The sequence below is a fragment of the Kribbella sp. VKM Ac-2571 genome (assembly GCF_004362255.1).
Taxonomy (GTDB): Bacteria; Actinomycetota; Actinomycetes; order Propionibacteriales; family Kribbellaceae; genus Kribbella; species Kribbella pratensis.
In genome coordinates, this window is record NZ_SNWS01000001.1 from 27806 (window position 1) to 83462 (window position 55657).

Here is a 55657-nt window from a genome sequence, read left to right on the forward strand (position 1 = left end):
GAACCGCCGAACTGGACCACCGAAGCCGAGCGAACCGCCGAACTGGACCACCGAAGCCGAGCGAACCGCCGAACTGGACCACCGAAGCCGAGCGAACCGCCGAACTGGACCACCGAAGCCGAGCGAACCGCCGAACTGGACCACCGAAGCCGAGCGAACAGCCGAACTGGACCACCGAAGCCGAGCGAAGCGAAGGCGCAAGGGGGTGCGGGTGGCGGAGCCCCCGCCGGCGGCAAGCGAAGCGCAGCCGCACAAAATGACGAAGCCGACCAGGCCCGCGCTCTCCGCGGGCATGGCCGGCCATCGGGTGAGTGACGGGACTCGAACCCGCGACCACCTGGACCACAACCAGGTGCTCTACCAGCTGAGCTACACCCACCATTGCCGTCCGAACCGCGACGGCTGAGCAATCATAGCGACGAACTGTCCGGACCAGAAATCGAGGGCGGATCCGCAGGTCAGGCGCCGGTTGTGCTGTCCTCGGCGGGTGCTGCGACGAGGCTGGCGGCGGCCCGGGCGGTGCTGGAGTCGGGGCCTGGCTGCGGGACGAACACGGTCTCGCGGTAGTACCGCAGCTCGGAGATGCTTTCGGTGATGTCGGCGAGGGCGCGGTGGTTGCCGGTCTTGGCCGGCGTCGCGTAGTACACGCGCGGGTACCAGCGGCGTACCAGCTCCTTGATCGAGCTGACGTCGACGTTGCGGTAGTGCAGGTGCGATTCGACGCGCGGCATGTCGCGGACCAGGAAGGTCCGGTCGGTGCCGACCGAGTTCCCGGCGAGGGCGGCCTTGCGGGGCTCTTTGACGTACGACGTGATGAAGTCGAGGACCTGTTCCTCGGCGTCGGCGAGCGGGATGCCGTTGGCGAGCTCTTCGAGCAGCCCGGACGCGGTGTGCATGTCGCGGACGAAGTCACCCATCTGTTCGAGCGCGGCCGGTGGCGGCGCGATCACCAGGTCGATCCCGTCGCCGAGCACGTTCAGTTCGTAGTCGGTGACCAGGACCGCAACCTCGATCAGGGCGTCGTTCGCCAGGTCGAGGCCGGTCATCTCGCAGTCGATCCACACCAGCCGGTCGTTCATGGGCACCCACCTTACGGTGGCGGGCCGACAGTGCGGCGACGGCGTGCCTTGTCAGCGCGGCGCGTAGCCCAGGTGGACGCTGCGGACGGACAGTACGGCGAGGTCGGTGCGCCGCCCGAGGTAGTGCGCGCCTGAGGGGTCCAGCAGCTGCCGCCAGGCGTCCAGATCCTCCGGAGCGAGCCATTCCTCATCAGAAACCACGTGACCATGACCGTGCCCGTGGCCGTGATCGGAGCCGGTCAGTCGCTCGATCCGCGTCTGGAACGCGCGTACGACGCCTTCGAGCCGCTCGGGCGGCAACGGCGCCGGCACCTCGGTCAGCACGCTCCGCGTGGTCACGTCGGTCAACCCGGCCCGAGTCAGCGCCTCGGTCCACCCGTACGGCATCGGCACCGACCCCGGCAGCGAGTCCCGCATGACCTTGAACCACCGGTCCTGGGCCAGGTCGAGCCGCAGCTCCAGCCCGGGCTCGCCGACCCCGAGGTCCCACGGGAGGTGCCTCGCGGGCAACCCGCCCTCAGCGAGCGCGAGTCGTCCACCGGGCGCGAGCAGCGATGCCAGCGCGTCCACAGCGGCCTGCTGGTCGGCAGCGTGGTGAACGGAGGCGGATGCCCAGATCAGGTCGGCCGCAGCGTCGATTGCCCGGCGCAACGGTTCCGCCCCGTCGTCCATCGACGCCAGCTCACACCGCACGAGGCCCGCGGTGTGCTCCCGTGCCTGCTCCAGTACGTCGGGATCCGCGTCGACAGCCACCACCGTCGCGCCGGGCAACGCCTCGGCCAGTGCCTTGGCCATCCCGCCACCGCCGCAGCCGATGTCCGCGACGACCTTGTCGCCGTCCCGCACCAGACTGCGAGCCACTGCCGCGTTCCAGTCGGTCTCGCCCTCGGCCGCCGCGCGCAACCGTCCGGCCTCTCCAGCCCAATCGATCTCGATCATGACGACAGTCTCGTCCTCGTCGTCGACGAAGCCCACGTGATGTTGCCGGTCCGGCAAATGGCACTACCGTGGCGCGGGTGATCGCCACGGACCGCCTGACCCTGCTGCCGCTCGAGGTCGAGTACGCCGAACCGATGGCAGAAGTCCTGTCCGACCCCGCCCTCTACACCTTCACAGGCGGCGAACCGCCGTCCGTAGCGGCTCTGGAGGCACGCTACCGCCGCCAACTGGCCGGTCCGGGACGTCCGGACGAACAGTGGCTCAACTGGGTGATCAAGTACGACGACACGCTGATCGGCTACGTCCAGGCGACCGTCATCGACGGTACGACGGAGATCGCGTGGGTGATCGGCACCGCTTGGCAGGGCCGCGGTTTCGCGAAGGAGGCCGCCCAGGGGATGGTCACCTGGCTACGGGCTCAAAAGATCGGCCGGATCATCGCGCACGTACATCCGGACCACACCGCATCGGCCGCTGTCGCGGCCGCGATCGGTCTCGCGTGCACCGACGTACTGGAAGACGGCGAGTACCTGTGGAACACGGCAGACCCGGCGTGAACCGGGTCTGCCGCTTACAGCATCAGACCGGGCGGACGTTCTCCGCCTGCAGGCCCTTCGGGCCCTGCGCGATCTCGAACTCGACTCGCTGGTTCTCGTCCAGGGAGCGGAAGCCCTGCGTCTGGATCGCCGAGTAGTGCACGAATACGTCGGCGCCGCCGTCCTCCTGGGAGATGAAGCCGAAGCCCTTCTCGCCGTTGAACCACTTCACTGTTCCCAAAGCCATGATTTTCTCCTGATACGACAAAACGCCCGGCGGATCACAAATCCGCGGGCGCTTCGACACGAACGTGGAACTGCAAAACTGCATCGAGTTGAAACCCTAGCACGCTGAATGAGCCGTCAGCCACTCCTCGCCACGCCGTACGTCGTACTTCTCCGGGTGGAGCGTGCTGCCGGAACCCTGAAGCGGCTGCTAGGGCCGCACGTACGTGGCCAGTGATGCCGCGCCGGTTTGGACGGCCGAGGCGAGCTGGAAGTGGACGGGGGTGTCGGACGGGCCGAACAGCTTCTCGCCGGTGCCGACGACTGACGGGAAGGTCATCAGCCGGTACTCGTCGACCAGATCGGCTGCCTGCAGCGCCCGGATCACGCTGAGACTGCCGGTGACCGCGATGGTCCGCGACTCGGTCCGCACGTAGTCCGTCAGTGAGCCCTCCGTCAGCCTCGAGTTGGGGAAGGCCGAGAGGTCGGTCAGCGAGTGTGACGCGACCACCTTGGCCATCTTGTTCATCCGGGTCGAGAAGTCGTCGGTACGGTTCGGCCAGAGCCGGCTGAACAGCTCCCAGGTGGTCCGGCCGAGCAGCAGTACGCCGGTGTCCATCAGTTCGCCGAGCCGGAACTTGTCGCCGCCGACGGTTTCCGGGCCGTGGCGGAACGCCCAGCCGCCGGCCGGGGTGCCGCCGGAGCCGTCCGGGTCGGTGACGATGCCGTCGAGGCTGACGAATCCGGTGACGATGACGTGGCCCATGGTTCCTGCTCCTTGTGTCGAGTGATTCACGCCGGTACATACCGCCGAGCAGGCCCCGATTCATCGCCGCGCACCGAACTTCTTTGGCGAGCGCTTGCCGATGAGTGTGACCTTGACCGCATTCAGCCTCCAGCCTACTGTATGCGGTATACAAGCCTCCTCGAAGGCAGGGACCCTTATGAGAGTTGCGGTTCTCGGCGCCGGTGCGATCGGTGCGTACGTCGGCGCGGCGCTGCACCGTGGTGGGACAGAGGTCCACCTGGTCGCCCGCGGCGCGCATCTGGAAGCGATCCGGTCGGACGGCGTGACGGTGCTCAGTCCACGCGGTGACTTCACGGCCCGGACGCCGGCCACGGACGACCCCGTCGAGATCGGCCCGGTCGACTACGTCTTTCTCGGGCTCAAGGCGAACTCGTACGCGAACGCCGGCCCGTTGCTCGAGCCCCTGCTGCACGACCGCACGGTCGTGGTCGCGGCGCAGAACGGCATCCCCTGGTGGTACTTCCACCGCCTGAAGGGCCCGTACGAGGGCCGCCGGATCGAATCGGTCGACCCCGGCGGCGCCGTCACCCAGGTGCTCGACCTCGACCGCGCGATCGGCTGCGTCGTGTACTGCTCGACCGAGCTCGAAGGTCCAGGCGTCGTACGGCACCTGGAAGGCACCCGCTTCTCGATCGGTGAACCCGGCGGCGGGCAGTCGGAGCGCTGCACGGCCTTCAGTACGGCGATGATCGCCGGCGGACTGAAGTGCCCGGTCGAGGACGACATCCGCAACGACATCTGGATCAAGCTGCTCGGGAACGCGGCGTTCAACCCGATCAGCGCGCTGGCCCGGGCGACGATGGTGGAGATCGCCACGCACCAGGGGACGCGGCAGATGGTCAGGCTGATGATGGAGGAGTCGCTGGAGATCGCAGCGGCGCTGGGCTGTCACCCGCACATCTCCGTGGACAAACGGCTCGACGGCGCCGAACGCGTCGGCGGGCACAAGACCTCGATGCTGCAGGACCTGGAGAAGGACAAGCCGCTGGAGCTCGACGTCATCCTCGCCGCGGTCGTCGAACTCGCCGACCTCACCGGCATCAAAGCCCCCACCCTCCGAGCAGTCCACGCAGTAACCGACCTGCTGGCCAGCAAGATCGGCGTCTAAGCGGTGCTGATGGCCACGCCTCCGGCGCGGCGGGTCATGGGGCCGTAACTCCCGTCGTCCGGCTCGCCGCGCGCGGCGACGTGTTGACGCAAACATGTCTAAACTCCTGCACCACGGGAGGTGCCGGGTGGAAGGAACCTCGGGGAGGCGGCGGCGAAGTCCGTCGATGGCTGATGTGGCGCGACTGGCCGGGGTGTCCGGACAGACCGTGTCCCGCGTCGCGAACGGCCGGCAGAACGTGGACTCGGTCACCCGGGCCCGGGTCAAGGACGCGATGCGCCAACTCGGCTACCGCCCCAACGGCGCCGCCCGCGCCCTGCGCAGCGGCGAGTTCCGCAGCATCGGCGTGATCGTCTTCGAGCTCTCCACCTTCGGTACGACGCGGACCCTCGACGCGATCGCCACGGCCGCCACCGCCCGCGGCTACTCGGTCAACTTGATGCCGGTGCTCGCGGTCAGCCGCCAGGCCGTGGCGGACGCGTTCACGAGGCTGGGGGAGCAGGCCGTGGACGGCGTCATCATGATGATCGAGGCGCACGTACTCGACGACGTACAACTGCCCGTGGGCCTGCCGGTCGTGGTCGTGCATGCAGGAGTTCACTACGACCACCCGGTCGTCGACACCGACCAGACGCAAGGTGCCCGGCTGGCGACCGAGCACCTGCTCGGCCTGGGGCACAAGACGGTGTGGCATCTGGGCGGACCGCCGTCGTCGTTCGCCGCGGATCAGCGCCGCCGGTCCTGGGAGCAGACGCTCCGCGACCACGGTTGCGACGTACCGCCGCTGCTCCTCGGGGACTGGTCGTCGGCGGCCGGGTACGACGCCGGCTGCCGGCTCGCCGCGGATGACGCCGTGACGGCGATCTTCGCGGCCAACGATCAGATGGCGCTCGGCCTGCTCCGCGCCTTGCACGAGCACGGCCGGACGGTTCCGGAGGACATGAGCGTGGTCGGCTTCGACGACATGGAAGAGGCGGCCCACTTCTGGCCGCCTCTCACCACAGTCCGTCAGACCTTCGCCGACATCGGCCGCCGCAGCGTCGACACTCTCCTCGCCGAGATCCACGCCACCGACCATCACGCCCCGGTAGCAGTCCCCACCGAACTGATCATCCGCCGCAGCACCGCCCCACCCCATTCCCGCTGATCCACGGCGCCGCCGGCTTGGTGTGATGTGCAGCTCGACAGGAGGTGCCGGGTGGCCGGGTAGTGCACCTGAGCGTGAACGTGACCGTGTGTACGGTGTCTCGCCGGTGCTCTACCTGTCGAGCTTGCACATCACGTGGCCGCGAGAAGCCGTGCCACCATCCGCTGGGAGGTTGGTCAGGCCGGCTGGTGGCTGGAGGAGAGGGTGGTGCGTAGCAGGTGGGCGGTTTCGGCGGGGGTCTTGCCGACGCGTACGCCGGCTGCTTCCAGGGCTTCCTGTTTCGCGGCCGCCGTCCCCGACGAGCCGGACACGATCGCGCCGGCGTGGCCCATCGTCTTGCCCTCCGGTGCGGTGAAGCCGGCGACGTACCCGACGACCGGCTTGGTCACGTTCTCCTTGATGAACGCAGCCGCCCGCTCCTCGGCGTCACCGCCGATCTCACCGATCATCACGATCGCGTCGGTGTCCGGGTCGTCCTGGAACGCCCGCAGCGCGTCGATGTGCGTGGTCCCGATGATCGGGTCACCGCCGATCCCGATCGCGGTCGAGAACCCGAAGTCCCGCAGTTCGTACATCATCTGGTAGGTCAGCGTGCCGGACTTCGACACCAGACCGATCCGGCCGGGTCCCGCGATGTCAGCGGGAATGATCCCCGCGTTGGCGCGCCCCGGGTTGATGATCCCCGGACAGTTCGGGCCGATGACGCGCGTGCCATTGGCCTGTGCGTACGCGAAGAACGCCGCGGTGTCGTGCACCGGAACGCCCTCGGTGATCACCACCACCAACGGGATCCCGGCGTCGACGGCCTCGATGACTGCTCCGCGCGTGAACCGCGGCGGCACGAACACCACCGACACGTCCGCGTCCGCCGCCTTCACCGCATCCGCGCACGACCCGTACACCGGGATCGAGCGCCGCGCGAAGTCCACCGACTGCCCGCCCTTGCCAGGCGTCACGCCGCCGACGACATTGGTGCCGGCAGCAAGCATCCGGCTGGTGTGCTTGTGTCCCTCGGACCCGGTCATGCCCTGCACGACGACCCGGCTCTTCTCGGTCAGGAATATCGCCATCTCGAACGGTCCCTTCTAGGCGGCGAGTTCGGCGGCGCGCGCTGCAGCGCCGTCCATGGTGTCGACCACGGTCACCAGCGGATGGTTGGCCTTGGCAAGGATCGCGCGGCCTTCCTCGACGTTGTTGCCGTCCAGCCGGACGACGAGCGGCTTGTCGGCCTGATCGCCTAGCAGTGCTAGCGCCTGCACGATGCCGTTCGAGACCGCGTCGCACGCAGTGATCCCGCCGAACACGTTCACGAAAACACTCCGCACCTGCGGGTCGGACAGGATGATCCCGAGCCCGTTCGCCATCACCTCGGCCGAGGCGCCGCCGCCGATGTCGAGAAAGTTGGCCGGTTTCACGCCGTACGGCGAACCCGCGTACGCGACCACGTCGAGTGTCGACATCACCAGGCCTGCGCCGTTGCCGATGATTCCGACCGAGCCGTCCAGCTTCACGTAGTTCAGGCCCTTGGCCTGCGCCTCGGCCTCGAGTGGATCGGCAGCCGCCTTGTCGTCGAAGCCGCTGTGATCCGGATGCCGGTACGCCGCGTTGTCGTCGAGCGTGACCTTGCCGTCGAGCGCCTCCAACGACCCGTCGCCGAGCCTCACCAGCGGATTCACCTCCACCAGCGAGGCATCTTCCGCGATGAACACGTCCCACAACCGCTGCACCACCGCGGACGCCTCGGCCGGGAATCCGGCAGCCGTCACGATCTTCGCAGCCTTGGCCTCGTCGACGCCGGTCGCGGGGTCGATCGACACCTTCGCGATCGCGTCCGGGTTGGTGTGCGCGACCTCCTCGATCTCCACGCCGCCTTCGGTGCTGGCGATACACAGGTACTCGCGGTTCGCCCGGTCGACCAGGAAAGAGAAGTAGTACTCCTCGGCGATGTCCGCGGCCGGTGCGAGCAGGACCCGCTGCACGGTGTGGCCCTTGATGTCCATCCCGAGGATCTCGGCCGCCCTCGCCTGCGCCTCGTCCGGAGTGGCGGCCAGCTTCACGCCGCCGGCCTTGCCGCGACCGCCAGTTTTCACCTGCGCTTTCACCACGACGCGCCCGCCGAGCTCGCGGGCCGCCTCCGCGGCGTCGGCCGCGTCCTCGATCACCCGGCCCAGCGTCACCGGAACGCCGTGCCGAGCAAACAACTCCTTGGCTTGGTACTCCATGAGGTCCACGTCGCCTCCAAGAATGTGTGGTGGCGACTGTATGCGGTATGCAATCCGTCGACAAGAGCGACGCCCCAGGTCTGGACAGGTTCCGGCCGGAAGGAGTACCACAGACTTCATACGGTATGCAGTAGTCAGGAGGCGATATGAATCACGTGGTTCCGCGGGATGTGCGTGATGTCTACGGCCGGCGGTACCGGATCGGCGAGGATGCCCGTGAACTGACCGGGCATTCGCGCCGCTGGCAACTCTGGGCGGCCTGGGCCTGCATGGTCGCGATCAGCCCTTTGCAGTACTCGTTCGGCACCGCAGCCCTCGGCCTGGCCTCGGATCGGGGCTGGGGCGCGGCGCAAACCCTCTGGCTGCTCGCGGTCTTCGTCGCCTGCCAAGCACTCGTCGCGATCCCAGCCGCCTGGGCTCATCGAGTACGGCGGGCAACGCCGACCCAGCTCGTCGTGGGCGGTGGGGTGCTCGCGGCGATCGGCCTCGTCACGCTCGCCCACGTGCACAGCTACGGCGCGGTCCTCGTCGGCTACTCGCTCCTCGGCGGCACCGGTGCGGGCCTCGTGTACGCCGCGTGCATCACCACGTCGGCGCGCTGGTTCCCGGACCGGCGTACGGCGACGATCGGCTTCGTCACCGGCGGATTCGCGGTCGGCGCCGTACCGAGCATCTTCCTGCTGACGCGGACGGATCAATCGATCGTGTTCGACCTGACCGCTCTGGTGGCGGTGCTGGTCGTCCTGGTCGCCGGCGGTCTGCTGAAGGATCCGCCGCGGCACTGGTGGCCTGCGGAAATCGACGCTCAGGTGTGGGCCATCGACCGCAAGCTGAACCGCAGCATCCCGCACAACGCACCCGCCGTCCGGCAGTACCGTCCCGGTGAGGCGATGCGGACCGGCGCGCTGCCGCTGATGTGGTTGCTGCTGGCAAACAGTACGGCGTTGTCGTTGCTGGGAATCGGTTTCGTGGTGAGCTACGGAGTGAGCGCCGACCTCGGTTTCACGACGGCTGCGACGGCGGCCGGATTGCTTGCCGCCGTCAACGGCCTTGGCAGATCGTTCGCAGGTCACCTGTCCGACCGGTTCGGCCGCCGTCGGGTTCTGGCCGCCGTACTGATGATCGAAGGTTTCGCCCACGTCGGTCTGGTGGCCGTCGACGTCGGCTGGGCGTTCGTCGTCTGCGCGATGTTCGCGGGCTTGGGTGGCGGGGCGTTCTACGCGATCATGGCCAACCTCGTCCTGGAGTTCTTCGGCGAGAACAGCCTGTTGCAGAACCAAGCCATCCTGTACTCCGCGAAGGCGGTCGGCGGTCTCGTCGGCATCGGTGTCGCCGCTTCCGTGATCGCACTGGTCGGCTACCAGCCGCTGTTCCTCGGCGCCGGTCTGCTCGGCTTACTGACTGCGCTGAGTGTGCGCCTCCTCAAACAACCCGGTCGGCCGGCGTTGCCCGTGCGACCTCAGCTCGGTACGCCGGTGGCCGGCGAGTGAACGGCTACGGGAAGGTCCCGCGACCCGATCCGTGCGTGATGGAACTGGTGTCCCGCCTCGCGCGGGAACCGTGGACGGATCGCCCCGCGTGCGTGCATCCCGTCCTGAGCGCGGTTGCGCGGGCAGCCCACGACCACAGCAGCTCGGCCGGTCGTCGGCACCTGCTGCCGCTCGCGCCACGCTTCATCAACACCTGCACAGTGGGCTTCGAGGCATCGGCTCGTCTGGTCGCGTTGTGCGTTTCCACTGCGCTCGTGAGCGGTGAGCTGACCGGTGACGAGCGGCGGAGGATGGCGGCGGCTCACCGGACTGCGCTGTACTTGCTCGGTTCCGAGGAGGAACCCGGGGGAGCGGCGCGCTGGTGGCTGCCCGCACTCGGCCGACTGGGTTGGAGCGAGCCGTTCTACCGCACGTTCGTCGCCACGGAGCAGGCAGCAGAAGCAGTCGCGGTCACCGCTCGTACTGCGAGCGGTGACCGCGACGTACGCCTGCGAAGCCTCCTGAAGCTGTGCCTCGCAACTCAGCCCAAGCCCTCGTGTTCGGCGTCCGCCCAGAAATCGGGGTCGTAGTCGTCGTCCGGGATGGCTACCAGTTCGCCGGCGAGGGGCGCTGGCCGAACCTGCTGTTCGAGCCGCCGAAGGTCCGCCGTACACCGCTCCAGATCGTCCAGCAGCCGCAGTACGTCGAGATGCGGACCGACGCGATTCCTCAACGCCATAAGGGCTTTCTCCAGGGCGAGAAGAGCGGCCCGGGTCCGGTCGAGATCCTCGGAAATCGTCATCACAGCCTCCTGGTGCCGAGCTCTGGACAACCGCTACGCCCTGGGATAAGACTACGACTACACCATACGGTATGCAATCTACATCAAGCCTTACTCAGGCCCTTCCGAGGAGTTGACTGCAGATGGCGCAGACAGTGTCGGAGACCCAACCCACAGCGGTGGTCAAGGAGCCGGAGACCATCTCCGGCGGTCACCTCGTCGCGAAGGCCTTGAAGGCCGAGGGGATCGACGTGATCTTCACGCTCTGCGGCGGTCACATCATCGACATCTACGACGGCTGCGTGGACGAGGGCATCGCGGTGGTCGATGTGCGGCACGAGCAGGTCGCGGCGCACGCCGCCGATGGCTACGCACGGGTCACCGGCAAGCCCGGCTGCGCGGTCGTCACCGCCGGCCCCGGGACGACGGACGCGGTCACCGGCGTCGCGAATGCCTTCCGCGCCGAGAGTCCGATGCTGCTGATCGGCGGCCAGGGCGCCCTGAACCAGCACAAGATGGGGTCCCTGCAGGACCTGCCGCACGTCGACATGATGACGCCGATCACCAAGTTCGCGGCGACCGTTCCGCACACCGCGCGGGCCGCGGACATGGTGTCGATGGCGTTCCGCGAGTGCTACAACGGCGCGCCCGGCCCGTCGTTCCTGGAGATCCCGCGCGACATCCTGGACAACTCGGTGCCGGTCGATTCCGCGACCGTCCCCGAGGCCGGGCACTACCGGGCCTCGACGAAGAGCATCGGCGACCCGGCGAGTGTCGAGGCGCTGGCCGACCTGCTGGTGCGGGCCGAGAAGCCCGTCGTACTGCTCGGCAGCCAGGTCTGGACCTCGCGCGGCAGCGACGCGGCGATCGACTTCGTCCGGACGCTCGACATCCCGGCGTTCATGAACGGTTCGGCCCGCGGCACGCTGCCGCCCGGCGACCCGCACCACTTCCACCTGTCCCGGCGGTACGGCTTCAACAACGCCGACCTGATCCTGATCGTCGGCACGCCCTTCGACTTCCGGATGGGGTACGGGCGCCGGCTCCCGAAGAGCGCCACCGTCGTACAGATCGACCTGGACTACCGCACCGTTGGCAAGAACCGCGACATCGACCTCGGCCTGGTGGGCGATCCGGGCGCGATCCTGGCGGCCGTCACGCAGGCGGCGTCGGGCCGGTTGCACAAGACGGATCGCAAGGCCTGGTTCGCGGAGCTGCGGGCCGAGGAGGACGCGGCGTACCAGAAGCGGCTGCCGCGGCAGCTGTCCGACGCGAACCCGATCCACCCGCTGCGGCTCGCGCACGAGATCAACGAGTTCCTCACCGAGGACTCGATCTACATCGGCGACGGCGGTGACATCGTGACGTTCTCCGGTGGCGTCGTACAGCCGAAGTCACCCGGCCACTGGATGGACCCGGGTCCGCTCGGCACGCTTGGCGTCGGCATCCCGTTCGTGCTCGCCGCGAAGTACGCGCGGCCGGACAAGGAAGTGGTCGCATTGTTCGGCGACGGGGCGTTCTCGCTGACCGGTTGGGACTTCGAGACGCTGGTCCGCTACCAGCTCCCGTTCGTCGGTGTCGTCGGCAACAACTCGTCGATGAACCAGATCCGCTACGGCCAGGAAGCCAAGTACGGCAAGGACCGCGGCCGGATCGGCAACACCCTCGGCGACGTGAAGTACGACGAGTTCGCCCGGATGCTCGGCGGGTACGGCGAGGAGGTTCGCGACCCCGCCGACATCGGGCCGGCGCTGCTCCGGGCCCGCGAGTCGGGGCTGCCGTCGCTGATCAACGTCTGGGTCGACCCGGACGCCTACGCCCCCGGAACCATGAACCAGACCATGTACAAGTAAAGGGGACCCGTCATGAACGAGCGAAGCGAGTTCATCATTCAACACAGCCCAACTCGTGCCTCAGCCGCGCACGGAGCGAAGCGAGTACGCGGATGAGTTCGGCCCTCGAGGGTGTCCGTGTTCTCGACATGACCCACGTGCAGTCCGGACCGTCCTGCACCCAGCTCCTCGCCTGGCTCGGCGCCGATGTGATCAAGCTCGAGGCACCGACCGGCGACATCACCCGCCAGCAGCTGCGCGACCTGCCGGACGTCGACAGCCTGTACTTCACGATGCTCAACTGCAACAAGCGCAGCATCACGCTGAACATGAAGTCCGACCGGGGCAAGGAGATCTTCACCGACCTGGTGAAGGACGCCGATGTCCTGGTGGAGAACTTCGCCCCCGGCGCGATCGACCGGATGGGCTTCACCTGGGAGCGCCTTCAGGAACTGAACCCGGGTCTCGTGTTCGCGTCGATCAAAGGCTTCGGCCCCGGCCGGTACGAGAACTTCAAGGCGTACGAGGTCGTCGCCCAGGCGATGGGCGGCGCGATGAGTACGACGGGGTTCGAGGACGGACCGCCCACCGCGACCGGCGCGCAGATCGGCGACTCGGGCACCGGCATCCACCTGGTCGCCGGCATCCTCGCCGCGCTGCTCCAGCGGACGCACACCGGCAAGGGTCAGCGCGTCACGGTGGCCATGCAGGAAGCGGTCCTGAACCTCACCCGGGTCAAGTTGCGCGACCAGCAGCGGCTGGCGCACGGTCCGCTGCGCGAGTACCCGAACGACAACTTCAACGGCGAGGTGCCGCGGTCCGGAAATGCGTCCGGCGGCGGCCAGCCCGGCTGGGCGCTGCGCTGCGCACCCGGCGGACCGAACGACTACATCTACGTGATCGTCCAGCCGCCGGGCTGGGCGCCGATCGCCAACCTGATCGGCAAGCCGGAGCTGGCCGAGGACCCGGACTGGGCAACCCCGGCCGCGCGACTCGACAAGCTCGACAAGATGTTCGCGCTGATCGAGCAGTGGACCGAGCAGCACACCAAGTTCGAGGTGATGGACAAGCTCAACGCGCTGAACGTGCCGTGCGGGCCGATCATGTCCACCCGTGAGCTGATCGAGGACGAGACGCTCGCCGAGCTCGGCGCGGTGGTGGAGGTCAAGCACCCGCAGCGCGGCAGCTTCAAGACGGTCGGCTGCCCGATCAAGCTGTCCGACTCCCCGGTCGAGGTCCAGACCTCACCGGGCCTCGGCGAACACAACTCCGTCATCTACGGCGCGCTCGGCATCGACACGGCTGAGCTCTCCGAACTCAAAGCCGCCGGCGTCATCTAAAGGGAGATCGTTGCCATGACCTACGACAAGGCAGCAGTCCGGACCATCCTCGACCAGGCTCTGGCGGACGGCCGCACCTCGCTGAGCGCGCCGGAGGCCAAGCGGGTCGCCGACGCGTACGGCATCCCGACGCCGGGCGAGGGGCTGGCCACGACTGCCGAGGAAGCCGCCGGCCTCGCCGCCGAGATCGGCTTCCCGGTCGTGCTGAAGATCGTCTCGCCGGACATCCTGCACAAGACCGACGCCGGTGGCGTGGTGGTCGGCATCCAGACCGAGGATGCCGTGCTGGCGGCCTACAAACAGATTGTCGACAACGCGAATGCCTACAAGGCGGATGCAGACATTGTCGGCGTCCAGGTGCAGAAGATGCTGGTCACCGGCGGCGATGTGCAGGAGGTCATCGTCGGTGCGGTCACCGATCCCACCTTCGGCAAGGTCGTCGCGTTCGGGCTGGGCGGCGTACTCGTCGAGGTACTCAAGGACGTCACCTTCCGGCTGGCTCCGCTGGCCGACGACGAGGCCCGGGCGATGGTCGACGGGATCGACGCGCGCGAGATGCTCGAGGGCGTTCGCGGCGCGCGCCCGGTCGACAAGGAGATTGTCGGCAATCTGATCAAGCGGGTATCGGATCTGGTCACGGACTTCCCGCAGTTCGCGGAGGTCGACCTGAACCCGGTGCTTGCCGGGCCGGACGGCGCGACCGCGGTGGACTTCCGGATCATCGTGGACGCCGAGGCGGGCAAACCGGTCGAGCGGTACAGCCAGGAGGAGATCCTGACCGCGATGACCCGGATCATGAAGCCGCGCGCGGTGGCCGTGATCGGGGCGTCCAACGAGGACGGCAAGATCGGCAACTCGGTGATGAAGAACCTGGTCAACGGCGGGTACGCCGGGGACATCTACCCGATCAACCCTCGCGGCGGGGAGGTGCTCGGGCGGAAGGCTTTCCCCAGCATCACCGACGTACCGGGTGATGTCGACGTCGCGGTGTTCGCCGTACCCGCCAAGTTCGTCGGGGCCACGCTCGAGCAGTGCGGTCAGAAGGGTGTCGCGGGCGCGATCCTGATCCCGTCCGGGTTCGCCGAGACCGGTGAGCAGGCGCTCCAGGACGAGGTCGTGGCGATCGCCCGCAAACACAACGTCCGCATACTGGGACCGAACATCTACGGCTACTACTACCTGCCGGAGAGCCTCTGCGCGACGTTCTGCACGCCGTACGACGTCCGCGGGTCCGTCGCCCTGTCGTCACAGTCCGGAGGCATCGGGATGGCGATCCTCGGCTTCAGCCGGTCCAGCCGGATGGGGGTTTCCGCGATCGTTGGGGTAGGCAACAAGGCCGATATCGACGAGGATGACCTCCTGACGTTCTTCGAGAGCGACGACAACACCAACCTGATCGCCATGCATCTTGAGGATTTGAAGGACGGCCGGGCGTTCGCCGAGACGGCGGCCCGGGTGTCGAAGAAGAAGCCGGTCGTCGTACTGAAGGCCGGGCGTACCTCCCTGGGTGCTCGGGCCGCCAGCTCGCACACCGGCGCCCTGGCCGGCAACGACAAGGTGTACGACGACATCCTCCGGCAGAGCGGGGTGGTCCGGGCGCCCGGGCTGAACGAGATGCTCCAGTACGCCCGCGGTATCCCGCTGCTGCCGACGCCGAAGGGCGAGAACGTCGTCATCATCACCGGCGCGGGCGGTTCCGGCGTACTGCTGTCGGATGCGTGTGTGGATGCCGGGCTGACGCTGATGGACATTCCGGACGATCTGGACGCGGCCTTCCGGAAGTTCATCCCGCCGTTCGGCGCGGCCGGGAACCCGGTCGACATCACGGGCGGTGAGCCGCCCTCGACGTACCGGAACACGATCGCGCTCGGGCTGTCCGACGAGCGGATCCACGCACTGATCCTGGGCTACTGGCACACGATCGTGACACCGCCGATGGTGTTCGCGAAGCTGGTCGCCGACGTGGTCGAGGAGTTCCGGGCCAAGGGCATCGACAAGCCCGTGGTCGCCTCGCTGTCGGGTGACGTCGAGGTGGAGGAAGCCAGCCAGTACCTGTTCGACCACGGTGTGGTCGCGTACCCGTACACCACCGAGACCCCGGTCCAGGTTCTCGGTGCCAAGTACCGCTGGGCCCGCAACGCCGGGCCGCTCGGCATCCGTTGATTGGAGGCAGGAGTCCGCGGGGGAGTTGTAGTCAGCTAGTTGGCGTCGAACTAAGGAGTCCGCCTTGGACGTCACGAGCAAGACCTCAGAAGTTCCCGAAGAGCCGGCCGCGGCCACAGCGGTCTCTGCGACCGAGAAGGTCTGGAAAGCGGGCAGGCTCGAACCGATGCCGATCCGGAAGCTTCCGGACGCACCGCCCTCCTTGCACATCCTTGGCCCGACCGTGTTCCTGGTCGCGCTCGGTGTGGGGATGGGGGAGTCGTACATGTGGCCCCGGCTCGTCCTGGTGTTCGGGCCGGACATCCGCTGGTTGTTCATGGTCGGTGTCACGCTGCAGGCGTTCGTGCTGCTGGAGATGGCGCGGTACGCGATGGCCACCGGGGAGAGCATCTTCTTCGGCGCGGCCCGGATCTTCAAACCGCTGATGTGGTTCTTCTACGCGGCGGCGATCCTGATCTACATGTGGCCGGGCCATCTGTCCGCCGGCGCGGCCGCGTTCGAGGAGATCTCCGGCATACCTTGGCAGGTCACCGCGTGCGTGGCTCTGGTGTTCGTCGGTGTGCTGTTCAGCCTGCTGTCGGTGATCTACAACTTCCTCGAGAAGCTGCTCGGTCTGCTGATCGGGTTGCTGGTCGTCGGTACGTCGGTGATCGCGGCGATCGTCGGCAACTTCGACGACCTCGGCCGGACGCTGTCCGGGATGTTCGCCTTCGGGTACTTCCCCGACCAGGCGATGACGTCGGCCTGGTTCCCCGTCGTGGTCGGTTCGATCGCGTTCGCGGGGCCGTCCGGCATGCAGCAGATGTGGTACACGCTGCAGTTGCGCGACAGCGGCGCGGGGATGGGCGCGCACATTCCGAAGATCCGCGGGCTGCGGGCCGCGAACGAGGCGGAGTCGATGCCGTCGCGCGGGTTCATGTTCGACACCGAGGACCCGGCCGAGATGGCGAAGTGGAAGGGCTGGCGCAAGTGGGTGACGTTCGACGCGCTGCTGCTCTTCTGGGGCATCACCATGCTGGTCACGATCTCGTTCACCGTGCTGGCCATGTCGGCCTCCCGGGAGAACCCGAACGTCGCCACGCTGATCGAGGGCGGTGACCGGGAGGCGGCGCTGAAGGCGATGTCGGACGCGTTCGCGTCGGCCGGCTCGCCGATCCTCGGCACGCTGTTCTTCGCCTTCATCGCGCTGATCGGGCTGAACGCGACCCTCGGTCTGTTCGACTCGTTCTCCCGCGGCCAGGCGGACATGACGTACTACTTCGTGCCGGGCGCCAAACGGTTCTCGATGTCGAGGCTGTACGCCGGATTCCTGTGGGGCGTGATCCTGTTCGGCATCCTGATCCTGCTGTTCGGCCCCGCCGACGGCCCGGCCGGGATCCTGGACACGCTCGCGTTCCTGTCCACCTTCGCGATGGGCGCGTACTGCATCGTGTTGCTGCTGACCAACAACATGCTGCTGCCGAAGAAGATCCGTCCCGGCCCGGTGCGGAACGTGATCATCGGGTTCGGAGCGGTGTTCTACCTCGGGATGCTGTTCTACTGCCTGTTCCGCTTCGGCGTGGCTGTGGGCTGACCATGACCGACGTGAAGCAGTTGGCGCAGTACTGCGTTCCGGCCGCGGCGGTGGGCGCGGCGGCGGGACTCATCGCCGGTGGACTGGCCGCGTTCGTCGGCCAGCCCGCCGGTTGGGCAGTCGTCACCGGGCTCGGTCTCGGCGTACCACTGATGCTGTTCGGGTCCGGGTACGCCGTACTGGTTGCGCTCGGCAAGGTTCCCGCGGGCGTGTTCGCGCCGGCGGCGGTCTACTGGGTGATCGCGTTCCCGCTGGCGCTCCTGGTGCACTCGGTGGTCACCGCTTGGGTGATCACCGGTTCACCCGGCCTGCCACCGGAGCCGTGGAAGTTCCTCGCCTTTCGTGCCCTGGTGAGCATGGGATTCGCGATCGGCTTCCTCTGGATGCAAGAACAAATAGGCCGCCTGTGGTGGCCCCACATCCTCGACCGCAACATCTACGCGCGGCGGGTCGTGGAGCAGTACACCCACCTGGCCACCGCCCTAGCAGCCCGAAAAGCCGCCACCGGCCGCAACCGCTAACCCGCCAGTCGCCCCGGCGGATGCACCGGCTTTCCGGAACATTCTTGCCGCTCCGTGACGATTATGTTCCGGAAACACAGCCTGGTGCAGGTCCCGACGACCCCACGCGGTCGGCGCACAACCGGACTTGGGGAGGGTTTTGTGCCGAATCGGGCACACAACCCTCCCCAAGTCCGTCGCGCAGCGGCAGTACAAGAGCTCGGTCTTCAGCGGCTGGGCAACTGATCCGGGGTCAGGAGGTTGTGCGGCGGCGGCGACGGGGGGAGGCGTCGGCTTCGGGGGACTCGGCCGGGGCGGATGTTGCCTGGAGGTCGTGGTAGGCCTTGCGGGTGTGCTCGGTGTGTTCTCGCATGATCTGGGCGGCTTTGTCTTCGTCGCCTTCGCTGATCGCCTTGACCAGGCGGTTGTGTTCGCGCCAGGAGGCTGCGCCGCGGACGGGGGCGACGGGGGTGTAGTACCAGCGGACCCGCCGGTCGACCTGGGCGGCGAAGTCGACCAGGAAACGGTTGCCGGACATCTGCGTGATCAGGGTGTGGAGCTCGCCGTTCGTCCGCACCGTGCCGTCGATGTCGCCGGCCTCCTGGTACGTCGTGCCGACCTTGCACAGCTCGCGCAACTTGGCGACGTCGTCCTTCGACGCGTGCCGGGCCGCGAGCCGAGCGGACTCCGACTCCAGCGCGGCACGGGCCGCCAGCAACTGGTCGACCTCGTCCTCGGCGGGCACGTGCACCATCGCACCGAACCCGGGCCGCAGATCGACCCAGCCTTCGTTGTTCAGCCGCTGCAGGGCCTCGCGCACCGGCTGCCGCGAGACGCCCAGGATCCCGGCGAGCTCGACCTCGACCAGATGCCGGCCGCGCTCCAGCGTGCCATCGATGATCATCTCGGTGAGGGCCTCGTACACCGATTCCCGCAACGGCGTCGGCCGCTTGACGTGCCGCACACCGGCCGGTTCGGCACCCGCCCCTGGCCCCGCACTGATCGTCGTCATGAGGTCCCTTCCGGTCCTACAGCGATGGCACTTGGTAGACAGTCTACCAAGTGCCATGCCTTGACATATACCTCCGGCGCCGGTTGCCCGGCACGCCGGGCTCAGGCCGCGGACTCGTCCGCGTTCCGGTGGCCATCGTCGTGTGCACTGCGGGCATCCTGGACGATCAGCGCGGTGAGCTCGGCATCGAGATCGGCCGGCCTGTTCAGCTCCTGCAGCTCCGGGGCATCCGGGAACTGCGGACGCGCCGCCAGAGCACCGAACCTACGGGTGAAAATCATCTCCAACATCTCCTTCTGAATTCTGGCTTCTGTATACATTCAACCAGTCGTACTCACCGGTTATGCCCCCGTCTCCTGTGATCCGGGTTACGTACGGCGTGATTCCCGTCTCATGCTCCGCGGAAGCGACGGGCCAGGAGAGCGTCGAAGGGGTGGAGTTGTACGCCGAGGCGGGCGCGGAGGCAGGCGGCGTCGTGGGCGAGTTCTGCCGTCCGCTCGGCGTCACCGCGGACCGCGGCGACCCAGCTGAGCCCTTCCAGACTTTCGGCCGCTCCCCACTCGGTGCCGGTGCCGTTCTGGACGAGTTCCGCGGCGAAGAGCTGCTCGGCGCGTTCCAGTTGGCCGTTGAGGAGGGCTGCGGCGGCAAGGTGGCGGTTGGCACGACTCAGGTACGTTTCGTCGCCCATTTCCGCGTACTGGCGCGCCGCGTCTACGAAGTGGTGCTCCGCCGCGGCGACGTCACCGGCGTGGAGTTCGGCCAGGCCGAGATTCAGCGCGGAAGTCGCAATCAGCCAAGGCTCGTCGGTCCCGCGCAGCGTCTCCTGTGCTGTGCGGAACGACGACCGCGCGGCTTCGGTGGCTCCCGCTGCCATCTCCGTCATGCCACGAAGCGTCAGCGCGTTCCGTCGATGCACTGCTTCACCTGTGCGCTCGGCGAGTCGCAGCAACTCCTCGACATAGATCGCTGTCTGCTCGACATGGCCCTGGTGGAATGCCAGCCAGCCGGCGCCCCAAAGAGCCTTCGCCCGGTACTGCGGTTCACTGCCGTCGTCGGCGTCGAGTGCCTCGGTCACCCATCGCAGGCCCTCTGGCATTCCACCTCGCCACAACCAGAACATCCATAGCGAGCCGGCCAGGGCAAGTGCGCGTGATGGGTCAGTGGCGAGCAGCCGGCGGTGAGCGCTGCGCAAGTTGGACAGGTCGGCATCGAGGCGTAGGTGGGCGGCGCTCTGGCCCCTCGTACGCAGCAACGGCTCGAGGTCCTGGACCAACCTGAGGAAGTAGTCCGCGTGCCGGGCCTGCAGCATGGTGGTCTCGGCATGTACGGCGGCCTCGTGCGCGGCATACTCGCGGACCACATCCAGCATCTGGTACCGCGTCCCGCAGATCTCATGAGGTGACGCCGTCACCAGGTTGTGGTCGAGCAGCGTGGAGAGCAGCTCGAGCGAATCCTTCCCGCAGACGGCATCGGCAGCTTCGAGCGTCCACCCTGCGAAGACCGACAGCCGTCTCATCAGGACCTGCGCGGCCGGCTCCAGCAAGTCGTAGCTCCAGGCGACAGTTGCCTGCATCGACTCCTGACGTCGCGGCAGATCCTGCGGCCCACGCGCCAGGACGCGGCTCCCGCTCTCGAGTTGTCGCGCCAGATCGGTCAAGGACAGGTGGCGTGTCCGGGCCGCGGCCAGCTCGATGGCCAGCGGTACGCCGTCCAGCCGCCGGCAGACGTCCGCGACCAGCGATGCGTCGACGGCCACGTGACGGTTGGCGGCGTGCGCGCGATCGACGAACAACTCCTCCGCGGCCGCCATCGTCGACGCGTCGGCCGCGAGCGGCAGTGGTCCAAGTGTGAACTCGCGTTCACCGTTCAGCCGCAGCCGTGCCCGGGTCGTCACCAGCAGAGTCAGCCCGGGACAGCGGGACAGGAGATCGGACAGTCCCGGCGCTGCGGGCAGCAGATGCTCGAACGTGTCCAGGACCAACAGGTAGGGCCGTACGCCGATCGCCCGGGCCAAGCCGCCGAGCACATCCGCGGCGATCGCGGTCGCGCCGACGGATCTCGCGATCTCGTGCAGCACCAGCGTGTGGTCCCCGAGTTGGCCGAGTTGCACCCAGTGGACCTCGGACAGCCTCGATGCGCGCGCTCGTGTTGCTTCCAGCGCGAGGCGCGTCTTACCGACGCCACCAGGCCCGGTGACGGTGATCAGGAGTGGGGGATTGCCGGCCAGCAGCTCGCCCAACTCCGCGAGCTCCCGCTGCCGCCCGAACAACGCCGTACGTGGCGCGGGAAGGTCACGGCCGGTGTCCGTCGGCGAGACGACGGGTGAAAGCCCGCGAGCGACCCGCTCGAAAGTGCTGCGGTCGGCCGCCTCCAGTCCCAGCGCGGCCGCGAGCTGTCTGGCGGTGGCTGGATAGATCCGGCGCCGGGCTCCGCGCTCGATGTCGCTCACCGCCCGCACGCTGATACCGGCTCGCTCGGCGAGCTCCTCCTGAGTCAGCTCGGCCAGCGACCGGAAACGCCGCAGTGCGGCGGCCAGATCGGCCATCGCCGCACCTCCTCCCGCCGCGGACCGAGCCGGTCAGCAAGTCGGTGGGTCAGTCGTCATGTTCTGGCCGCCCTCCGCCGGTCACGCTGGGAACGTCCAGATCCAGTCAGGGAGGCCACGATGTCCACCGAGAACAACAAGCTACTCGTCCGGCGGCTGTACGACGAGGTGCTCAATCAGCAGCGCGCCGAGTCCGTCGCGGAGCTGGCGACGCCGGACTACGTCGAGCACGATCCGGTTCCGGGCCAGGGTGAAGGCCTGGCCGGGCTGACCGACCGCATCCGCCTGCTGACGTCGGCGTTTGCTCCGCGGTTCGAGATCGAGGACCTGGTGGCCGAGGGGGACCGGGTCGTGGTCCGCTGGACGCACACCGGCACGCACATCGGCGACTTCGCGGGTATCCCGCCGACCGGCCGTTCCTTCCAGATCGCCGGCATCGATATCTACCGGATCGAGTCCGGCCGCCTCGCCGAACACTGGCATGTCATCGAGGAGCTCCGCCTGCTCCAGCAGATCGGCGTGGTTCCGACCTTCGACGCGGCTTCCGCCTGAGATCTGGGCGTGGATCACTTCTGGGTTCGTCAGGCGCCTGCGGTCAAAGACTTGCTCGCCATGTCGGGACAGGCCGAGCCCAGCAGGTGCACGTCGAGCAGGTTGTCCAGGGACTTGTGGACGCCGGCTTGCCGGGCGACGTCGAGTAGTGCGCGGGCGAGTACGGGTTCGGGGCTCCGGGCGGCGATCACCAGGCCGACCCGCGGTCCGTGCGCCGGGCGTTTGAGCGGCACGACGCGCATCCCGTCCGGTACGCCGAACATGTGCAGCCATGCGTGCGAGATCACCGTCGACCAGTGGTTGCCGTGCAGGTGACTGTAGAGACCGGAGACCGTGTCGCTCTCGATCGACGGTGTCGCGATCGCGCCGTCGTCGGTGAAGTACCCGTTCATGATCCGGCGATTGCGCATCTCGGGGGAGAGTAGGCAGAGCGGCAGCTCGGCGACCTGCGCCCACGTCGCCACCGGCAGGTCGGCGAGCTCGGTGTCCTTCGGGGTGAGCAGCAGGTACCGCTCCTCGTACAGCGGCGTCTTGCGCACCTGGCCGAGCGTGTCGTCGTCGAGGTACGTCATCGCGACGTCGAGCTCGAACTCGGCCAGCTTCTGCGTGATGTCCCGCGACGACAGCGACTCGAGCGTGACGCGCGTGTTCGGGTGGCGCTCGCAGAACGGTGTCGTCAGCAGCGAGACAACCGGCATCGCGGTCGGGATCGCGCCGAGCCGGAGCGTTCCGTTCAGTCCGCCGCGCATCATCGACAGCTCGTGGCGGAGCGCGTCCTGTTCGGCGAGGATCCGCTGCGCCCAGAGCAGCACCCGCTCGCCCTCGGGAGTCAGACCTTCGAAGCGGCGGCCGCGGCGCACGATCGGTACGTCGAGCTCCTGCTCGAGCTTGCGGATCGCGGCGGACAGCGACGGCTGGGAGACGTAACAGGCATCCGCCGCCCGGGCGAAGTGCTTCTCGCGGGCGAGGGAGACGAGGTACTCCAGCTGCCGGAGCAGCATCAAAGAGGCCTAGTCGGTGTGCAGTCTCCTGTATACATAATCCAACTGTAGTGATGCTTTGGCGGGGCAGGAAGGTTTCGCGGTTGTGTGAGGTGGATCACACTGTGTCTGTTTGGTGGCCACTCGCTCGACGGTTGGGCAGAGACCTGTTCGGCAAAGGAGTTTGTGATGGAGAAGGTTGTCTCGAAGGACGGCACCGAGCTCGCGTACGACACCTACGGCAGCGGCCCCGTACTCGTGCTCGTCGCCGGAGGGTTCACCGACCGGTCGCGGTACGTCGAGGACGCCGCAGCGCTCGCGTCGACGTTCACCGTCGTGAACTACGACCGGCGAGGCCGTGGTGATTCCGGCGACACGCTGCCGTACGCGGTGGAGCGTGAGTGGGAAGACCTCGACGCTGTGCGCACGGCGACCGGCGCGCGGTTCGCGTGCGCGTACTCGTCCGGGTCGATGGTGTTGCTGCAGGCCGGGCTGCCGTTCGAGAAGCAGGCGGTCATGGAGCCGCCGTTCCGGGTCGAGGGCGCACCGCCGGCGCCGGAGCGTTACCTCGAGCGGCTCCAGGAGTTCGTCGCCGCCGGGAATCCGGGTGGAGCGGCCGAACTGTTCATGGTCGAGGCAGTCGGGCAGCCGAAGGAGGTGGTCGACCAGATTCGGCAGACGCCGATGTGGGCCGGGCTGGAGGCCATCGCGCACACGCTCGTGTACGACGCGCTGCAGTTGGGGGACAGCTCCGTACCGGTGGAGCTGCTGGCGTCGGTCGACGTACCGACGCTGGGGCTGTACAGCAATGCCAGTCCGGAGTGGCTACGGCGATCCGTGCAGGAGACGGTGGCTGCGTTGCCGCGGGGCACGATGGAAGGGCATGACGGCACGTTCCACACGCTGCCGCCGGCAACGCTGGCTCGAGTGCTGTCGGACTACTTCCTCAGTGCATGAACTGCTCAACCAGGAGGGCCCGGTCCTTCTCATCCGAAGCTGACGCGCTCCCGGTAGTACTCGAGAAGTTCTTTGTCGCCGTCTACCTCGATCATCTCGTCACGGCGTTTGTACAGATACAGCAGGACGTCGTTCACCGAGCCGCGGACGGTCACGGCGGTCGGCTCGGCACTGTGACGCCAGCGGATCGCGTCGCCGGTCAGATCAACCACCCACGACTGCTCCGGCGCTGCGAACTTCAGCGTGCGGCCCGGCGCGAGCAGCTCGCGCATCCACGGGTGCACCTCGAAGTGCAGCGGGAGCGCCCCGAGCTCCATCCACTCGTCGATGCCGTCGGTCGCGACCTCTGGGTCCAGCTCGTAGGCCACCCCGAGCGCCAGCGCCGCGTCGGCCCGGTGCATCACAGTCTCGTGTGCCATCCGCCGCGCGGTGAATCGGGTCGTCGGCTCGTCGATCGGCATCCGGATCGGTACGTCGGGACCGACGGTGCGCAGCGTCTCGGCCAGCTCACGTGCGCCGTCGACGATCCACTCGGCGAGCTCGCTGACGGCTTCGTCGGTGCACTCGGACGTGTCGGCGTACCAGTGCGTCGGATCGCGGAACTCGTCGTCGGGCGGTGCTTCGCCGGTCCTGGCGATCGCGGTGGCCTCGCGGTGCGCCCCGCCGACGTGACGGACCAGCTGCCCGACGTTCCACCCGGGACACGACGGGACCGACGTACCGAGGTCCTTGCCCTCGCTCAGGTGACCGGCCAGCAACTCGGCCTGCTCGACGATCAGGGTGCAGTGCCGCTCGAACTCCATCTGCTACTCCTCCGCTAGGTCTTTGCCTCTGGTCGGAGCCGTAGCCGGCAGCTTGACATCAGGTTGGCAGGCGCATCGGCATCAGGATGTAGGCGGAGTCGGATGTCGGGGCGTCGCCGGGGTGCAGGCCGGTCAGGTTGGCCGGTTTGGTGGGTTGGGTGAAGGCGAAGTGCGCGATCGGGGCGCCCAGCGACGTCAGGCCGTCGAGCAGATAGCCGGCGTTGAAGCCGGCCACGACCGGCTCGCCGGTGAGCGTGACCTCGACGGCCTCCGACGCCTGCGCCTCTTCACCGTTGCCCGCGTCGAGCGTCGCCGTACCGTCCGCGAAGGTGATTCGCACCGGCGACGACCGCTCCGCCACCAGCGCCACCCGCTTGACGACGTCGATCAGCGCGGCCGTCTCCACGGTGACGGTGCTGGTGATCGCGCTCGCGGCCGGGATCAGGCCGCGAACCTTCGGAAACTCGCCGTCGATCAGCCGGCTCGTCGCCCGCCGCCCACCACCCTCGAAACCCATCAACCCGTCCCCAGTGCGGGTCGAACCGAGCGCAAGCGTCAGGTCGTGACCGGACATCGCCTTGGCGACGTTCAGGAGCAGTTTGGCCGGAACCAGCACGTTCGCCTCGACGCCGGCATCGACCGGCTCCCAGGGGAACGTCCGGAGCGCCAGCCGGTACCGATCGGTGGCCAGCAGTGAAATGGCCGACCCGCGGAGCTCCAGCCGGATCCCGGTGAAGACCGGGAGCGTGTCGTCCCGTCCGGCCGCGCTCACCACCCCAGCCACCGCGTGCGCGAAGACGTCTCCGTCGACCACGCCACTCACCGCGGGCATCTCCGGTAACGCCGGATACTCGTCGAGCGGCAGGGTGTGAAGGACGAATCGGGCGGCCCCGCTGCTCACCTGGACCCGCGCCGCCTCACCGCTCAGATCCACGGAGTCCCCGGGCATGCTCCGGCAGATGTCCGACAGCAACCGCCCGGACACCAGCACCCGCCCCTCGTCGGCCACCTCGGCCGGCACACTGACCTGCCCCGAGCTCTCGTAGTCGAACCCGGACAATGTCACCTGCCCGTCCGCGGCCTCGACGACCATCCCGGCCAGAATCGGCACGCTCGGCCTGCTCGGCAGCCCACGCGCAACCCATCCGACCGCCTCGGCCAGCACCTCACGCCCGACTCGAACCTTCATCCCAGCTCCTCCCCATCGACAGGCCCAACCCAATCAGCCGCCTCCGACAGTTTCCGAAACGCGAACGATCCGGCCGCACACCAGGCGCGGCCGGATCGTCGACGAGCGAAGGTCAGTAGACAGTCACACCGTACGCCGACGCGGCTTCGGTGACGGGCTGGAAGAACGTCGTACCTCCGCTGCTGCAGTCGCCGCTACCTCCGGACGTGATGCCGAGCGCCTTCGTGCCGTCGTACAGCGGACCGCCGGAGTCGCCCGGCTCGGCGCAGACGGTGGTCTGGATCAGGCCGCCGACCTTGCCGGCGCCCGAGTACCGCACGGTGACGTTGAGGGCTGTCACCTTCCCGCTGTGGATGCCGGTCGTCGAGCCCTTGCGGGTGACGCTCTCACCGACGAACGCGTTCGCGGCCGTGAAGCCGCCCGGGTGGCTCAGCGAGGTGTTCGTGTACTGCACCAGCGCGTAGTCGTTGCCAGGGAAGCTGTAGCCGGCCGTCGGGCCGATCAGCGTGCTGTGGCTCGAGTTGGTGTACCAGGTCTTCGCGACCTTGCCGCAGTGGCCGGCTGTCAGGAAGTAGTAGCTGCCGCCCTTCTGCACGTTGAATCCGAGCGAGCAGCGGTACTGGCCGCCGTAGATCGCGTCACCGGCTGACAGAAGCGGCCTGAAGACACCGCTCGTGCGGTTGACCTGAACGCCGTCGCGCTGCAGCTCGGCAAGGTCTTTGGCGGACACTGTGCTGTCGGCTGTGACGACAACCTTGCCTGCGGCCGCGTCGGTGTACCAGGCCACCCCTCGTACGGCGGACTGCTCGACAGCGGACTGCGCCGCGGCCAGCTGCGCAGCCGGCGACGGAGCCCTCGCCTCCGCCGGTACGGCGTACAGGGATGCTGCGACCGCACCGACGACGGCTAGGAGTTGGGCGGTACGGCGCACGCGTGACGTACGTTCGATCCTCACGGGTTCCTCCTGAGGCATCACGGGACCGAGCGGGCGGGGTCCCTCGACACCCACATGTTCCCGCGTGAGGTCAGCGGCAACCAGACCTCAGGTAGTTGTCACCGAACGCGATCTGCTCGACCTGATCGGCTTCGCGCCGTGACAGGACGACCGCCGACAGTGCGCCCGGCACCACGCTGCCCGGGTCGCTCGCTGCCCTCGCGACCACGTCCGGCCACCGTCTGCAGTGGGTCTCCATGCTGGTCGACCGCACGACCCGTCCGCGGGCCCACTGGCCGGAGCGAGCTACGTCTCCTGGTACGTCGAGGAGGATGAGGTGCAGCGGGAGGCCCGCTTGGCGAGCACGCCAGCCGATGAGGTGTCGTGCCCAGGGATGGGTTGCGCAGTCGTGGATCACCAGAGGCCCGCGCCCGGGGCGCATCGCCCTCAGGAGGGTCACGTAGTACACCAGATGCACGAGTGGTCGCCAGACGGCGTAGGGGATCGCGCCGAGGACAGGCATCCAGCGCTCCCGGATGTGGGCGGAGTCGAGCACTCGCACCGTGCTGTGGCCGGCGAACACCCGGCGCAGGAACGTGCTCTTTCCTGCGCCGGGTATGCCGGCCAGCAGTACGACAGCGTCAACGGCGTACCGCAACTCCCGGCCCCGCAGTACTCCTTCGATGACTCCTGCATGCATCAGGTGCGTCCTTCCCACGCGTACCGGTAAGACGAACGGCACGCGTGGATCGCCCCGAGAACGAACTGAGAAGTCGCTAGGAACTCCCTGAGATTCTCAGTCCCGGAACTTGAGGGGAGATGCGAATACGTCGGCCAAGGGGGGTTGCGCGGGTCAGGAGGCGGTCAGAGACTGGCAGAAAGGGCCCCTCCGCCCCAGGGCTGTCGCCTTCGGTGAACCCGGCCGAAACTCCGAGGTGCCTGATGACCGAACCCCCGCCTACGCCCGCTCCCTGTCCGATCCTGCACCTGGATCTAGGACCCCTCGACCTGAACCTGCTGGGGCTCCACGTCCACCTGAACGAGGTGGTGCTCGACATCGAAGCCATCCCCGGCGCCGGCAACCTGCTGGGCAACTTGCTCTGCGCCATCGCCGGCTTGCTGGACGGTGTCGATCTCAGCGGGGTGCTGGGCAACCTGCTGCAGAATCTGATCGACGCCCTGATCCGGCTGCTCGAAGGCCTCGGCGCCGGCGGTGCGGCACGCCCGGCCGTCCCACCCACGTGAACGGTCCGGTAGACGACTCCGCTCAACGGATCGAGCGGGCGACCGCCGACCTCGAGGACCTGCGGCGACTGCTGCTGCGGGCGGGAGAAGGACAGATCGATCCCGCCGAGCTGCGGTCGGCGCTCGAGGCGTACTGGAGCGGCAACCGGCCCGTTCTCGTCGCGATGGCCGCATGGTTGGGCGAGCAATTGCGGGTACAGACCCTGCAAGCGCTGTACCAATGGCGGGCCGAGCTGACCCGATCCGCGTCGCCACGCCCTGATCCGCCCCGGTGACCATGTCGCCGGCGACGTACCGGCTCGTGACCTGGGCATTTGCGCAGCGCCCCCGGCAGGACTCGAACCTGCGACCAACGGATTAGAAGTCCGACGCTCTATCCAGCTGAGCTACGGGGGCGTATGGCAGGGAAGAGTCTCTCAGATCTCGGGGTGATCTCGCCTCTGGGTTCCCGATCGTGGGGGTTCCGGGCGCGGCGAAGTACAGGGCTGTCGTTCCATCCCGGTAACGCTGAGTGGGTGGTCCTGCCGCTCGATCTGCACCCCAACTAGGCTGCGGGGCATGAGTTACCCCTCACCAGGCCAGTCCGGCGCGCCGCAACCCGCGGCGGGGTCGGCGTACTCGCCCGGCGGACCGTACCCGCAGCCCAACGTACTCGGGAACCATCCCGTGCCCGGGCAGCGGCGGAACCGCGGCGTGCTGATCGGCATCGTGATAGCGGTGGTCTTCGCGATCGCGGGCCTGGTGATCTTCGGAATCGTGGCCAAGTCGACCGGCGCCGGCGGCTTCACCTGGGGCCTGGTCTTCGCGTTCGTCCCGGTCATCCCGGTGATCGCGCTCTACCTCTGGCTCGACCGGTACGAGCCCGAGCCGACGAAGTACATCGTCTTCGCGCTCTGCTGGGGCGCGTTCATCGCCACGTTGGCCGCCATCTTCATCAACACCGAGGTGTCGCACCGGCTGGCCGAGACCGGCGTCGGCGGCGACCGGTCCGCCGTCTTCGTCGCGCCACCGGTGGAGGAGTTCGCCAAGGGCTCCGTGATCCTGCTGCTGGCGCTGGTCCGGCGCAAGGAGTTCGACGGCATCATCGACGGCCTGGTGTACGCCGGGATGGTGGGCGTCGGCTTCGCCTTCACCGAGAACATCCTGTACTACGGTCGCGTCTTCAACACGCTCTCCGAGGAGGCCGGCAGCGACGCCGGTCTGCGCGGTGCGTTCGCGCTGTTCATCATTCGCGGCGTGATCTCGCCGTTCGCGCATCCACTCTTCACGTCGTTCACCGCGATCGGCATCGGCGTCGCGATCCGGCACCGAAGTACCGTCGTACGGTATTTGGCCCCGGTAGTCGGGTATCTGGCCGCGGTACTGGCGCATGCGGCGTGGAACGCGTCCGCGAGCTGGGCAGGCGGCGGAGGCTTCATCCTCGCGTACCTGTGCCTGATGGTCCCGCTCTTCATCTGCCTCGTGGTCTTTGCGCTGGTGATGCGGTCCCGGGAGGGCCAGATGATTGCGTCCCGGCTGTACGACTACGTGCGGTTCGGGTGGCTGGTGCCGCAGGACGTACCGCTGATCGCGACGCTGCGCGGGCGCAAGGCGCTGCGGCAGAACGCGCGGCGGTACGGCGCCCAGGCGGAGGTGGCCGCGAAGGCGTTCCAGCACAACGCCACCGAACTGGCGTACCTGCGAGACAAGATCGTCCGCCAGGTGATCGGCCCCGAGGCGCTGGTGACCGAGAAGGCGCTCCTCGACGAGCTCCGCGAGCGGCGTTCGAGCGTCCCGTTTCCTCCGATGCCGGCATTTGCCCAGGCTGCCCCGCAGTACGCCGGTGCGCCTGTGCCGCCCGGTGGGCCGATCGGACCCGGCGGGGCAATGCCCGGACCGGGGGGACCGGGTGTTGGGCCAGGTGGTGGGCCGGGTGTTGGACCGGGTGGGCAGGGCGCGTATCCGGGCCCGCAGGGCGGTTATCCGCCCGCTCAGCCCGGGTATCCCGCTGGGCAATCCGGTCACGGGGCCGCTCAGCCCGGTTACCCACCGGGACCCCCTGGTCAACAAGGACCACCGGGAGGATACGGTCCGTATCCACCACCGCAGTGACTGCCACCCGTCCACGCCGCCAAACGGGGATGACGATGACTTTGCTTCTGCGCTGTCCGACCGGGCACTCTGTGCTCGTGGGCGGACACCGTGGCTGACATGAGGTCAGCAGCTGGTGACGGTTCGGAACCGCGGGTTCCGAACCAGGATCAGCCTGCCCAGGAGCTGGCGAACCTCATCGCCCAGTCAACCCCCAAGCCCCGAGGCTTCTGGCGCCGCCGGCGCCGCAAGTCCACCGCTGAAGAACCAGCCCTGCCCTCCGACACCTCGGGCAACGGCTCCGCGTCAGCCACCCAGACGGGCGACGGCGAAGAAGCTGCGGCTGGGGACAGCGCCGTGTCTGGGGAGAATGCCGTGTCCGGGGACGGTGCAGCGTCTGGGGACGTTGCAGTGTCTGGGGACGCCGGCAGGTCGGCTGAGGACGGTTCCGTGGGTGGGTCGTCTGCGGAGGCGGCAGCTGAGTCGGTAGGTGCAGAGTCTGACGGTGCCTCGGGCGATGGTCCCGGGGAGGACGGTCAGGCTGAGGGACGCGCGGACGAAGAAGATCGGGCAGACGACCAGGCTTCGGCTGGGTCGGACGGCGTGGACGCTGGTACGTCGGGGGCCGAGCGCGAGGACGTACCTGCGGACAACGCGGAGGACCGGCCGCGGTCGGCTATCGGCATCGTGTACGAGCCTGACGAGTCTCCTGACGGCTTCCCTCTTGAGTACGGCAACATCATTGTCGGTCTTCCTAAGCAGTCGGAGACGTCCGATGCCTCGGTCGACGCGGATGTCGCGGGTGATGAGCAGGCGGGCGATACGCAGGCCACGGCGCCGGCTGACGAGTCGGCAGGCGCCGACGCGACGGCGGCCGGCGACAGCGAGTCGGTTGACGACGCTGCGCCCGTCTCCGTGGATGCGCCGGTGGACGATGTTGCAGCTGATGCGGCAGATGATGATGGCGATGAGGTTGCGGCCGAGAGCTCGGACGGGACCGACGCCGTAGACGCGGATGACGCCTCCGACGAGTCGGCGACGGATTCGGCGGAGGACACCACCTCCGACGACGAAGCTGACGTTGCAGACCAGGCTGGTGCGGACGGCGAGGCCGGCGCGGCTGCAGATGCGCAGGCGGACGAAGCTGCTGGGGCGGACGCAGCTGACGAGAACCCGGGCGCGGCCGAGGCTGATGCTGAGGGCAACGACTCGGTGGCTGAGGACGAGGACGACGCCGCTGGAGCGGATGAATCGGCCGGCGCGGACGCGGATGCTGCTGGGGAGGACCCGGGGACGGATGCGGCTGGTGCTGCTGGCGAGGAGTCGGCGGGTGCTGCGGGCAACGACTCCGCGGGTGGTGGGGACGGGGACGGCGCTGCGGGTGCTGGAGTCGGTGCAGCTGTGGACGGTGTCGGCGATGCCGACGAGGTTGTAGGCCAGGCTGATGGTGCTGGAGATGTGTCGGCGGATGGCCCCAGCGGCGAGTCGCCGGAGGCTGCGGATGCAGGAGTGGATCCGTCGGCTGGCGCGGACGCGGATGCTGGCGAGGAGTCGGCGGATGCCGCGGGCGACGACTCTGTGGATGGTGGGGTTGAGGACGGTGCCGGCGCAGTTGCGGATGGTGTTGGGGAGGCCGACGAGGTTGTAGGCCAGGCTGACGGTGGTGGAGATGAGGCGGCGGATGGCTCCGGCGCGGAGTCGGCGGATGCTGCGGGTGCTGGAGCGGGCGAATCGGCTGGCGCGGATGCGGATGCTGCGGGCGAGGACCCGGGGGCGGATGCAGTTGGTGTCGCTGGCGAGGAGTTGGCGGATGCTGCGGGCGACGAGTCCGTGGGTGGTGGGGACGGTGCTGCGCGTGCTGGAGCCGGTGCTGTTGCGGATGGTGTTGGGGACGTCGACGCGGCAGTAGGCCAGGCTGATGGTGCTGGGGATGTGTCGGCGGAGGAGGCCGGCCAGGAGTCGGGGGGTGAGGTTGCGGGGGGTGGCTCCGGGGAGGAGCTGGCGGGGGATGGTGATGCGGAGGAGTTGACTGCGGAGCAGTTGGCGGAGCGGTTGGCGGCTGAGCAGGCTGCTATGGCTTTGATTACTGCTTTGATGAAGTTGCGGGGTGTGCTGGCGGGGAGTCAGTTGCCGTTGGAGGTTGTGGGGGCTGACGAGGCTCGACAGCAGCAGAAGGCGATGCTGGATCAGCTGGACGACTACCTGCTGCCTCGGCTCGTGCAGCTGGAGGCGCCGATTCTGGCGGTGGTCGGTGGGTCCACCGGGGCTGGGAAGTCGACGCTCGTCAACACGGTGATCGGCAAGGTCGTGAGCGAGCCGGGCGTACTGCGGCCGACGACGCGGTCCCCGGTGCTGATCCATCACCCGGCGGACGCCGACTGGTTCGTCGGGGACCGGGTGCTGCCGGGGATGGCGCGGACGAGTTCGGACGAACCTGGCGGGACGGAGGACGCGGGACAGTTGCGGCTGGCGGCGGCCGACAGCGTTCCGCGCGGGCTGGCGATTCTGGACGCGCCGGACATCGACTCCGTCGTCGAGGCGAACCGTGATCTTGCGACCCAGCTGCTCGCGGCGGCCGATCTCTGGCTGTTCGTGACGACCGCGGCCAGGTACTCCGACGCGGTGCCGTGGGAGTTCCTGCAGAGTGCCTCGGATCGCAGTACGGCGGTCGCGGTGGTGCTCGACCGGGCGCCGAGCGAGACGATCGACGACATCACCGGACACCTCGCGCAGATGCTGCTCGAGCGCGGCCTCGGCGACTCGCCGCTGTTCTCGATCCAGGAGACGGTTGTCGACAGCAACGGAATGTTGCCGCAGCAGTCCGTTGCCTCGATCAAGGACTGGCTGGTCGACCTGGCCGCCGACGCGGAGGCGCGGGCGGCCGTCGTACGCCGCACCCTGCAGGGCGCGGTCAGCGCGATGGTGAAGAAGACCCCGTCGTTCGCGGCCGCGGTCAGGGCGCAGGCCGAGACCGCTGTCGAACTGCGGACCTCGGTGGAGTCGGCGTACGACCAGGGCGTCAAGGACATCGCGAAGGCGTGCCAGGACGGGACGCTGTTGCGCGGCGAGGTGCTGGCGCGATGGCAGGAGTTCGTCGGGACCGGGGAGCTGCTGAAGGGGCTGCAGTCCAATGCGGGCCGGTTGCGGGACCGGTTGAAGGGCTCGCTCGGCAACAAACCGGCAGAGACCCGCGACGTCAGCGACGCGATCCAGTCCGGCTTGGAGTCGCTGCTGCGCGAGCACGCGGCTGCTGCGGCGGAGCGCGCCGAGAAAGCGTGGCAGGCAACCGCTCCGGGTCGCCAGCTCCTGGCCGCCGCCGAGGCCGGCCGAACCGCTAACGGTGCCGATGGCAACGACGGCCGGCCGCTCGGTGCGATGTCGGAGGAGTTCCCAGCGGCGGCGAGCCGCGCGGTGCGGGAATGGCAGACGTTCGTCCTCGATCTGGTCCGCAGAGAAGGCGCGGACAAGAAGTCGACGGCGCGCATTCTGGAGTACGGCGTCAACGGGCTCGGCCTTTCGCTCATGGTGGTGGTGTTCGCCAGCGGGGCCGGCATCCCGAAGGGCGCTCAGACCAGCGCCGGAGCGGGCAGCGCGGTCGTCGGGCAACGGCTGCTGGAGGCAGTTTTCGGTGACAAGGCAGTTCAGGGCATGGTCGATAGGGCGCGCGAGGATCTTGACGGTAAGGTTCATGCCCTGATGGATGCCGAATTCGCCCGCTATCTGGCTGTCCTTGACCAGCATCCGGTCGACGCCGAGACGGCCAGGCAACTGACGGAGGCCGCGCGCGCGGTGGAGGACTGCACGTGACGGAAACAGTGGATACGGTCGAGACCCCGACGCGGGCCGAGACCGATGTCCTGAAGAAGATCGACGCGCTCAAGGCGGCCGCGGAGGCCGGCGACGGACGGCTGGATCCTGTGGTGCTCACGGAGGCCACGCAGATCGTCGACCGCGCCGGGCAGCGCCTGCGCATGTCGGGCGACCTGACCGTGGTCGCGCTCGCGGGCGCGACGGGCTCGGGGAAGTCCTCGCTGTTCAATGCGCTGACCGGGCTCGACCTGGCCGCGATCGGTACCCGCCGGCCGACCAGTTCGATGCCGCTCGCCTGTGTCTGGGGTGACGAACCGGCCGGTGAGGTGCTGACCTGGCTGGGGATCCCGCGCCGGCACCAGGTGCAGCACCGCAGCTCGCTCGAGGACGCCCGGTCCGAGGACCTGGACGGTCTGGTCCTGCTGGACCTTCCCGACCACGACTCGACCGAGGTGGAGCACCGCTTGATCGTCGACCGGCTCGTGGAGCTGGTCGACATGCTGGTGTGGGTGGTGGATCCGCAGAAGTACGCCGATGCGGCACTGCACAACCGCTACATCAAGCCGTTCGCCTCGCATTCCGGGGTGATGGTGTTCGCGCTGAACCACATGGACAAGCTGACGCCGGAGCAGCGGAAGAGCTGCCTCGAGGACCTGGACAAGCTGCTCAAGTCGGACGGTCTCAAGTCGCCCACGGTCGTTGCCACGTCGGCGGTCAGCGGCGATGGTCTGGAAGAGGTTCGCTCCCTTCTGGTCAAGCGGGTCAGCAACAAGCGCGCGGCGCGCGTGCGGCTCGCGGCCGATGTCGATCGGGTCGCGGACCGGATGGCGAGCCAGTGCGGTAACGCCAAGACGCCCGAGATCGCCGAGGCCGATGTCACCGAACTCGTCGACTCGCTCGCGGACGCGAGCGGATTGACAGTCGTGTCGGACGCCGTACGGCGCTCCTACCTGCAGCGCGCCCGGGCTGCGACGGGGTGGCCGCTGACCAAGTGGCTGGGACGGTTCCGTCCGGATCCGCTGCGACGACTGCACGGCGACCAGATGTCCCGTGAGGAAGGCAAGGCGTTGCGCAAGTCCGCGGCGAGCGAGGTCGCGATCGCCCGCTCTTCGTTGCCTGCGGCAACTCCTGTGCAGCGGGCGCGAATGGACGCGGCGGTCCGCACGATCACGAACAAGGCCGCCGAAGGGCTGTCGCGTCCGTGGGCGGACTCGGTGCGTTCGGCGATCCGGCGGCGCGAGGAGTCGCTCGGCGACGAGCTCGACCAGGCGGTCGCGCGGACCGACCTTGGTGTGTCCAGCAGTCCCGGGTGGTGGAGCTTCGCCCGGGTCGTGCAGTGGCTCCTCTTCCTCGTGACGCTCGGCGGCGCCGCCTGGCTGATCGCCTTGCTGGTGGCGCGGATCGCTGACCGTAACGATCCGCCACTGCCGGAATGGAACGGCATTCCGTACGCGTGGATCATGCTGGTCGGTGGCGCCGTCCTGGGATTGGCGCTCTCCTTCGTCTGCCGCCTGGCCGCCACGAGCGGAGCGCTGCGGCGGTCCCGGCAGGTAGCCACGGCGCTGCGGGCCGAGCTGGTGAACGTCGCCGACAGCCACGTGGTTGCGCCGGCCCGCGAGGAGCTTGCGGCCTACACCAAGTGCCGCGACAGCGTCGCCACCGCCCGGCAGTAGTCGTACCGGCGGGCAGGCGACGCCCGTCCGCCGTACGTCCCGAACAAGGCTCAGAGCTCGGCGTCTGGTGCGTACTGCGACAGGGAGATCTTGGCGGCGCTGAGGAGATCGTCCTCGGTGGTGGTGCCCGACGCCCGGATGGCTTCGATCCAGGCGCGGACGGACTGTTCGTTGTAGTCGATGACCTCGGGGGAGTTGGCCATCTGGACCGGGTCGGCGTCGGCCGGCAGCTCGCCGGAGACGTAGAGCGCCAGGCCGAGCAGGCCGCCGTCCCAGCCCGGACCCACCCACAGTGCGCCGGAGCCACCGGGGGCCGGGGCCTCGCCCATCGAGTGTTCGAGCTCGAGCTCGGTGGACGCGCCCGCGCCGGGCAGCAGCCGCAGCTCGAGCAGGCTGTTCGGGCCGCCGAAGGTCACCTTGAAGCTCTTCGGCGGATCGCACTCCAGGATGTCGCCGCCGGCGTTGCCCTCCAGCTGGAACGAACCCCCGACCTTGAGGTCCCCGGTGACGGGCATGAACCAGCGCCGCATCCGCTCCGGGTCCGTCAGGGCGTCCCACACCTCCGCCGGCTCCGCCTGGTAGGAACGGCGCATCAGCACCGTCACGGTCTCGCCGGTGCGGCTGACCTCGCGCTGGACCGCGTTGATGTGCTCGAGGATGTCGATCACGGATGGTTCCCTCTCCTGCTCGGCTGCTGCGACGATCCTCAGAATGCCGGTCAGGACTTATATAAGTCAACATTGAGATAGTCACGCCGCCTCCGCCGTCGCGGACAGCGGGAGAGGAGCGACGGAGTACTCGTCGGGCGGGTACGGCGCGGCGGTCGTCTCGATCGGGCGTTCCGCGGACTCGGCGGGCGTGCGGACCGAGTCCGTGCGCGGCGCGTTCTTCGCGAAGGTCGTCGTACCGCGGTTGAGGTCATGGCCGAGGGAGAAGGCTTCGAGGATTACGCGGCTGTGGAGTTCGCCGGAGTCGTCGGTCCATTCGTGGGTGCGCAGCCGGCCGGTGACGATCACGGGCTGGCCGACGCGGAGGGAGTCGAAGGCGTTCTGGGCAAGGCTCCGCCAGCACTGCACCGTGTACCACGTAGTGGGCTTGTCCACGTAGGTGTTGAGGGATCTGTCGAACTGGCGGGGAGTGGATCCGACCCGGAAGCTGGCGTGCGGAGTCTGGCGGATCTCCTTGAAATCGGGTTCGCTGCCGATCCAGCCCAGAACAGTGAGGTAGGTGTCGCCGAGGCTCATGACGGGTTCCTTCCGTTCGGAGAGCGTGTGCTGTCACCCGGAGAAGGTGCACCTGTCGCACCCCGATCGGCGGCCCGAACTTCGGGTCTGTGGACAACCGCCATGGCCGGGTTGGGAAACGGGCCGCCCCAGCACATAGGCTCTGGGGTATGGCGGAATTCATCTACACGCTGCGCAACGTCCGGAAGGCGCACGGCGACAAGGTCGTTCTCGACAATGTCACGCTGAACTTCCTCACCGGCGCGAAGATCGGCGTGGTCGGGCCGAACGGCACCGGTAAGTCCTCGCTGTTCAAGATCATGGCGGGGCTCGACCAGCCCTCCAACGGCGAGGCCCGGCTGGCCGAAGGTGCGACGGTCGGGATCCTGCTGCAGGAACCGCCGCTGACCGAGGGCAAGACCGTGCTGGAGAACGTCCAGGAAGGGGTCGGCGACACCAAGCAGAAGCTGGACCGCTTCAACGAGATCTCCGCCGAGCTGGCCGATCCGGACGCCGATTACGACACGCTGCTGGCCGAGATGGGTGACCTGCAGACGGAGCTGGACCACCGCAACGCCTGGGATGTCGACGCCCAGCTGGAGCAGGCGATGGACGCGTTGCGCTGCCCGCCGGCCGACGTGCTGGTGGACAACCTGTCCGGTGGTGAGCGCCGCCGGGTCGCGCTGTGCAAGCTGCTGCTGCAGCAGCCCGACCTGCTGCTCCTCGACGAGCCCACCAACCACCTGGATGCGGAGTCGGTGCTCTGGCTCGAGCAGCACCTGCAGAAGTACCCCGGTGCCGTCATGGCCATCACCCACGACCGGTACTTCCTGGACAACGTCGCCGAGTGGATCCTCGAGCTCGACCGCGGCCGGACGTACGGCTACGAGGGCAACTACTCGAAGTACCTGGAGACCAAGCAGCAGCGGCTGGTCGTCGAGGGGCAGAAGGACGCCAAGCGGCAGAAGATCCTGGAGCGCGAGCTCGAGTGGGTCCGGTCGAACGCGAAGGCCCGGCAGACCAAGAGCAAGTCCCGGCTGGCCCGCTACGAGGAGCTCGCGGCCGAGGCCGAGCGGTCCCGGAAGCTGGACATCGACGAGATCAACATCCCGGCGGGTCCGCGACTGGGCAGCACCGTGCTCGAGGTCTCGAAGCTGGTGAAGGGCTTCGGCGACCGCAAGCTGATCGACGGCCTGAGCTTCAGCCTGCCGCGGGCCGGCATCGTCGGCATCGTCGGTCCGAACGGCGTCGGCAAGTCGACGCTGTTCCGGATGATCGTCGGCGAGGAGCAGCCGGACGCGGGCAGCCTGAAGCTCGGCGAGACGGTCAAGATCTCGTACGTCGACCAGTCGCGCGGCGGCCTGGACCCGAAGAAGACGGTCTGGCAGCAGGTGTCCGACGAGCTCGACTACATCAAGGTCGCGAACTTCGAAATGCCGAGCCGGGCGTACGTCGCCTCGTTCGGCTTCAAGGGCCCGGACCAGCAGAAGCCGACCGGCGTACTGTCCGGCGGTGAGCGGAACCGGCTGAACCTGGCGCTGACGCTGAAGATGGGCGGCAACCTGCTGCTCCTCGACGAGCCGACCAACGACCTGGACGTCGAGACCCTGCAGTCGCTCGAGGACGCCTTGCTGGAATTCCCGGGCTGTGCGGTGGTCGTGTCCCACGACCGGTGGTTCCTGGACCGCGTGGCGACCCACATCCTGGCCTGGGAAGGCACCGGGGACGACCCGGCCAAGTGGTTCTGGTTCGAGGGCAACTTCGCGTCGTACGAGGCGAACAAGGTCGAGCGCCTCGGCCCGGAGGCGGCCCGGCCACACCGCGTCACCTACCGCAAGCTCACGCGCGACTGAGCGCTCAGCGATTGAGCGATTGGGCGACTGAGCACGCCGTCGAAGGACCCCGCCTCCACACAGGAGCCGGGTCCTTCGTGCTTTCCGACACTTAGCCCTTGCGCTAACTATCGAGCCAAGGCCATACTTAGCCTCATGGCACAGTATTCGGCGGACGTCGACGGCGTGTTCGTGGCGCTGGCCGACCCGACGCGGCGGAGGGTGATCCGGCGGCTGGGACAGGGGTCGACGAGCGTGGGAGAGCTCGCGGCCGAGTTCCCGATCACGTTGCCGTCCTTCATGAAGCACGTCCGGACGCTCGAGTCCAACGGCCTGATCCGCACGGTGAAGACCGGGCGGGTGCGGACCTGTGTGCTCAACCGTGAGCGGCTGGAGCTGGTGGACAACTGGCTCGCCGAGCAGCGGCGGATCTGGGAGGACCGCACCGACCGGCTGGAGCGTTTCGTCACAACGGAGGAACAGGTGGAGGAATCGTGAGTCGTGAACTGTTCGATCCGGAGCTGGATCTGCTGGTGGAGCGGGTGATCCGTGCGCCCCGGGAGGCCGTGTGGCGGGCGTGGACCGATCCGAAGCGGTTCGAGCAATGGTGGGTGCCGGCGCCGGCGGTCTGCCGCGTCGAGCGGCTGGATGTGCGGCCGGGCGGGGCGATCGTGACGCGGTTGAGTGAGGACGGCGGCGAGTTCGTTCCGCATCTCGACGCGGTGATCCTGGCCGCCGACGAGCTCGAGCGGATCGCGTTCACGAATGCGATCGACAGCACGTGGCGGCCGGCGGATGCACAGCCGATCGCGGTGACGGCCGACGTGTTCCTGGACGATCACCCGGACGGTACGGCGTACCGGATGGTGGCTCGGCACGGCGATCCCACGAGTCGCAAGCGGCACGCGGAGCTCGGGTTCGCCGACGGTTGGGGGACTGTCATCGTGCAGCTCGCGGAGCTGGTCGAGAAATGAGACTCGTGCTGACGGAGTTCGTCACCCTGGACGGCGTCAGTCAGGGGCTGGGGTCGCCGACCGAGGACACGACCGACGACTTCACCCGCGGCGGCTGGCTCGTGCCGTACATCGACGAGCTGTTCGTACGGCGGACAGCCGAGTGGCTAACAAGCCGACGACGCTGCTCCGGTAGCGGAGTGCGAGGGCGTGACGGCGTACCTCTGACTCGGTGTCCTAGCTGGACTGAGTTCGGTAGTCGGTCAGGACGTTGTCGATGACTCGGAAGTCCTCGGTGATGAGGGCCTTCCAGAGGGCCCAACCGCGGGCGCGGGCCCAGGTGGCCGGGTCCTGATCGACGGCGTCACGGAATGTGGCGCGGGACGAGCCGGAGAAGAACGTGTAGGCGATGACCAGGTCGCAGGCAGGGTCGCCCACGCCCGACGTACCGAAGTCGATCACGGCGGACAGGTGACCGTCCTGGACCAAGAGGTTGCCGTTGGCGATGTCGCCGTGGAACCACACCGGCGGCCGATCCCATGACGTCGCCAGCGCCGCGTCCCACACCTCACGCGCGAGATCGGTGTCGATCCTCCCCTTGAGTACGGCGAGGGCCGCGAGCGTCTCGTCGTGGTAGTACTCCGGTGGCGCTCCGCGATGGAAGCTGTGCGCACCGGCAGCTGGTCCACCGGTCGCGTCGATGCTCTGCAAGGCCAGGATGAACGACGCGATCGACCGTGCGAACTCGTCGAGATCGGCAACGGTTTCGACCGACGCGGTCTCGCCCGGGATCCACCGCCGGATCGCCCATGAATACGGGTACCCCTCACCGGGTGCGCCCTTTGCCACCGCTTCGGGAATCTCGACCGGCAGCTGCGGGCCGAGAACCGGCAGCCACTGGTGTTCCTTGTCGACGGCAGCCACGTAGCTCGAGTGCGTCGGCAGCCGCGCGGTCAGCCCGGAGCCGAGCCGGTACGTCCGGTTGTCCCAGCCGTCGATCTTGACCGGCGTCACCGGCAGGTCGGCCCACTGCGGGAACTGCTGCGCGAGCAGTCGCCGTACGAGGTGTGCGTCGATGCCGGCGCGGCCGTCCTGATGGAAATCCGTCATCGCCCAAGCGTCCCGGAACCCGCCGACGGTCTCAAAAGGTTTAGTCCGGGACTACAGCGTTGTCGATCGCGTCCTTGAGGAAGGCCGAGATCGTCCGGAGTTCGGTCTCGGATCGGGTCGCCAGGACCGCCTGCATGCTCTCGCCCTGCTCGGCGTACAGCGGCACCAGCTTCTCCTGGATCGCCTGCAGCGACGGCGTGACGACGACCTTGCGGCGATCACGCGGATCGGCCTCCCGGGTGACGAAACCGTGCGACTCCAGCCGGTCGATCACGCCGGTCACCGTGCCCGACGTCAGGCCGGTGTGCTCGGCGAGTTGCCGGGGCGTCATCGGGCCGTAGGTCCGCAGCAGCGTCATGAACTGGGAGTCGCTGGCGCCGAGGCCGACCTTCGCGGAGACCGCGTGGTTGAACAGCACCACGCCGGCGATGAACCGAACCAACCGCTGCTGGATCTCGCCGGCGAGCTCTTCTCGGGAACTGGTCATGGTCCGCCTCAGCATAGAGCTTGCATTTCTCTCGGATCTCCAAGATACTCGAGATTCCAAGATACTTGAGAAAGTGAGAGATCATGAAGGTGCTGGTGATCGGCGGCGGGACCGGCGGGCTCGCGTTGGCCCACGGGCTGCGGCGCGCCGGGATCGAGGTGTCCGTGTTCGAGCGCGACGCGCTGCGGACGGACGGCCTGCACGGTTACCGGGTCGGCATCGACCCGGACGGCAGCCGGGCGCTGCACGCGCTGCTGCCCAAGGAGCTCTACGACACGTTCGTGGCCACGAAGGCGCGCGACCCGAAGTACTTCAACATGCTGACCGAGGACCTGAAGGAGCTGCTCTCGCTCGAGCTGCCGGAGTCGACCGACCCCGTGGAGAGTGAGAAGTCGATCAGCCGGATGACCCTGCGCCAGGTGCTGCTGACCGGCCTCGACGGCATCGTGGAGTTCGGCAAGGAGTTCACCCGCTTCGAACAGCACGCGGACCACGTGACGGCGTACTTCGCCGACGGTACGAGTGCCACCGGTGATCTCCTGGTCGCCGCCGACGGTTCAGGATCCCGCGTACGCCGTCAGTACCTGCCGCAGGCGAAGACCGAGGAGACCGGGATCGTGGCGATCGCCGGCAAGCTGCCGATCACCGAGGAGAGCGCGAAACTCCTGCCGCCGAAGGTGTTCGAGGGGATCTCGCTGGTCAACGCACCCCGTGGGTTCGCCTGCATCCTGCACGTGATGGAGTTCCAGTGGGACCACGACGGGAACGTCAAGGACGGGATCGGCGGCAACACCGAGGAGCTGATCCGGCGCTGGCCGGGACTGCAGTTCGACAACACCCGCGACTACATCAACTGGGGGCTGTCGGCGGCCAAGGACAAGCTGCCCGCGAACATCATGGAGCTCCGCGGCGCGGAACTGATCAGGGTCGCGCTCGAGGCGACGCCCGGCTGGCATCCGAATCTGCGCCGGCTGTTCGAGCTGACCGATCCGGGCACGTGCTTCCCGGTGAACATCTGGACCTCGGTCCCGCTCGAGCCTTGGGAGAGCAGCAACGTCACACTCCTCGGGGACGCGATCCACACCATGACGCCGGGCCGCGGCGTCGGCGCGAACACCGCACTGCGTGACGCCGTGAACCTTTGCCGGAAGCTGATCGACGTCCGTGACGGCAAGCAAGAACTCGTCCCGGCCGTGCGTGACTACGAGGCCCGGATGATCGAGTACGGCTTCGATGCGGTCCTCAAGTCACGCGCGCAGATGACGTCCGACGATCCGGTGCACAAGCCGGGCATCGGCCGGCTGGCGCTGGCAGGCATGCGTACGGCGATGCGCACGGTCAATCACCTGCCGCCCGCCAAGCGCCGGATGCGCGACCAGATGATGGCCTACCGCGGCGCCAACCGGGACGAACTGACCCTGGAGATCGCCCCGCGGCCCTGACTACCGCTGGCCGATGTGCTCGGAGACGGCGTCGAACACGCGGCCGACCGCGGCGAAGTCCTCGGGGCTCGCCAGGTCGACGAGGTTCTCCCGGACGCCTTCGACGTGGTACGGCGCGGCCTGCTCGAGCAGGCCGAAGCCGGCGTCGGTCAGCTCGGCCCAGACGCCGCGCTTGTCGCTCGTGCACGACGTACGGCGGACCAACTCGGCGGCCTCGAGGCGGCCGACGGTGTGGGTCAGGCGGGACCGGCTCTGGTGCAGCCGGTCGGCCAGGTCGGCCATCCGAAGCCGCCGGTCGGGCGCCTCGGAGAGCCTGACCAGGATCTCGTAGTCGTTGATTCCGAGGCCGAACTGGCGCAGGTCGTCGTCGAGTTTGGCCATCAGGCGTGCGGTCCCCAGCAGGTACGCACGCCACGCCACCTGCTGCTCGGCGTTGAGCCACCGAGTCCCCCGGTCCATCTCAGTCTCCATCGTCACGGGAACAGTGTAGCGGGAATGTAGTTGACTTTTAAACCGTTACTGCCTACTGTCGTAGTCATCGGTTGAAGTTTTAACTATAGACCTGGCTGCGTCGCCCCCGACCAGCAACAGCACTTTCCGAGAGGACCCCATGAGCGACACCACCACCGGCACCCTGACCAGCAGCATCCCCGGCCTGGTCGCCGGCACGTACGCCATCGACGCCGCGCACAGCGAGATCGGCTTCACCGTCCGCCACCTGATGACCAAGGTGCGCGGCACCTTCCAGGAGTTCAGCGGCGAGATCGTCGTCAAGGACACCATAGAGGAGTCCGCGACCAACGTCTCCGTCGAGCTGGCCTCCGTGCACACGCGCAGCGAGCAGCGCGACGGGCACCTGCGCTCCGGCGACTTCTTCGACGCCGAGAACAGCCCGAAGATGACCTTTGTCAGCACCGCGATCAAGCCCGAGGGCGATGACTACGTCCTGGCCGGCGAGCTGACCATCAAGAACGTCACCAAGCCGATCGAGCTCGCGGTCGAGTTCCTCGGTGTCGACCAGAACGCGTACGGCCAGACCATCATCGGTTTCGAGGCCTCCGCGTCGATCAGCCGCAAGGAGTGGGGCATCGACTTCAACGTGCCGCTCGAGGGCGGCAAGCTGCTGATCGGTGACAAGGTGGACATCCACCTCGACGTCCAGGCCGCACTGCAGGCCTGATCCCCGAGAAACCCCCGCACCTGCGGGGGTTTTCTCATGCCTGGACCATGCGGTGCGCGAGGTCGGCGTACAACTTGCCGAGAGCTTCGGGGTCGCCGCGGTGGGGGGTGTACCAACGGGCCACGTCGATGGACAGCGAGAGTACGGCGAGGGTCGTGCCCGGCAGGTCGGCGACGGCGAAGGTGCCGTCCTGTACGCCGTCTGCCAGCACTTGCTCGATCTGGGCCGAGATGGCGCGGCGGATCGTCGCGACCTCTGCCAGGTGTTCAGGGCTCAACGCTGCGAGCTCGTACTGGACCACGCGCGCGATGGTGTGGTGTTGCGCGTGCCAAGCGGTGAAGGCGGCGACCAGAGAGCGCAACCGGTCGGCGGGGGTCGGACCGTCGTCGGCGGAACGCAGTACGTCGAGGGCCGCGTTGTGGCCGTACAGGCTGATCTCGAAGAGTAGGCGCTCCTTGGACGGGTAGTGCACGTACAGGGCGGCCGGGCTCATACCTGCGCGGGAGGCGATGTCGCGGGTCGTCGTGGCCTGGTAACCGCGCTCCGCGAACGCGTCGACGGCACCGGTGAGCAGCCGGCGGGCTGCGGCCGGCTGAACGTGCTCCCACACCAGGGGATCGGTGACTGCGGACACGTTGACACCTTGCACCAAACGCGTGAAGCTAAGCAAGCGCTTAGCCATGCATCTCACACCTTGGGGAGGCCTAGATGGAGCGCGTCATCTTCAACGAGGACCATCACGCATTCCGAGCCAGCGCCAAGGAGTACTGCGAGCGCTCGCTGGTGCCGCGGATGGATCAGTTCCTCGAAGAGAAGACGATCGACCGTGCTGCCTGGCTGGAGGCCGGCAAGCAGGGCTTCCTCGGGCTGGACGTGCCGGAGGAGTACGGCGGATCCAGCGTCGGCGACTACCGGTTCAACGCCGTGTTCGCGGAGGAGGTGTCGAAGGTCTCTGCGTCGCTGTCGAGCTGCTTCGGCATCCACTACGACTGCTGTGCGCCGTACTTCGTGGATCTCGGGACCGAGGAGCAGAAGCAGCGCTGGCTGCCCAAGTTCTGCGCCGGTGAGTACGTCGCCGCGATCGGGATGACCGAGCCGTCGGGCGGTTCGGACCTGGCCGCGTTGAAGACGACCGCGAAGAAGGCCGACGGCGGCTGGGTGCTGAACGGCTCGAAGACCTTCATCACCAACGGCGACATGGCCGACCTGGTCATCGTCGCCGCGCGGACCGACCCGTCGAAGGGCGCAAAGGGCATCACGCTGTTCGTGGTCGAGGAGGGCATGGAGGGCTTCGCCCGCGGCCGCAAGCTCGACAAGGTCGGCCAGACCGAGTCCGGTACGTCGGAGCTCTTCTTCGAGGACGTCTTCGTCGGTGACGACAACGTGCTCGGCGGGGTGGACCGCGGCTTCATCCACATGATGGAGCGGCTGGCGCAGGAGCGGGTCGGCGCCGCCGTGTCGAACATCGCGCACGCCACCCAGATCCTCGACGAGACGATCGAGTACGTGAAGCAGCGCAAGGCGTTCGGCCAGCCGGTCGGCTCGTTCCAGTACAACAAGTTCCTGGTCGCCGAGCTGGTCACCAAGGCCGAGGTCACCCAGGCGTACGTCGACAACGCGATCGTCGCGCACGACGAGGACCGGCTGTCCGCGGTCGACGCCGCGAAGACGAAGTGGTGGAGCGCCCACGTGCAGAACGAGATCCTGGACGCGTGCGTCCAGTTGCACGGCGGGTACGGCTACATGAACGAGTACCGGGTCGCCCGCGCCTGGCGCGACGCCCGCGTGACCAAGATCTGGGCCGGCTCGAACGAGATCATGAAAGAACTCATCGGCCGCGATCTGGGCCTGTAGAAAGGAACCGTTGTGCCTGAAGCAGTCATCGTGTCCACGGCCCGCTCGCCGATCGGCCGTGCGTACAAGGGGTCGCTGACCACGATCCGGCCGGACGACCTCGCCGTACAGATGATCAAGGCGGCGGTCGACAAGGTCGGGCTGACGGGTGACCAGATCGAGGACCTCGCGCTCGGCTGCGCGGAGCCGCACGACGAGCACGGCGGCAACATGGCGCGTCGGGTCGCGGTCCAGCTGGGCTGGGACAACACGCCGGCGACCACGGTCAACAGGTTCTGCGCGTCGTCGACGCAGACCGCGCGGATGGCGTACCACGCGATCAAGTCCGGTGAGGGCGACATCTTCGTCAGCGCCGGCGTCGAGTGTGTCTCGCGGTACAAGAACTTCGGCTCGGCCGGGGTCGGCGACCCGAGCTCGTTCAACCCGGTCTTCACCGACGCGGTCGCGCGGACCGAGAAGTACGCCGAGACCAACGACACCTGGCACGACCCGAGGGCGGACGGGCAGATCCCCGACATCTACATCTCGATGGGCCAGACCGCGGAGAACGTGGCGACGCTGCGGGGGATCAGCCGGGAGGACCAGGACGTGTTCGGCGTCCGCTCGCAGAACCTGGCCGAGAAGGCGATCAACAACGGGTTCTTCGAGCGCGAGATCACCCCGGTGACGCTGCCGGACGGCACCGTGGTGAGCAAGGACGACGGACCGCGGGCCGGTACGACGCTGGAGAAGGTCAGCCAGCTGAAGCCGGTGTTCCGTCCCGACGGCACCGTGACGGCAGGGAACTGCTGCCCGCTGAACGACGGCGCCGCCGCGGTCGTGATCATGAGCGACACCAAGGCGCGCGAGCTCGGCCTGACGCCGCTGGCGCGGATCGTGTCGACCGGTGTCAGCGGTCTGTCGCCGGAGATCATGGGCCTCGGTCCGGTCGAGGCGTCGAAGCAGGCGCTGGCGCGGGCCGGCATGAGCATCGGTGACATCGACCTGGTCGAGATCAACGAGGCGTTCGCGGTCCAGGTGATCGGGTCGGCGCGTGAGCTCGGCATCGACGAGGACAAGCTGAACGTGCACGGCGGGGCGATCGCGCTCGGCCACCCGTTCGGCTCGACCGGCGCGCGGATCATGACCACGTTGGTGAACGGCCTGCAGTTCGAGGACAAGCAGTTCGGTCTCGAGACGATGTGCGTCGGCGGCGGTCAGGGGATGGCGATCGTTCTCGAGCGCCTCAGCTGATGGCGTTGGACGGCCGAACGGCGATCGTCACCGGAGCGTCCCGCGGTATCGGGCTCGCGATCGCGCAGCGCCTGGTGGCCGACGGCGCTCGCGTCGTCATCACCGGCCGGACCCAGGAGACCCTCGACGAGGCAGTCAGGACCCTGGGCGGCCGGAAGCACGCGCTGGCCGTGGCCGGCAAGGCGGCCGACCCGACGCATCGTGGCGCGGTCGTCGCCGCGGCGGTGGCGACGTACGGGTCGGTGGACCTGCTGGTCAACAACGCCGGCATCAACCCGATCTACGGGAAGCTGCTGGACGTCGACCAGGCGGTCGCGGCCAAGATGGTGGACACCAACGTGCTGGCCACGATCGCCTGGGTGAAGGCCTGCCGGGACGCGTGGATGCGCGCCCACGGCGGGGCTGTGGTCAACCTGTCCTCGGTGGCCGGCCTGGGGCCGTCGCCCGGCATCGGGTGGTACGGCGCGACCAAGGCGATGCTGTCCCGGGTCACGCAGGAGCTGGCCGTCGAGCTGGCCCCGGAGATCCGCGTGAACGCTGTGGCTCCGGCGGTGGTCAAGACCAAGTTCGCCGGAGCGCTCTACGAAGGGCGTGAGGACAAGGTGGCGTCGACGTACCCCTTGCGTCGGCTGGGCCGGCCGGAGGACGTCGCCTCGCTGGTCTGGTTCCTCCTGTCCGACGAGGCGTCGTGGATCACCGGCCAGACCATCACCATCGACGGCGGCCTGATGCTGAACGGCGGGATCGCCTAGGGCCGACAGCTTTGCATGCGGCCATGTTTACATCGCATATATGCGTGCTATTCTTGCGGTATGCACACCACTATGCGGGTATCTGTCCCGACGCGGGACGAGTTGGCCCGCGTCGCTGAGGACGAGTTGGGTGGAGTCAGCCTCGACGAGGCGCTCAGGATCGTGCTCTTCGAGCATGCATCTGCGACGGCGATTGCCCGTCTGTCAGCCGACCCGGAAGCTCTCAGTGAGTATCGCGCTGAAGCTGGGGCGCTGGAAGACATCGACACCGAGATTGCCGAGTGGTAAGCCTGCCGCGGGTTTCCCCGTGGCAGGTCTGGTGGGTCGACTTCAATCCACAGCTCGGCAGGGAGCAGGCGGGCCGACGACCAGCCATAGTCGTGGGATCGCCGCTGGCCTGCAGCCTGCCGAACGGGCTTGCGATCGTCGTGCCGATGACTACACGGGACCGGGGACTCCCGTTTCATCCCACCGTTCAGCTCGGGGACACGACTGGCTACGCGATGACTGACCAGATCAAGTCGATCAGCGCTCAGCGCTTGAAGAAGCCGCATCGTGACCAGTTGACACCTGACGACGTGGCCGCAGTCAAGTTCGCCCTTCGACGGATGATCGACGTGTCGTAGTTCCTATGCGAGCGGACCGGTTGTTGCAGATCATCCTGTTGCTGCAGCGGCATGAGCGGTTGAGCGCACGGGACCTGGCCGAGCGGCTGGAGGTTTCGACGCGGACGGTGATGCGCGACATGGAGGCGTTGTCCGCGGCCGGCGTACCGGTGTACTCCGAGCGGGGGCGCAACGGGGGCTGTGTGTTGCTGCCGGGGTACCGCGCCGATGTGAGCGAGCTGACGCCGCGTGAGGCCCAGGCGTTGTTCGCGTGGTCCGGACGGGCGGCGTTGTCGGAGGAACTCGGGCTGCAGGATGCGTTGCACTCGGCGATGGGAAAGCTGTCCGCGACGTTACCGGTGGAGTTGCAGGGGGACGCGGACGCGTTGTCCGGTGCGATCGTCGTGGACCGGCGTCGGTGGTTCGCGGAGGCGGAGGACACCGGTGCGTTGCCCGTACTGCGGCAGGCCGTCGTCAAACGGCGACGGGTGCGACTGCGGTACGCCTCGGCGAGTGAGGGCGTTCAGCAACGAACTGTGGACCCGTGGGGGCTCGTCGAGCAGGCAGGGCGGTGGTACCTGGTGGCGGCGCATCGCGGGGCGGCGCGGATGTACCGGGTGTCCCGGGTGGAGCAGGCCGACGTACTGGAAGGGGCGGCGGACCGGCCCGACGGGTTGGACGTCCGCGCCGAGTGGGAGCGGCTGCGGTCCGGCCTCGAGCGGCAGGCGCCCGTCGGGGTCGACGTACTGGTCCGGGTACGGCCGGAGAAGGTGGAACTGATCCGGCGGATCGCCTCGCCGATGCTCGCCAAAGGTGAGGTGGCGCGCGATGTCCCGTCGGACGACGAGTGGCCGCACTTGCGGTTGCACTTCCGGGTCCGGGAGGCGGCGTCCGGCGTACTGCTCGGATTCGCGGGCGACCTGGAGGTGCTCGAACCCGGCGACCTGCGCGCCCGGATGCTGGAGCTTGCCCAGGCCGCGCTGGCGACCTACGGCTGAACGTCGGACGCCCCGCCGCCGGTGACCCCGTCGCGTGGAACCACGATGGCACTTCCGGCGGTCGGGGCGATCAGTCCGACAGCACCGCGCCACTTTAGTACGAGTCCGCTACACAGCCGAATCACAGGACTCTCGCCGCCGTTGCGATCACGTTGCGCCTTGTTAATGCGTGGCGTGGGTACGACGTGCTGGCTAAGGTCCGGGGCATGAGGACCCGGGCGGTAGTACGGCAGGCCGTGGCAGACGACGCCGAGGCAGTGGCCGCGGTACGGCGGGTAGTAGCGCCGTACAAGGTGATGTCGCCGGCGGCGACGCGGCACATGCTCACCGTCCAGTCGCCGGGGGAGCGGTTCCTGCCGTTGGTCGCCGAATGCGATGGCGAGGTCGTCGCGTGGGCGTCGGCCGGCCTGAACGTCTGGACGAGCAAGCAGGGCCAAGCCCACCTGAGCATCTACGTGCACCCGGACCATCGTAAGCAAGGCATCGGCAGCGAGCTCGCCGACCGACTGCACCAGCACCTCACCGAGGTGGGTGCCGTGCGTGTGCGGACGTTCGTGCAGCCCGAGGGCCTCGAGTTCGCCCGCAACCTCGGGTACGACGGGACACGGCAGATGCACTTTTCCGGCGTCGAGCTGACGTCGTTGCCCGAGCAGCCGGAGACGCCCGACGGGATCGAACTCGTCGCCTTCGACACCGTCGACCCGCACGCGGCGTACACGGCCGACGCGATCGCCTCGCTGGACGAACCGGGCGACTCGCCGCTGGACTCGGTCGACTACGACCGGTGGCTGGAAGAGATCTGGAACGGCCCGGCGCTGGACAAGTCGCTCAGTGTCGCGGCGATGGCCGGCGACGAGATGGCGTCGTTCACGGTGGTCGAGACGCACGGTGACCGGATGTGGTCGGGCATGACAGGGACGATTCCCGGGCACCGTGGGAGAGGGCTGGCGAAGCTGGTGAAGTCGGTTGCTCTGCGGCGCGCGGCGGCCGCCGGAATCATGTCGGCGTACACCTCCAACGACGACGAGAACGGGCCGATGCTTGCCATCAACAACTGGCTCGGGTACCGGCGGGTGCAGACCGAGTTGGGCCTGCTCAGAACCCTCTGAGACAGACCTGTAATGGGTTTCCTTCCGGTATGCACCTGAATGAACGTTACCTTCCGGGGGACTTCGTCGTTGGAGTTCCCAAGGAGTTGGGATGGAGATCAGGGCAGCGGGGCCGGGGGATGTCGACGCAGCGGTGGCGATGCACGATGCGCTCGTTCCGTATCTGGTGATCACGCGCAGTGCGTTGAGCCGTCGGCTGGCGACGCCGGCCGGCGTCGGGCGCGGGTCGTTCGTGGCGGTGGACGGTGACGGCCTGGTGGGCTGGGCGTCGTGCGGACTGATCGGCGGATCGGACCCGCTGGACGGCGAGCTGCGGTTGCTGGTGCGGCCGGAGGCCCGCGGCCAGGGGATCGGCACGCGGCTGCTCGAGAAGATTCACGCCGATCTGCGGTCGGCGGGAGCCACCTCGGCGCGGGTGTTCGCCGACCCGGGCAGTGTGGACTGGGCGGCGCGGTTCGGTTACCGGCAGACCAGGCAAGTGCACTACGCCGGGATCGATCCGCGCAAGGTGCCGGACCTTCCCGAGGTCGCGAGCGAGGTGGAGCTGGTCCCGTTCACCGAGGTCGATCCGCGGTTGCTGCACGCCGCCGACGAGGTCGCCCAGCGCACCAAGCCGGGTGACGCGAAGATCTCCTCCCAGCCGTACGACACATGGTTCGCCGACATCTGGAACTCACCGGACCTGATGCGCGATATGAGTGTGGCTGCCAGGCACGAGGGCCGGATCATCGCGTTCACCCGCAACCATGGCGACAACACCAAGATCTGGTCGAGGATGACGTCCACGCTGCCGGAGTACCGCGGTCGCGGGCTCGCCAAGCTGGTCAAGACCGCCGCGCTGCACCGCGCCGCCAAGGCCGGCGTGCAAGGCGCCTATACCGCCAACTACGACGGCAACACGCCGATGCTCGCCGTCAACGAATGGCTCGGCTACCACCGCATCGCCACCCACGCGGTGCTGATCTGCCCGCTCTAGGCACGAAAACTACCGCACCAGCAGTACGACGGTCTCGGCAACGCAGGCGGGCTTGGTGGAGCCTTCGAGCTCGATGACCCAGTTCAGTGAGACCTGTACGCCGGCGGGCGTCTCGACCGCGTTGGAGATGGAGGCGCCGGCGCGGACCCGGCTGCCGACCGGGACGGGGGCGGGGAAGCGGACCTTGTTGACGCCGTAGTTGAGCTTCGCGGTCACGCCCTCGACCTTGAACAGCTCCTCGCCGAAGCGGGCAATCAGGCTCAGCGTGAGGTAGCCGTGCGCGATCGTTCCGCCGTACGGACCCTTGGCGGCCCGCTCCACGTCGACATGGATCCACTGGTGGTCGCCGGTCGCCTCGGCGAACTGGTTCACCTGCTCCTGGGTGATCTCCAGCCACGCGGTCTCGCCGAGTGGCGTGCCGACCGCGTGCACCACCTCGTCGACGCCGTCGAACGTCTGCGGCATGTCGGCTTCTCCTCAGTTCCCTGTTAGTTGCGGGGTCCGCCGGCGACGTACAGGACCTGGCCGGACACGAACCCGGCCTCCTCGCTGCAGAAGAACGAGGCCGCGGCGGCGATGTCCTCCGGCTTGCCGGTCCGCTGCACGGGGATGCTCGCGGCGGTGGCTTTCTTGAACTCCTCGAAGTCGACGCCGACCCGGGCCGCGGTGGCCGCGGTCATGTCGGTCTCGATGAAGCCCGGCGCGATCGCGTTCGCGGTGACGCCGAACTTGCCCAGCTCGATCGCGAGCGTCTTCGCCAGCCCCTGCAGCCCCGCCTTCGCGGACGCGTAGTTCGCCTGGCCGCGGTTTCCGAGCGCCGAGGTCGACGAGAGGAAGACGATCCGGCCGTACTTGGCCTCGACCATGTGCGCCTGGCAGGCCTTCGACATCAGGAAGCTGCCCTTGAGGTGCACCGACATGACTGTGTCCCAGTCGTCCTCGGACATCTTGAACAGCAGGTTGTCCCGCAGTACGCCGGCGTTGTTGACCAGGATCGTCGGCGCGCCCAGCTCCGCGACCACCCGCTCGACCGCGGCCGTGACCTGGTCGGACTTGCTGACGTCGGCGCCGACCCCGATCGCCTTCCCGCCGGCCTCGGTGATCGCCTTCACGGTCGCGTCGCAGGCGCCCTCGTCGAGGTCGATGACCGCGACGGCGTTGCCGTCCGCGGCGAGCCGCTGCGCGACGGCCGCGCCGATTCCCCGGGCCGCCCCGGTCACGATCGCCACCCGCTGCGTACTCATCCACCACTCCAATCGGTGCACTGGTCTGCCGGGGATGACATTACCCACGCTCCGTCACCCGGGAAGGACCTTGGATGACATGATCGTCGTGTGGATCATCACAACCGCCACGTCTACCACTGCCCGTTGCGCTGGGGCGACATGGACGCGCTCGGACACGTGAACAACGGCCGGTACGTCGACTACCTCCAGGACGCCCGCGTCGATTTCCTGTTCCGGACCGCCAAGGAGCTCGGCGCCGACAACCTCGAGACCGGCCTGCTGGTGGCCCGGCACGAGGTGCAGTACCGCGCGCCGCTGCACTTCCGGCCCGAACCGGTGCGGATCGAGCTCTGGATCAGCGAGATCCGGGCCGCGTCGTTCACAGTCGACTACGAGATCCTCGACGCCGAACCGGAACGCCGTACCTATGTCGAGGCGAAGACCAAGCTGGTCCCGTTCGACTTCGCGGCCAACCGCCTGCGCCGGATCACCCCGGTCGAGCGGACGGCCCTCGAGAAGCTGGTGGGCGCATGACCTTCACCCATCCTGTCCTCGTCAGGTGGTCGGACATCGACTCGTACGACCACGTGAACAACGTGCGGTACTTCGACTACCTGCAGGAGGCGCGGATCGCGTTCCTCGGGCAGGTGATGGAGACCACGGGCGACTTCTTCGCGCAGTACCCGTGCGTGCTGGCCAGCCAGACGGTCGACTACCTGCGGCCGATCCTGCTGCGGCACCCGCCGTACGACGTGGACGTGTGGATCGCATCCGTCGGTACGTCGTCGTACACACTCGGCTCGCGGATCGTCGATCGCAGTGGCGAGTCGGAGGACGTGTATGCCAAGGCGGAGTCGGTGATCGTCGCCGTGGACGGTACGACGCACGCGAAACGACCCCTCGGAGACCCCGAACGGGCAGCCCTGCTCAAGCATCTTGTGACCACTTGAGAGACTAGGTCCGAGATGAGCGAGCGAACAAAAAGCAGAGTTGAGCCGCTCAGGCGTGCCGGAGCCGAGCGAAGCGAGGCGGAGGCATGACTGAGCAGCAGAGCTTCTACGACGCCGTCGGTGGGGCGGAGACCTTCCATCGATTGGTGGCAGCGTTCTACCGCGGTGTTGCCGCCGACCCGGAACTGCGGGCGATGTACCCGGAGGAGGACCTCGGCCCGGCCGAGGTGCGCTTCCGGATGTTCCTGGAGCAGTACTGGGGCGGCCCCAAGACATATTCCGAGCAGCGTGGGCACCCGCGGCTGCGGATGCGGCACGCCCCGTTCGCCGTCACCCCGGCCGCGCGGGACCGCTGGCTCGGCCACATGCGGGCCGCGCTCGACGAGATCGGCCTGTCCCCGGAGCGGGACGAGGAGATCTGGCGCTACATGGTGATGGCCGCGCACAGCATGGTGAACACCGACGAACCGCAGTACCCGGGCGCGATCGACGTGTCCGGCCGCTGAACCTTCTTCTAAGGAGAAACACGAGCATGGCTGCTACCCGTACCGCCAAGGCCCACTGGGAAGGCTCGCTGCTGGAGGGCGGCGGTCAGGTCAACCTGGAGTCGTCCGGGCTGGGCTCCTTCGACGTGACCTGGGCCGCGCGCACCGAGCCGGAGGCGAGCGGCCGGACCAGCCCCGAGGAGCTGCTCGGCGCCGCGCACTCGGCGTGCTTCTCGATGGCGCTGTCGCACGCGCTCGCGCAGGCCGGCAACCCGCCGGCGTCGCTGGACACCCAGGCCGACGTGACCTTCCAGCCCGGTGAGGGCATCACCGGTATCAAGCTGTCCGTGAACGGCAACGTCCCCGGTCTTACCGCCGACGAGTTCGCCGAGTTCGCCGAGGGCGCGAAGAAGAACTGCCCGGTCTCGCAGGCCCTGACCGGCACGACCATCACCCTGGACGTCACCTTCACCGCCTGAACCTCCGGCCCGAACGCCTCCCGCGCAGAGTCTGCGCGGGAGGCGTTTTGTCGGTGGGGCGATGCAGACTCTGCGCATGTTTGATGCGTTGCTCGACAATCACCTCGCGTTCCTGGCTGCCCATCGCGGTTCGGTGCGGCAGTCTGCCGAGGCGATCGAGGTGGTGGGGGAGTCCGACGAGTTCTCGGCGTGGATCCCGCTCTCGTCGGACGTGGAGGTTCCGGCTGAGGTGCGGACGGTTCGGCTCGTGCCCGGGAGTGGGGAGGGCTGGGAGGACCGGCTGGTTGCGGCGGGGTTCGAGGCCGCCGAGGTGCTGGTGCACATGGAGGCTCCGGCCGGGTCAGCGGTTGGGGAGCTGGTGGAGCCGATCGGCTCGGAGGCGGACGCGCTGGGGTTCGCCGAGGTGCAGTGTGCGGCGTTTCTCGAGGTGGAAGAGCCGGACTACGACAGGTGGCAGCAGATGTTCGTCAAGCAGGCCGTGCAGAACTACCAGGAGCCGGACCAGTCGCTATACCTGCTCCGCGTGAACGGTGATCCGGCGTCCATCACGCTGGTACTGCGGACCGGGTCGGTCGCCGGCGTCTACGCGGTCGCGACCAAACCGCAGTACCGCGGCCGTGGTCTGGCGACGCGGCTGCTCGCGCAGGCGCGCCGGGACGCGGCCGGTGGGCGGCTCACCCTGCAGGTGGTCGTGGGTTCGGACGCCGAGCGCCTGTACCTCAGCCTCGGCTTTCGTCCTGCTTACCGCTCGCCACATTTTCGTCGGTCTTGACCTCTTCTTCCTTCTCGGTGGCGGAGCCGACACCGGAGGAGGCGCCGCTGTTCGGGTCGCGACTGGTCAGGTTGCCGACCCGGAGCACCTCGCCGTTGCGGACGTACCAGGTGGTGCCGTCCTCGCCGCGCAAGGTGGTGATCCGCAGTCCCACCGCGACCACGACGCCGGTCGCCTTCTCCATGTCGATCAGGTCGCCGACGCCGTACTGGTCCTCGAAGATCATGAACACGCCGGCCAGGAAGTCCTTCACGAGCGTCTGCGCGCCGAACCCGAGCGCCACGCCGATGATGCTCGCGGACGCGATCACCGGCATGATGTTGAAGCCGAGCTCGGCGAGCACCATCACCACCAGGACGGCGCTCAGCACGATGGTGACCGCACTGCACAGCAGCGACGCGATCGTCTCCGCGCGCTGGGTCCGGCGCTCGGTGGCGAGCGTGCTCTCCACGAATCCCTGGCCGATCTTCGACTTGGCCAGGACACCGGCCACGGTGCC

Annotated in this window: 59 protein-coding genes and 2 tRNA genes (1 of these 61 only partly in view); 35 read left to right on the top strand and 26 right to left on the bottom strand. The window is 68.1% G+C overall.

Translation table 11 applies throughout. The annotated features are described in order from the left end of the window. Positions 1–306: 306 nt before the first annotated feature. The 3 genes from EV651_RS00165 to EV651_RS00175 all read right to left on the bottom strand — a co-directional run bounded on the left by EV651_RS00165 (position 307) and on the right by EV651_RS00175 (position 2018). Positions 307–379: transfer RNA gene (locus EV651_RS00165), tRNA-His, on the bottom strand. 79 nt (positions 380–458) lie between these two features. Beyond that, the gene (gene orn / locus EV651_RS00170) at positions 459–1079 is read right to left on the bottom strand and encodes an oligoribonuclease (RefSeq protein ID WP_133780679.1); all 621 of its coding nucleotides are present in this window, start codon (positions 1077–1079) and stop codon (positions 459–461) included. 51 nt (positions 1080–1130) lie between these two features. Next, positions 1131–2018, bottom strand: a complete 888-nt coding sequence (locus EV651_RS00175) for a trans-aconitate 2-methyltransferase (protein WP_133780681.1) — start codon at positions 2016–2018, stop codon at positions 1131–1133. A 77-nt stretch (positions 2019–2095) separates the two neighbouring features. On the opposite strand from EV651_RS00175, the gene EV651_RS00180 reads away from it, so the two are divergent. Continuing rightward, the gene (locus EV651_RS00180) at positions 2096–2575 is read left to right on the top strand and encodes a GNAT family N-acetyltransferase (protein WP_238156560.1); all 480 of its coding nucleotides are present in this window, start codon (positions 2096–2098) and stop codon (positions 2573–2575) included. 22 nt (positions 2576–2597) lie between these two features. Here EV651_RS00180 and EV651_RS00185 read toward each other — a convergent pair whose 3' ends face one another. Together EV651_RS00185 and EV651_RS00190 are read right to left on the bottom strand one after the other, a co-directional pair. Beyond that, the gene (locus EV651_RS00185) at positions 2598–2801 is read right to left on the bottom strand and encodes a cold-shock protein (RefSeq protein ID WP_130381366.1); all 204 of its coding nucleotides are present in this window, start codon (positions 2799–2801) and stop codon (positions 2598–2600) included. Between the two features lie 189 nt (positions 2802–2990). Continuing rightward, the gene (locus EV651_RS00190; RefSeq protein WP_133780684.1) at positions 2991–3545 is read right to left on the bottom strand and encodes a dihydrofolate reductase family protein; all 555 of its coding nucleotides are present in this window, start codon (positions 3543–3545) and stop codon (positions 2991–2993) included. A gap of 178 nt (positions 3546–3723) precedes the next feature. Here EV651_RS00190 and EV651_RS00195 point away from each other — a divergent pair, with 178 nt between their 5' ends. Next, positions 3724–4695 (top strand): 2-dehydropantoate 2-reductase, encoded by a 972-nt coding sequence (locus tag EV651_RS00195; protein ID WP_133780686.1) that lies wholly within the window; start codon positions 3724–3726, stop codon positions 4693–4695. A 166-nt stretch (positions 4696–4861) separates the two neighbouring features. Next, positions 4862–5842 carry a LacI family DNA-binding transcriptional regulator gene (locus EV651_RS00200; protein ID WP_133780689.1) on the top strand — a complete coding sequence of 327 codons (981 nt, stop codon included), beginning with the start codon at positions 4862–4864 and terminating at the stop codon, positions 5840–5842. 176 nt (positions 5843–6018) lie between these two features. On the opposite strand, the gene sucD is transcribed toward EV651_RS00200, so the two are convergent. Next, complete coding sequence (gene sucD / locus EV651_RS00205; RefSeq protein ID WP_133780691.1) at positions 6019–6912, bottom strand: succinate--CoA ligase subunit alpha; 894 nt, start codon at positions 6910–6912, stop codon at positions 6019–6021. A gap of 15 nt (positions 6913–6927) precedes the next feature. Then, positions 6928–8073, bottom strand: a complete 1146-nt coding sequence (gene sucC, locus EV651_RS00210; protein WP_133780693.1) for an ADP-forming succinate--CoA ligase subunit beta — start codon at positions 8071–8073, stop codon at positions 6928–6930. A 137-nt stretch (positions 8074–8210) separates the two neighbouring features. On the opposite strand from sucC, the gene EV651_RS00215 reads away from it, so the two are divergent. Both EV651_RS00215 and EV651_RS00220 read left to right on the top strand, forming a co-directional pair. Beyond that, entirely contained in the window at positions 8211–9554 is a 1344-nt protein-coding gene (locus EV651_RS00215; RefSeq protein ID WP_133780695.1) for an MFS transporter, read from the top strand. Then, positions 9551–10123, top strand: coding sequence for a hypothetical protein (locus EV651_RS00220; protein WP_133780697.1), 573 nt, complete (start codon positions 9551–9553; stop codon positions 10121–10123). Before EV651_RS00215 ends, EV651_RS00220 begins: the two co-directional genes overlap by 4 nt. Here EV651_RS00220 and EV651_RS00225 read toward each other — a convergent pair. Beyond that, a complete protein-coding gene (locus EV651_RS00225) occupies positions 10075–10335 on the bottom strand; it encodes a hypothetical protein (RefSeq protein ID WP_133780699.1) in 261 nt (86 codons plus the stop codon). The genes EV651_RS00220 and EV651_RS00225 overlap by 49 nt on opposite strands. 122 nt (positions 10336–10457) lie before the next feature. On the opposite strand from EV651_RS00225, the gene EV651_RS00230 reads away from it, so the two are divergent. The 5 genes from EV651_RS00230 to EV651_RS00250 all read left to right on the top strand — a co-directional run bounded on the left by EV651_RS00230 (position 10458) and on the right by EV651_RS00250 (position 17743). Continuing rightward, on the top strand, positions 10458–12167 hold the full coding sequence (locus EV651_RS00230; RefSeq protein ID WP_133780701.1) for a thiamine pyrophosphate-binding protein: 1710 nt from the start codon (positions 10458–10460) through the stop codon (positions 12165–12167). Positions 12168–12259: 92 nt separating this feature from the next. Then, positions 12260–13486 carry a formyl-CoA transferase gene (gene frc, locus EV651_RS00235; protein ID WP_133780703.1) on the top strand — a complete coding sequence of 409 codons (1227 nt, stop codon included), beginning with the start codon at positions 12260–12262 and terminating at the stop codon, positions 13484–13486. 15 nt (positions 13487–13501) lie between these two features. Continuing rightward, positions 13502–15649 (top strand): acetate--CoA ligase family protein, encoded by a 2148-nt coding sequence (locus EV651_RS00240; protein WP_133780705.1) that lies wholly within the window; start codon positions 13502–13504, stop codon positions 15647–15649. A gap of 64 nt (positions 15650–15713) precedes the next feature. Continuing rightward, complete coding sequence (locus EV651_RS00245) at positions 15714–17222, top strand: Nramp family divalent metal transporter (protein WP_133780707.1); 1509 nt, start codon at positions 15714–15716, stop codon at positions 17220–17222. 2 nt (positions 17223–17224) lie between these two features. After that, a complete protein-coding gene (locus tag EV651_RS00250; RefSeq protein WP_133780709.1) occupies positions 17225–17743 on the top strand; it encodes a hypothetical protein in 519 nt (172 codons plus the stop codon). A gap of 232 nt (positions 17744–17975) precedes the next feature. On the opposite strand, the gene EV651_RS00255 is transcribed toward EV651_RS00250, so the two are convergent. The 3 genes from EV651_RS00255 to EV651_RS00265 form a co-directional block, all read right to left on the bottom strand. Continuing rightward, positions 17976–18734: a GntR family transcriptional regulator gene (locus tag EV651_RS00255; protein WP_133780711.1), complete on the bottom strand. Its 759-nt coding sequence runs from the start codon at positions 18732–18734 to the stop codon at positions 17976–17978. A gap of 101 nt (positions 18735–18835) precedes the next feature. Then, positions 18836–19015: a hypothetical protein gene (locus EV651_RS00260; RefSeq protein WP_133780713.1), complete on the bottom strand. Its 180-nt coding sequence runs from the start codon at positions 19013–19015 to the stop codon at positions 18836–18838. Between the two features lie 110 nt (positions 19016–19125). Next, on the bottom strand, positions 19126–21279 hold the full coding sequence (locus tag EV651_RS00265; RefSeq protein ID WP_133780715.1) for a helix-turn-helix domain-containing protein: 2154 nt from the start codon (positions 21277–21279) through the stop codon (positions 19126–19128). Between the two features lie 120 nt (positions 21280–21399). On the opposite strand from EV651_RS00265, the gene EV651_RS00270 reads away from it, so the two are divergent. Beyond that, a complete protein-coding gene (locus tag EV651_RS00270) occupies positions 21400–21831 on the top strand; it encodes an ester cyclase (RefSeq protein WP_133780717.1) in 432 nt (143 codons plus the stop codon). 29 nt (positions 21832–21860) lie between these two features. Here the strand turns inward: EV651_RS00270 and EV651_RS00275 are convergent, their stop codons facing one another. Further along, entirely contained in the window at positions 21861–22832 is a 972-nt protein-coding gene (locus EV651_RS00275; RefSeq protein WP_133780718.1) for a LysR family transcriptional regulator, read from the bottom strand. Between the two features lie 168 nt (positions 22833–23000). Between EV651_RS00275 and EV651_RS00280 the strand changes: the two genes are divergently transcribed. Further along, positions 23001–23768 carry an alpha/beta fold hydrolase gene (locus tag EV651_RS00280; protein WP_133780720.1) on the top strand — a complete coding sequence of 256 codons (768 nt, stop codon included), beginning with the start codon at positions 23001–23003 and terminating at the stop codon, positions 23766–23768. 29 nt (positions 23769–23797) lie between these two features. On the opposite strand, the gene EV651_RS00285 is transcribed toward EV651_RS00280, so the two are convergent. The 4 genes from EV651_RS00285 to EV651_RS00300 form a co-directional block, all read right to left on the bottom strand. Then, positions 23798–24571 carry a maleylpyruvate isomerase family mycothiol-dependent enzyme gene (locus tag EV651_RS00285; RefSeq protein WP_133780722.1) on the bottom strand — a complete coding sequence of 258 codons (774 nt, stop codon included), beginning with the start codon at positions 24569–24571 and terminating at the stop codon, positions 23798–23800. 58 nt (positions 24572–24629) lie between these two features. Continuing rightward, positions 24630–25760 carry a DNA polymerase III subunit beta gene (dnaN, locus tag EV651_RS00290; RefSeq protein WP_133780724.1) on the bottom strand — a complete coding sequence of 377 codons (1131 nt, stop codon included), beginning with the start codon at positions 25758–25760 and terminating at the stop codon, positions 24630–24632. Between the two features lie 112 nt (positions 25761–25872). Further along, positions 25873–26715 carry a S1 family peptidase gene (locus tag EV651_RS00295; protein ID WP_133780726.1) on the bottom strand — a complete coding sequence of 281 codons (843 nt, stop codon included), beginning with the start codon at positions 26713–26715 and terminating at the stop codon, positions 25873–25875. 70 nt (positions 26716–26785) lie between these two features. Then, positions 26786–27394 carry an AAA family ATPase gene (locus EV651_RS00300; RefSeq protein WP_133780728.1) on the bottom strand — a complete coding sequence of 203 codons (609 nt, stop codon included), beginning with the start codon at positions 27392–27394 and terminating at the stop codon, positions 26786–26788. 242 nt (positions 27395–27636) lie between these two features. Between EV651_RS00300 and EV651_RS41750 the strand changes: the two genes are divergently transcribed. After that, positions 27637–27939 carry a hypothetical protein gene (locus EV651_RS41750; protein WP_202870101.1) on the top strand — a complete coding sequence of 101 codons (303 nt, stop codon included), beginning with the start codon at positions 27637–27639 and terminating at the stop codon, positions 27937–27939. Beyond that, entirely contained in the window at positions 27936–28214 is a 279-nt protein-coding gene (locus EV651_RS00310; RefSeq protein ID WP_133780730.1) for a hypothetical protein, read from the top strand. Before EV651_RS41750 ends, EV651_RS00310 begins: the two co-directional genes overlap by 4 nt. 47 nt (positions 28215–28261) lie before the next feature. On the opposite strand, the gene EV651_RS00315 is transcribed toward EV651_RS00310, so the two are convergent. After that, a tRNA-Arg gene (locus EV651_RS00315) sits at positions 28262–28335 on the bottom strand. Positions 28336–28497: 162 nt separating this feature from the next. Between EV651_RS00315 and EV651_RS00320 the strand changes: the two genes are divergently transcribed. The 3 genes from EV651_RS00320 to EV651_RS00335 all read left to right on the top strand — a co-directional run bounded on the left by EV651_RS00320 (position 28498) and on the right by EV651_RS00335 (position 35492). Then, positions 28498–30030 (top strand): PrsW family intramembrane metalloprotease, encoded by a 1533-nt coding sequence (locus tag EV651_RS00320; protein ID WP_133780732.1) that lies wholly within the window; start codon positions 28498–28500, stop codon positions 30028–30030. Between the two features lie 582 nt (positions 30031–30612). Then, positions 30613–33816: an AAA family ATPase gene (locus EV651_RS41135; RefSeq protein ID WP_238156561.1), complete on the top strand. Its 3204-nt coding sequence runs from the start codon at positions 30613–30615 to the stop codon at positions 33814–33816. Further along, positions 33813–35492 (top strand): GTPase, encoded by a 1680-nt coding sequence (locus EV651_RS00335; protein WP_133780734.1) that lies wholly within the window; start codon positions 33813–33815, stop codon positions 35490–35492. The genes EV651_RS41135 and EV651_RS00335 overlap by 4 nt, the downstream gene beginning before the upstream one ends. Before the next feature lie 50 nt (positions 35493–35542). On the opposite strand, the gene EV651_RS00340 is transcribed toward EV651_RS00335, so the two are convergent. Further along, the gene (locus EV651_RS00340; RefSeq protein ID WP_166658450.1) at positions 35543–36160 is read right to left on the bottom strand and encodes an SRPBCC family protein; all 618 of its coding nucleotides are present in this window, start codon (positions 36158–36160) and stop codon (positions 35543–35545) included. Positions 36161–36241: 81 nt separating this feature from the next. Continuing rightward, positions 36242–36736 carry a single-stranded DNA-binding protein gene (locus tag EV651_RS00345; RefSeq protein ID WP_133780736.1) on the bottom strand — a complete coding sequence of 165 codons (495 nt, stop codon included), beginning with the start codon at positions 36734–36736 and terminating at the stop codon, positions 36242–36244. A 149-nt stretch (positions 36737–36885) separates the two neighbouring features. Here EV651_RS00345 and ettA point away from each other — a divergent pair, with 149 nt between their 5' ends. The 3 genes from ettA to EV651_RS00360 all read left to right on the top strand — a co-directional run bounded on the left by ettA (position 36886) and on the right by EV651_RS00360 (position 39521). Further along, entirely contained in the window at positions 36886–38568 is a 1683-nt protein-coding gene (gene ettA / locus EV651_RS00350; RefSeq protein WP_133780738.1) for an energy-dependent translational throttle protein EttA, read from the top strand. 135 nt (positions 38569–38703) lie between these two features. After that, on the top strand, positions 38704–39045 hold the full coding sequence (locus EV651_RS00355) for a helix-turn-helix transcriptional regulator (RefSeq protein ID WP_133780740.1): 342 nt from the start codon (positions 38704–38706) through the stop codon (positions 39043–39045). After that, a complete protein-coding gene (locus EV651_RS00360; protein ID WP_238156562.1) occupies positions 39042–39521 on the top strand; it encodes an SRPBCC domain-containing protein in 480 nt (159 codons plus the stop codon). Before EV651_RS00355 ends, EV651_RS00360 begins: the two co-directional genes overlap by 4 nt. A 216-nt stretch (positions 39522–39737) precedes the next feature. On the opposite strand, the gene EV651_RS00370 is transcribed toward EV651_RS00360, so the two are convergent. Together EV651_RS00370 and EV651_RS00375 are read right to left on the bottom strand one after the other, a co-directional pair. After that, the gene (locus tag EV651_RS00370; protein WP_133780742.1) at positions 39738–40610 is read right to left on the bottom strand and encodes an aminoglycoside phosphotransferase family protein; all 873 of its coding nucleotides are present in this window, start codon (positions 40608–40610) and stop codon (positions 39738–39740) included. Between the two features lie 40 nt (positions 40611–40650). Next, positions 40651–41097, bottom strand: coding sequence for a MarR family winged helix-turn-helix transcriptional regulator (locus tag EV651_RS00375; RefSeq protein WP_133780745.1), 447 nt, complete (start codon positions 41095–41097; stop codon positions 40651–40653). A gap of 83 nt (positions 41098–41180) precedes the next feature. On the opposite strand from EV651_RS00375, the gene EV651_RS00380 reads away from it, so the two are divergent. After that, complete coding sequence (locus EV651_RS00380; RefSeq protein WP_133780747.1) at positions 41181–42539, top strand: NAD(P)/FAD-dependent oxidoreductase; 1359 nt, start codon at positions 41181–41183, stop codon at positions 42537–42539. Here EV651_RS00380 and EV651_RS00385 read toward each other — a convergent pair whose 3' ends face one another. Then, positions 42540–42998: a MarR family winged helix-turn-helix transcriptional regulator gene (locus tag EV651_RS00385; RefSeq protein WP_133782014.1), complete on the bottom strand. Its 459-nt coding sequence runs from the start codon at positions 42996–42998 to the stop codon at positions 42540–42542. 151 nt (positions 42999–43149) lie between these two features. Between EV651_RS00385 and EV651_RS00390 the strand changes: the two genes are divergently transcribed. Beyond that, positions 43150–43719, top strand: a complete 570-nt coding sequence (locus EV651_RS00390; RefSeq protein WP_133780749.1) for a YceI family protein — start codon at positions 43150–43152, stop codon at positions 43717–43719. A gap of 34 nt (positions 43720–43753) precedes the next feature. Here EV651_RS00390 and EV651_RS00395 read toward each other — a convergent pair whose 3' ends face one another. Further along, positions 43754–44353 (bottom strand): TetR/AcrR family transcriptional regulator, encoded by a 600-nt coding sequence (locus EV651_RS00395; RefSeq protein ID WP_202870102.1) that lies wholly within the window; start codon positions 44351–44353, stop codon positions 43754–43756. Between the two features lie 74 nt (positions 44354–44427). On the opposite strand from EV651_RS00395, the gene EV651_RS00400 reads away from it, so the two are divergent. From EV651_RS00400 to EV651_RS00435, 8 genes are all read left to right on the top strand, one after another. Further along, on the top strand, positions 44428–45573 hold the full coding sequence (locus EV651_RS00400) for an acyl-CoA dehydrogenase family protein (RefSeq protein WP_133780752.1): 1146 nt from the start codon (positions 44428–44430) through the stop codon (positions 45571–45573). Between the two features lie 12 nt (positions 45574–45585). Further along, a complete protein-coding gene (locus tag EV651_RS00405) occupies positions 45586–46806 on the top strand; it encodes an acetyl-CoA C-acetyltransferase (RefSeq protein WP_133780754.1) in 1221 nt (406 codons plus the stop codon). Continuing rightward, positions 46806–47558: an SDR family oxidoreductase gene (locus EV651_RS00410; RefSeq protein WP_133780756.1), complete on the top strand. Its 753-nt coding sequence runs from the start codon at positions 46806–46808 to the stop codon at positions 47556–47558. Before EV651_RS00405 ends, EV651_RS00410 begins: the two co-directional genes overlap by 1 nt. A gap of 60 nt (positions 47559–47618) precedes the next feature. Beyond that, positions 47619–47846, top strand: a complete 228-nt coding sequence (locus tag EV651_RS00415; RefSeq protein ID WP_133780758.1) for a hypothetical protein — start codon at positions 47619–47621, stop codon at positions 47844–47846. Then, positions 47840–48184: a type II toxin-antitoxin system PemK/MazF family toxin gene (locus tag EV651_RS00420; RefSeq protein ID WP_133780760.1), complete on the top strand. Its 345-nt coding sequence runs from the start codon at positions 47840–47842 to the stop codon at positions 48182–48184. Before EV651_RS00415 ends, EV651_RS00420 begins: the two co-directional genes overlap by 7 nt. 5 nt (positions 48185–48189) lie before the next feature. Next, entirely contained in the window at positions 48190–49161 is a 972-nt protein-coding gene (locus tag EV651_RS00425) for a YafY family protein (protein ID WP_133780762.1), read from the top strand. 206 nt (positions 49162–49367) lie between these two features. Next, positions 49368–50270 (top strand): GNAT family N-acetyltransferase, encoded by a 903-nt coding sequence (locus EV651_RS00430; RefSeq protein ID WP_133780764.1) that lies wholly within the window; start codon positions 49368–49370, stop codon positions 50268–50270. Positions 50271–50361: 91 nt separating this feature from the next. Then, positions 50362–51246 carry a GNAT family N-acetyltransferase gene (locus EV651_RS00435; RefSeq protein WP_133780766.1) on the top strand — a complete coding sequence of 295 codons (885 nt, stop codon included), beginning with the start codon at positions 50362–50364 and terminating at the stop codon, positions 51244–51246. Positions 51247–51255: 9 nt separating this feature from the next. Here the strand turns inward: EV651_RS00435 and EV651_RS00440 are convergent, their stop codons facing one another. Beyond that, the gene (locus EV651_RS00440; protein WP_133780768.1) at positions 51256–51711 is read right to left on the bottom strand and encodes a MaoC family dehydratase; all 456 of its coding nucleotides are present in this window, start codon (positions 51709–51711) and stop codon (positions 51256–51258) included. 23 nt (positions 51712–51734) lie between these two features. Continuing rightward, entirely contained in the window at positions 51735–52490 is a 756-nt protein-coding gene (fabG, locus tag EV651_RS00445; protein WP_133780770.1) for a 3-oxoacyl-ACP reductase FabG, read from the bottom strand. A gap of 90 nt (positions 52491–52580) precedes the next feature. Between fabG and EV651_RS00450 the strand changes: the two genes are divergently transcribed. From EV651_RS00450 to EV651_RS00470, 5 genes are all read left to right on the top strand, one after another. Continuing rightward, positions 52581–53006 carry a thioesterase family protein gene (locus EV651_RS00450; protein ID WP_238156563.1) on the top strand — a complete coding sequence of 142 codons (426 nt, stop codon included), beginning with the start codon at positions 52581–52583 and terminating at the stop codon, positions 53004–53006. Further along, the gene (locus tag EV651_RS00455; protein WP_133780772.1) at positions 53003–53422 is read left to right on the top strand and encodes a thioesterase family protein; all 420 of its coding nucleotides are present in this window, start codon (positions 53003–53005) and stop codon (positions 53420–53422) included. Before EV651_RS00450 ends, EV651_RS00455 begins: the two co-directional genes overlap by 4 nt. An 86-nt stretch (positions 53423–53508) precedes the next feature. Beyond that, positions 53509–53928, top strand: coding sequence for a globin (locus EV651_RS00460; RefSeq protein WP_133780774.1), 420 nt, complete (start codon positions 53509–53511; stop codon positions 53926–53928). A gap of 26 nt (positions 53929–53954) precedes the next feature. Further along, on the top strand, positions 53955–54386 hold the full coding sequence (locus EV651_RS00465; RefSeq protein WP_130381255.1) for an OsmC family peroxiredoxin: 432 nt from the start codon (positions 53955–53957) through the stop codon (positions 54384–54386). A gap of 76 nt (positions 54387–54462) precedes the next feature. Further along, positions 54463–55158, top strand: coding sequence for a GNAT family N-acetyltransferase (locus EV651_RS00470; protein WP_133780776.1), 696 nt, complete (start codon positions 54463–54465; stop codon positions 55156–55158). On the opposite strand, the gene EV651_RS00475 is transcribed toward EV651_RS00470, so the two are convergent. Continuing rightward, positions 55106–55657 carry the 3' portion of a mechanosensitive ion channel family protein gene (locus EV651_RS00475; RefSeq protein ID WP_238156564.1) on the bottom strand. Its footprint extends 177 nt past the window's final position, so only the last 552 of its 729 coding nucleotides appear in the window; its start codon lies beyond the right edge, outside the window; the stop codon is at positions 55106–55108. The two genes, EV651_RS00470 and EV651_RS00475, sit on opposite strands and share 53 nt — an antisense overlap.

Coding starts and splice junctions, on each gene's coding strand:
- EV651_RS00370 (WP_133780742.1), bottom strand. CDS start 40,610: ATGACGGATTTCCATCAGGACGGCCGCGCCGGCATCGACGCACACCTC.
- EV651_RS00435 (WP_133780766.1), top strand. CDS start 50,362: ATGGAGATCAGGGCAGCGGGGCCGGGGGATGTCGACGCAGCGGTGGCG.
- EV651_RS00460 (WP_133780774.1), top strand. CDS start 53,509: ATGACTGAGCAGCAGAGCTTCTACGACGCCGTCGGTGGGGCGGAGACC.
- EV651_RS00280 (WP_133780720.1), top strand. CDS start 23,001: ATGGAGAAGGTTGTCTCGAAGGACGGCACCGAGCTCGCGTACGACACC.
- ettA (WP_133780738.1), top strand. CDS start 36,886: ATGGCGGAATTCATCTACACGCTGCGCAACGTCCGGAAGGCGCACGGC.
- EV651_RS00240 (WP_133780705.1), top strand. CDS start 13,502: ATGACCTACGACAAGGCAGCAGTCCGGACCATCCTCGACCAGGCTCTG.
- fabG (WP_133780770.1), bottom strand. CDS start 52,490: ATGAGTACGCAGCGGGTGGCGATCGTGACCGGGGCGGCCCGGGGAATC.
- EV651_RS00215 (WP_133780695.1), top strand. CDS start 8,211: ATGAATCACGTGGTTCCGCGGGATGTGCGTGATGTCTACGGCCGGCGG.
- EV651_RS00230 (WP_133780701.1), top strand. CDS start 10,458: ATGGCGCAGACAGTGTCGGAGACCCAACCCACAGCGGTGGTCAAGGAG.
- EV651_RS00425 (WP_133780762.1), top strand. CDS start 48,190: ATGCGAGCGGACCGGTTGTTGCAGATCATCCTGTTGCTGCAGCGGCAT.
- EV651_RS00300 (WP_133780728.1), bottom strand. CDS start 27,394: ATGCATGCAGGAGTCATCGAAGGAGTACTGCGGGGCCGGGAGTTGCGG.
- EV651_RS00225 (WP_133780699.1), bottom strand. CDS start 10,335: ATGACGATTTCCGAGGATCTCGACCGGACCCGGGCCGCTCTTCTCGCC.
- EV651_RS00415 (WP_133780758.1), top strand. CDS start 47,619: ATGCACACCACTATGCGGGTATCTGTCCCGACGCGGGACGAGTTGGCC.
- EV651_RS00250 (WP_133780709.1), top strand. CDS start 17,225: ATGACCGACGTGAAGCAGTTGGCGCAGTACTGCGTTCCGGCCGCGGCG.
- EV651_RS00270 (WP_133780717.1), top strand. CDS start 21,400: ATGTCCACCGAGAACAACAAGCTACTCGTCCGGCGGCTGTACGACGAG.
- EV651_RS00285 (WP_133780722.1), bottom strand. CDS start 24,571: ATGGAGTTCGAGCGGCACTGCACCCTGATCGTCGAGCAGGCCGAGTTG.
- EV651_RS00195 (WP_133780686.1), top strand. CDS start 3,724: ATGAGAGTTGCGGTTCTCGGCGCCGGTGCGATCGGTGCGTACGTCGGC.
- EV651_RS00260 (WP_133780713.1), bottom strand. CDS start 19,015: ATGATTTTCACCCGTAGGTTCGGTGCTCTGGCGGCGCGTCCGCAGTTC.
- EV651_RS00455 (WP_133780772.1), top strand. CDS start 53,003: ATGACCTTCACCCATCCTGTCCTCGTCAGGTGGTCGGACATCGACTCG.
- EV651_RS00185 (WP_130381366.1), bottom strand. CDS start 2,801: ATGGCTTTGGGAACAGTGAAGTGGTTCAACGGCGAGAAGGGCTTCGGC.
- EV651_RS00190 (WP_133780684.1), bottom strand. CDS start 3,545: ATGGGCCACGTCATCGTCACCGGATTCGTCAGCCTCGACGGCATCGTC.
- EV651_RS41750 (WP_202870101.1), top strand. CDS start 27,637: ATGACCGAACCCCCGCCTACGCCCGCTCCCTGTCCGATCCTGCACCTG.
- EV651_RS00390 (WP_133780749.1), top strand. CDS start 43,150: ATGAGCGACACCACCACCGGCACCCTGACCAGCAGCATCCCCGGCCTG.
- EV651_RS00355 (WP_133780740.1), top strand. CDS start 38,704: ATGGCACAGTATTCGGCGGACGTCGACGGCGTGTTCGTGGCGCTGGCC.
- sucD (WP_133780691.1), bottom strand. CDS start 6,912: ATGGCGATATTCCTGACCGAGAAGAGCCGGGTCGTCGTGCAGGGCATG.
- EV651_RS00320 (WP_133780732.1), top strand. CDS start 28,498: ATGAGTTACCCCTCACCAGGCCAGTCCGGCGCGCCGCAACCCGCGGCG.
- EV651_RS00265 (WP_133780715.1), bottom strand. CDS start 21,279: ATGGCCGATCTGGCCGCCGCACTGCGGCGTTTCCGGTCGCTGGCCGAG.
- orn (WP_133780679.1), bottom strand. CDS start 1,079: ATGAACGACCGGCTGGTGTGGATCGACTGCGAGATGACCGGCCTCGAC.
- EV651_RS00400 (WP_133780752.1), top strand. CDS start 44,428: ATGGAGCGCGTCATCTTCAACGAGGACCATCACGCATTCCGAGCCAGC.
- EV651_RS00470 (WP_133780776.1), top strand. CDS start 54,463: ATGTTTGATGCGTTGCTCGACAATCACCTCGCGTTCCTGGCTGCCCAT.
- EV651_RS00375 (WP_133780745.1), bottom strand. CDS start 41,097: ATGACCAGTTCCCGAGAAGAGCTCGCCGGCGAGATCCAGCAGCGGTTG.
- EV651_RS00255 (WP_133780711.1), bottom strand. CDS start 18,734: ATGACGACGATCAGTGCGGGGCCAGGGGCGGGTGCCGAACCGGCCGGT.
- EV651_RS00410 (WP_133780756.1), top strand. CDS start 46,806: ATGGCGTTGGACGGCCGAACGGCGATCGTCACCGGAGCGTCCCGCGGT.
- EV651_RS00430 (WP_133780764.1), top strand. CDS start 49,368: ATGAGGACCCGGGCGGTAGTACGGCAGGCCGTGGCAGACGACGCCGAG.
- EV651_RS00345 (WP_133780736.1), bottom strand. CDS start 36,736: ATGAGCCTCGGCGACACCTACCTCACTGTTCTGGGCTGGATCGGCAGC.
- EV651_RS00385 (WP_133782014.1), bottom strand. CDS start 42,998: ATGGACCGGGGGACTCGGTGGCTCAACGCCGAGCAGCAGGTGGCGTGG.
- EV651_RS00465 (WP_130381255.1), top strand. CDS start 53,955: ATGGCTGCTACCCGTACCGCCAAGGCCCACTGGGAAGGCTCGCTGCTG.
- EV651_RS00175 (WP_133780681.1), bottom strand. CDS start 2,018: ATGATCGAGATCGATTGGGCTGGAGAGGCCGGACGGTTGCGCGCGGCG.
- dnaN (WP_133780724.1), bottom strand. CDS start 25,760: ATGAAGGTTCGAGTCGGGCGTGAGGTGCTGGCCGAGGCGGTCGGATGG.
- frc (WP_133780703.1), top strand. CDS start 12,260: ATGAGTTCGGCCCTCGAGGGTGTCCGTGTTCTCGACATGACCCACGTG.
- EV651_RS00275 (WP_133780718.1), bottom strand. CDS start 22,832: ATGCTGCTCCGGCAGCTGGAGTACCTCGTCTCCCTCGCCCGCGAGAAG.
- EV651_RS00380 (WP_133780747.1), top strand. CDS start 41,181: ATGAAGGTGCTGGTGATCGGCGGCGGGACCGGCGGGCTCGCGTTGGCC.
- EV651_RS00200 (WP_133780689.1), top strand. CDS start 4,862: ATGGCTGATGTGGCGCGACTGGCCGGGGTGTCCGGACAGACCGTGTCC.
- EV651_RS00440 (WP_133780768.1), bottom strand. CDS start 51,711: ATGCCGCAGACGTTCGACGGCGTCGACGAGGTGGTGCACGCGGTCGGC.